The 54,891-nt window shown below is 70.1% G+C and carries 40 protein-coding genes (1 of these 40 running past the window's edge); 22 read left to right on the plus strand and 18 right to left on the minus strand.

The window, feature by feature from the left end; translation table 11 throughout:
* From ABEA87_RS15495 to ABEA87_RS15520, 6 genes are all read left to right on the plus strand, one after another.
* Nucleotides 1-328, plus strand: the 3' portion of a protein-coding gene (locus ABEA87_RS15495; protein WP_345630124.1) for a hypothetical protein. Its footprint begins 14 nt before the window's first position; 328 of the gene's 342 nt are visible here — the last part of the coding sequence; its start codon lies beyond the left edge, outside the window; it ends in the stop codon at nucleotides 326-328.
* 74 nt (nucleotides 329-402) lie between these two features.
* The gene (locus tag ABEA87_RS15500) at nucleotides 403-1,554 is read left to right on the plus strand and encodes a HesA/MoeB/ThiF family protein (RefSeq protein ID WP_345630126.1); all 1,152 of its coding nucleotides are present in this window, start codon (nucleotides 403-405) and stop codon (nucleotides 1,552-1,554) included.
* On the plus strand, nucleotides 1,551-2,774 hold the full coding sequence (locus ABEA87_RS15505; RefSeq protein WP_345630127.1) for a PqqD family protein: 1,224 nt from the start codon (nucleotides 1,551-1,553) through the stop codon (nucleotides 2,772-2,774). The genes ABEA87_RS15500 and ABEA87_RS15505 overlap by 4 nt, the downstream gene beginning before the upstream one ends.
* Before the next feature lie 510 nt (nucleotides 2,775-3,284).
* Nucleotides 3,285-3,752: a hypothetical protein gene (locus ABEA87_RS15510; protein WP_345630129.1), complete on the plus strand. Its 468-nt coding sequence runs from the start codon at nucleotides 3,285-3,287 to the stop codon at nucleotides 3,750-3,752.
* A complete protein-coding gene (locus ABEA87_RS15515) occupies nucleotides 3,745-4,068 on the plus strand; it encodes a hypothetical protein (protein WP_345630131.1) in 324 nt (107 codons plus the stop codon). The genes ABEA87_RS15510 and ABEA87_RS15515 overlap by 8 nt, the downstream gene beginning before the upstream one ends.
* A 147-nt stretch (nucleotides 4,069-4,215) precedes the next feature.
* Entirely contained in the window at nucleotides 4,216-4,839 is a 624-nt protein-coding gene (locus ABEA87_RS15520; protein WP_345630133.1) for a hypothetical protein, read from the plus strand.
* Between the two features lie 147 nt (nucleotides 4,840-4,986).
* On the opposite strand, the gene pulA is transcribed toward ABEA87_RS15520, so the two are convergent.
* The 4 genes from pulA to ABEA87_RS15540 form a co-directional block, all read right to left on the minus strand.
* Entirely contained in the window at nucleotides 4,987-8,343 is a 3,357-nt protein-coding gene (gene pulA, locus ABEA87_RS15525; RefSeq protein ID WP_345630135.1) for a pullulanase-type alpha-1,6-glucosidase, read from the minus strand.
* A 43-nt stretch (nucleotides 8,344-8,386) separates the two neighbouring features.
* On the minus strand, nucleotides 8,387-10,156 hold the full coding sequence (locus ABEA87_RS15530) for a glycoside hydrolase family 13 protein (RefSeq protein WP_345630137.1): 1,770 nt from the start codon (nucleotides 10,154-10,156) through the stop codon (nucleotides 8,387-8,389).
* Nucleotides 10,157-10,430: 274 nt separating this feature from the next.
* Entirely contained in the window at nucleotides 10,431-11,498 is a 1,068-nt protein-coding gene (locus tag ABEA87_RS15535) for a LacI family DNA-binding transcriptional regulator (RefSeq protein WP_345630138.1), read from the minus strand.
* A gap of 107 nt (nucleotides 11,499-11,605) precedes the next feature.
* Nucleotides 11,606-12,751 carry a lactonase family protein gene (locus ABEA87_RS15540; RefSeq protein ID WP_345630139.1) on the minus strand — a complete coding sequence of 382 codons (1,146 nt, stop codon included), beginning with the start codon at nucleotides 12,749-12,751 and terminating at the stop codon, nucleotides 11,606-11,608.
* A 615-nt stretch (nucleotides 12,752-13,366) separates the two neighbouring features.
* Between ABEA87_RS15540 and ABEA87_RS15545 the strand changes: the two genes are divergently transcribed.
* The 6 genes from ABEA87_RS15545 to ABEA87_RS15570 all read left to right on the plus strand — a co-directional run bounded on the left by ABEA87_RS15545 (nucleotide 13,367) and on the right by ABEA87_RS15570 (nucleotide 24,955).
* The gene (locus ABEA87_RS15545; RefSeq protein WP_345630141.1) at nucleotides 13,367-14,500 is read left to right on the plus strand and encodes an acyl-CoA dehydrogenase family protein; all 1,134 of its coding nucleotides are present in this window, start codon (nucleotides 13,367-13,369) and stop codon (nucleotides 14,498-14,500) included.
* Nucleotides 14,497-15,345, plus strand: coding sequence for a phosphate/phosphite/phosphonate ABC transporter substrate-binding protein (locus ABEA87_RS15550; protein WP_345630143.1), 849 nt, complete (start codon nucleotides 14,497-14,499; stop codon nucleotides 15,343-15,345). The genes ABEA87_RS15545 and ABEA87_RS15550 overlap by 4 nt, the downstream gene beginning before the upstream one ends.
* A 13-nt stretch (nucleotides 15,346-15,358) precedes the next feature.
* A complete protein-coding gene (locus ABEA87_RS15555; RefSeq protein ID WP_345630145.1) occupies nucleotides 15,359-16,561 on the plus strand; it encodes a ferritin-like domain-containing protein in 1,203 nt (400 codons plus the stop codon).
* 185 nt (nucleotides 16,562-16,746) lie between these two features.
* Nucleotides 16,747-18,804, plus strand: a complete 2,058-nt coding sequence (locus tag ABEA87_RS15560; RefSeq protein ID WP_345630147.1) for an alkaline phosphatase family protein — start codon at nucleotides 16,747-16,749, stop codon at nucleotides 18,802-18,804.
* 11 nt (nucleotides 18,805-18,815) lie between these two features.
* Nucleotides 18,816-22,466: an InlB B-repeat-containing protein gene (locus ABEA87_RS15565; RefSeq protein WP_345630149.1), complete on the plus strand. Its 3,651-nt coding sequence runs from the start codon at nucleotides 18,816-18,818 to the stop codon at nucleotides 22,464-22,466.
* Between the two features lie 107 nt (nucleotides 22,467-22,573).
* On the plus strand, nucleotides 22,574-24,955 hold the full coding sequence (locus ABEA87_RS15570) for a LamG-like jellyroll fold domain-containing protein (protein ID WP_345630151.1): 2,382 nt from the start codon (nucleotides 22,574-22,576) through the stop codon (nucleotides 24,953-24,955).
* A gap of 144 nt (nucleotides 24,956-25,099) precedes the next feature.
* On the opposite strand, the gene ABEA87_RS15575 is transcribed toward ABEA87_RS15570, so the two are convergent.
* Nucleotides 25,100-25,255, minus strand: coding sequence for a hypothetical protein (locus ABEA87_RS15575; protein WP_345630153.1), 156 nt, complete (start codon nucleotides 25,253-25,255; stop codon nucleotides 25,100-25,102).
* Nucleotides 25,256-25,319: 64 nt separating this feature from the next.
* Here ABEA87_RS15575 and ABEA87_RS15580 point away from each other — a divergent pair, with 64 nt between their 5' ends.
* The gene (locus tag ABEA87_RS15580) at nucleotides 25,320-25,724 is read left to right on the plus strand and encodes a RidA family protein (RefSeq protein ID WP_345630155.1); all 405 of its coding nucleotides are present in this window, start codon (nucleotides 25,320-25,322) and stop codon (nucleotides 25,722-25,724) included.
* 60 nt (nucleotides 25,725-25,784) lie between these two features.
* Here the strand turns inward: ABEA87_RS15580 and ABEA87_RS15585 are convergent, their stop codons facing one another.
* Nucleotides 25,785-28,568, minus strand: coding sequence for an SDR family NAD(P)-dependent oxidoreductase (locus tag ABEA87_RS15585; protein WP_345630157.1), 2,784 nt, complete (start codon nucleotides 28,566-28,568; stop codon nucleotides 25,785-25,787).
* 918 nt (nucleotides 28,569-29,486) lie between these two features.
* Here ABEA87_RS15585 and ABEA87_RS15590 point away from each other — a divergent pair.
* Together ABEA87_RS15590 and ABEA87_RS15595 are read left to right on the plus strand one after the other, a co-directional pair.
* On the plus strand, nucleotides 29,487-32,750 hold the full coding sequence (locus tag ABEA87_RS15590; RefSeq protein WP_345630159.1) for an NHL domain-containing protein: 3,264 nt from the start codon (nucleotides 29,487-29,489) through the stop codon (nucleotides 32,748-32,750).
* Between the two features lie 31 nt (nucleotides 32,751-32,781).
* Entirely contained in the window at nucleotides 32,782-34,356 is a 1,575-nt protein-coding gene (locus tag ABEA87_RS15595) for a phospholipase C (protein ID WP_345630161.1), read from the plus strand.
* Nucleotides 34,357-34,471: 115 nt separating this feature from the next.
* Here the strand turns inward: ABEA87_RS15595 and ABEA87_RS15600 are convergent, their stop codons facing one another.
* The 5 genes from ABEA87_RS15600 to ABEA87_RS15620 form a co-directional block, all read right to left on the minus strand.
* Nucleotides 34,472-35,359, minus strand: a complete 888-nt coding sequence (locus ABEA87_RS15600; RefSeq protein ID WP_345630163.1) for an LLM class F420-dependent oxidoreductase — start codon at nucleotides 35,357-35,359, stop codon at nucleotides 34,472-34,474.
* Nucleotides 35,360-35,388: 29 nt separating this feature from the next.
* Nucleotides 35,389-35,730 carry an ArsR/SmtB family transcription factor gene (locus ABEA87_RS15605; protein ID WP_345630165.1) on the minus strand — a complete coding sequence of 114 codons (342 nt, stop codon included), beginning with the start codon at nucleotides 35,728-35,730 and terminating at the stop codon, nucleotides 35,389-35,391.
* A gap of 11 nt (nucleotides 35,731-35,741) precedes the next feature.
* Entirely contained in the window at nucleotides 35,742-36,176 is a 435-nt protein-coding gene (locus ABEA87_RS15610) for an SRPBCC domain-containing protein (protein WP_345630167.1), read from the minus strand.
* Between the two features lie 233 nt (nucleotides 36,177-36,409).
* Complete coding sequence (gene alr / locus ABEA87_RS15615) at nucleotides 36,410-37,522, minus strand: alanine racemase (protein ID WP_345630168.1); 1,113 nt, start codon at nucleotides 37,520-37,522, stop codon at nucleotides 36,410-36,412.
* Between the two features lie 350 nt (nucleotides 37,523-37,872).
* The gene (locus ABEA87_RS15620) at nucleotides 37,873-40,611 is read right to left on the minus strand and encodes a S8 family serine peptidase (protein ID WP_345630169.1); all 2,739 of its coding nucleotides are present in this window, start codon (nucleotides 40,609-40,611) and stop codon (nucleotides 37,873-37,875) included.
* 778 nt (nucleotides 40,612-41,389) lie between these two features.
* Here ABEA87_RS15620 and ABEA87_RS15625 point away from each other — a divergent pair.
* The 3 genes from ABEA87_RS15625 (at nucleotide 41,390) to ABEA87_RS15635 (ending at nucleotide 44,362) form a co-directional block, all read left to right on the plus strand.
* Nucleotides 41,390-42,604 carry a glycoside hydrolase family 3 N-terminal domain-containing protein gene (locus ABEA87_RS15625; RefSeq protein WP_345630171.1) on the plus strand — a complete coding sequence of 405 codons (1,215 nt, stop codon included), beginning with the start codon at nucleotides 41,390-41,392 and terminating at the stop codon, nucleotides 42,602-42,604.
* A gap of 120 nt (nucleotides 42,605-42,724) precedes the next feature.
* On the plus strand, nucleotides 42,725-43,420 hold the full coding sequence (locus ABEA87_RS15630; RefSeq protein ID WP_345630173.1) for an NAD(P)-dependent oxidoreductase: 696 nt from the start codon (nucleotides 42,725-42,727) through the stop codon (nucleotides 43,418-43,420).
* 57 nt (nucleotides 43,421-43,477) lie between these two features.
* Complete coding sequence (locus ABEA87_RS15635) at nucleotides 43,478-44,362, plus strand: sigma-70 family RNA polymerase sigma factor (protein ID WP_345630175.1); 885 nt, start codon at nucleotides 43,478-43,480, stop codon at nucleotides 44,360-44,362.
* Nucleotides 44,363-44,401: 39 nt separating this feature from the next.
* Here ABEA87_RS15635 and ABEA87_RS15640 read toward each other — a convergent pair whose 3' ends face one another.
* The 3 genes from ABEA87_RS15640 to ABEA87_RS15650 form a co-directional block, all read right to left on the minus strand.
* Nucleotides 44,402-44,878 (minus strand): hypothetical protein, encoded by a 477-nt coding sequence (locus ABEA87_RS15640; protein WP_345630176.1) that lies wholly within the window; start codon nucleotides 44,876-44,878, stop codon nucleotides 44,402-44,404.
* A gap of 99 nt (nucleotides 44,879-44,977) precedes the next feature.
* On the minus strand, nucleotides 44,978-46,240 hold the full coding sequence (locus ABEA87_RS15645; RefSeq protein ID WP_345630178.1) for an APC family permease: 1,263 nt from the start codon (nucleotides 46,238-46,240) through the stop codon (nucleotides 44,978-44,980).
* Between the two features lie 191 nt (nucleotides 46,241-46,431).
* Complete coding sequence (locus ABEA87_RS15650) at nucleotides 46,432-46,893, minus strand: BlaI/MecI/CopY family transcriptional regulator (protein ID WP_345630180.1); 462 nt, start codon at nucleotides 46,891-46,893, stop codon at nucleotides 46,432-46,434.
* A 237-nt stretch (nucleotides 46,894-47,130) separates the two neighbouring features.
* On the opposite strand from ABEA87_RS15650, the gene ABEA87_RS15655 reads away from it, so the two are divergent.
* On the plus strand, nucleotides 47,131-47,928 hold the full coding sequence (locus tag ABEA87_RS15655; RefSeq protein ID WP_345630181.1) for a hypothetical protein: 798 nt from the start codon (nucleotides 47,131-47,133) through the stop codon (nucleotides 47,926-47,928).
* Nucleotides 47,925-48,143: a hypothetical protein gene (locus tag ABEA87_RS15660; RefSeq protein WP_345630183.1), complete on the plus strand. Its 219-nt coding sequence runs from the start codon at nucleotides 47,925-47,927 to the stop codon at nucleotides 48,141-48,143. The genes ABEA87_RS15655 and ABEA87_RS15660 overlap by 4 nt, the downstream gene beginning before the upstream one ends.
* Before the next feature lie 73 nt (nucleotides 48,144-48,216).
* Here ABEA87_RS15660 and ABEA87_RS15665 read toward each other — a convergent pair whose 3' ends face one another.
* From ABEA87_RS15665 to ABEA87_RS15680, 4 genes are all read right to left on the minus strand, one after another.
* Nucleotides 48,217-49,194 (minus strand): bile acid:sodium symporter, encoded by a 978-nt coding sequence (locus tag ABEA87_RS15665; protein ID WP_345630185.1) that lies wholly within the window; start codon nucleotides 49,192-49,194, stop codon nucleotides 48,217-48,219.
* 160 nt (nucleotides 49,195-49,354) lie between these two features.
* A complete protein-coding gene (locus tag ABEA87_RS15670) occupies nucleotides 49,355-50,065 on the minus strand; it encodes a cation diffusion facilitator family transporter (RefSeq protein ID WP_345630187.1) in 711 nt (236 codons plus the stop codon).
* On the minus strand, nucleotides 50,065-50,394 hold the full coding sequence (locus ABEA87_RS15675) for an ArsR/SmtB family transcription factor (protein ID WP_345630189.1): 330 nt from the start codon (nucleotides 50,392-50,394) through the stop codon (nucleotides 50,065-50,067). The genes ABEA87_RS15670 and ABEA87_RS15675 overlap by 1 nt, the downstream gene beginning before the upstream one ends.
* 89 nt (nucleotides 50,395-50,483) lie before the next feature.
* Entirely contained in the window at nucleotides 50,484-51,278 is a 795-nt protein-coding gene (locus tag ABEA87_RS15680) for a helix-turn-helix domain-containing protein (protein WP_345630191.1), read from the minus strand.
* 121 nt (nucleotides 51,279-51,399) lie between these two features.
* Here ABEA87_RS15680 and ABEA87_RS15685 point away from each other — a divergent pair, with 121 nt between their 5' ends.
* A complete protein-coding gene (locus tag ABEA87_RS15685; RefSeq protein WP_345630193.1) occupies nucleotides 51,400-52,371 on the plus strand; it encodes a DMT family transporter in 972 nt (323 codons plus the stop codon).
* Between the two features lie 92 nt (nucleotides 52,372-52,463).
* The gene (locus tag ABEA87_RS15690) at nucleotides 52,464-54,797 is read left to right on the plus strand and encodes an ATP-binding cassette domain-containing protein (protein ID WP_345630195.1); all 2,334 of its coding nucleotides are present in this window, start codon (nucleotides 52,464-52,466) and stop codon (nucleotides 54,795-54,797) included.
* Nucleotides 54,798-54,891: the final 94 nt, after the last annotated feature.

The following is a 54,891-nucleotide window of genomic DNA, read 5'->3' on the forward strand; positions in this document are numbered from 1 at the left end:
GGCCGTCAAATCGGGGCAACTCCATGGAATTCTAAAAGCGGCCAACTGGCCGGGCGATTTGTCAGTCAAGCGTTGCTATCCTGGCGGTTTTCCCGTCCGGCGTCTTATCGGCGCAACACGTATTCGGCGCCGGGTTCAAGCGGCTATCCGACCGACGGTAAAGCGACATTTACATCGTTCATTTCGAGTAATAGCGTTCGTCCCTAACCGCTGGCACAGGGCCGGCGGTGAACGAAAGGGGATCGTCATGAAGATCGAGGTGCGCAAGCTCGAGCGGATCGAGACCACCGCCATCGGCAACGGCTGCTGCGGCTGCACCGACTGCTGATTCTTCGAGTAGGCCCGGGCGGGCCGGGTGGAAGCCGGCCCGCCCGGACGCCTCATCGCGTCGAGGAGGACGAGATGGACAGACCCCGCGTGAAGAGCGTGTTCCCACCGATCCCGCTCGACGACGGAACGATCCGCGTTGGTGGCGCCGACTTCGGCATCGCGGCCGAAATCAAGGACGACGACCAGCGGCACGTCTGGCACTTGCTGGAACTCTTGGATGGTACCCGGTCCATGGCGCAGGTGGTGGCGGACATGCGCACCATCGACCCCGCGCTCACCGAGACCGAGGTCGTGGCCGCGGTCGCGATGCTGGCCGACTCCGGCTACCTGGACGATGCCGCGATCGGGCCACCCGCGGCGTTCGGGCCCGGAGAGGCCGAACGCTATCGGCGCAACGTGGAGTTCTTCTCCTTCTTCCACTCCCCGCCGCGCACCGGGTACGACTCCCAACTGCGGCTGCGCGAGGCGAAGGTGACCGTGCTCGGCATCGGCGGGCTGGGCTCGTACGCGGCCCTCGGGCTGGCCGCCGCGGGCGTTGGCGACCTGTTGCTGGTCGACGACGACACGGTCGAACTGCACAACCTGAACCGCCAGGTGCTCTACACCGACGGCGACGTCGGCTGCGCGAAGACGGAGGCCGCGGCCCGCCGGGTGGCGCAGGCCAACCCGCATGTCACGGTGTCCACATTGACCCGACGGGTGAGCGGGGTCGAGGACGCGCGCACGTGTATGCGCGGACGGGACCTGCTCATCTGCGCGGCGGACCGGCCGCGGATCCGGCTCTACGACTGGCTCAACGAGGCCGCGCTGGACGAGGGCGTGCCGTGGGTCCGGGGAGCCAACGACGGCCTGACGGTCAACCTGTTCCTCCACGCGCCCGGCCGTACCGCGTGCTTCGCCTGCGAGCAGCGCGCCGCGCACGCCAACATCCCCGGGTACGGCGCCACCATCCGCTACGCGATGGAGCACCTCGGCAACCGGACGGTCAACCCGTGTACGGCGCCCGTCGCCGGGCTGATCGGCAGCCTGGTCGCCCTGGAAGCCGTCAAGCTGCTCACCGGGGTCGCCGAACCCACGATCCTCAACCGCAAGCTCATCTTCGACCTGCAGACCATGCAGATCCGGTTCAAGGAAGGCGAGTACGACCCGACCTGCGACGTCTGCGGTCACCTGCCCAACACGGCCACCGCGCCCGAACCGCTGATCGAGGCGGCGACGCCATGACCTCGGCGGTGCGGCCGGAGACGGTGACCCTGTTTCCGTTGCACATCGGCGAGGTCGAGGACGGCGCGGCGGAGGTGGGGCGGCCGGAGACCGGGGTGTTCGTCAGCCTTCCCGAGCAGGGCATCGAGATCATCCGTGACCTGCAGCTGGGGCTCACCCTCGGGGAGGTGTCGGCCAACTTCGCCCGACGGTACGGGGAGGCGCCCGACCTGGATGACTTCCTCACGGCGCTGAGGGATTGTGGCTTCGTGCGGCAGGTCGGCCAGGAGCGGTTCGACGACGGCCCGGAGGAGGTGGGCGCCGCGCCCGTTCCGCAGATGCGTGGGTGGCGACTGTTCGCCACGCTGCCCGCCGAACGGGTGAGCTGGTTGGTCAGCCGGCCCGCGCTCGCCGCCTGGGTCGCGGTCTGGTTGGCCATCCCAGCGATCCTGTTGGCGCGGCCCGACCTGACCCCGCGGGGGACCGACGGGCGGATCGGTCTCGGGGTCGCCGGCGACGCGGTCGCGCTCACGATCCTCACCTGGGTACTGCTGCTCGGGCACGAGTTCGCGCACCTGCTCGTGGCGCGGGCGAGAGGATGCTCCGGCGTGCTACGGATCAGCCATCGGCTGTACCTGCTGGTGGCCGAGACGGACATGTCGTCGGTTCGGTCGCTGCCCCGCGCGAAACGGTACGCGCCCTACCTGGCCGGCATGACGTTCACCGCCCTGGCGCTGCTGCTGTCGCTGGTGATGCGACTGTCCGGAGTGGACTCCCAGCCGATCCCCGCCATCGCCTTCCTGTGCCTGACGACGTTGCTGCTCGAGCTGGCCTTCTTCATGCGCACCGACGTGTACTACGTGGTCGTGACGTGGCTGAGGCTCGGCAACCTGATGACGGACACCTGGCACTTCGTCGGCAACCAGCTCGCCCGGCTGCTCCGGCGGCCACGACGCTACGACCTGTCCACCGTGCCGGCCCGGGAACTGCGAATCATCCGCTGGTACTCGCTGATCCTCGTGGTCGGTGTGGCCGTCTTCATCGGACAGTTCGTCCTGTTCGGGCTGCCGCTGCTGGTCAGCTTCGTGCGGGACTCCGTCACGAAGATCGCGTCCGGGCCGGACACCGTCGGGTTCTGGGACGCGGCGGTACTGCTGCTGCTCGCCGTGGCGCACTTCGGTGTGCTTGGCGTCGTGGCCCTGCTGCGCCGGCTGCGCCCGGTCGCCGAGGGCGCCCGCTGAGAGACGAAACAGACCGCCGCGCATCGCCGGTCCGGCTCGGGGCTGGATCCGGCGATGCGCGGCCGCCACCGGCCAAAGTCGCATCCTCGGTTGGAAACCTCAGGTAGCAAGAGCCGGGTCGTGCAGCCGTCGCCACCCGGGTGCTTGCGCTGACCCGGCTGGCGCCGATCGGGGCCGGGGGATCAGGGGCCTGCTCACGCCCGGAGAGGTCGGATCAACGACTGGCGCGCCGGACGGAGATCCGGGCGTCGACAGGTCGCGTTGACGCGGTGCACGGGCGCGGTGCATGCTAACTGACAGTAGTTGCTCTCATTACCCGTCGCGTGGCGAGGTGATCCGCCGTGACGTGGGGCCGGTGGCATCATCCGCGGCAGAACGAAAGCGTCCACGGGACGAACCCGCCACAGAATCCAGCAGAGCCAATCGCCACAGTCCAGTATGGAGCCACGGCGCCGCCCGTCGCGCATCGCTGGAGCCGGATCGATTCCTGGTTGAAGCCGGGAGGTTGTCGTGAAGTTCGTGCGTCTAGTGTCGGGCCGTAATCCCTATCAGGTGGCCCTCATGGCCGCCGCGCCGGTCATCGGCGGCGTCTTGTTGGCTGCGCATGCCCAGCCACCCTCGGTGAACATCGCCATGCCCGTGCCGGTGCGCACCGCCTGGCTCGTCCTGCTGATCCTGGCCGGCGTCCTCGGCCTGACGGGCGTGTTCTGGCCGACGAACAGGCTGGAGGTGGGCCTGTCCATCGAGGCCGCGGGCGCGCTGGTGCTGGGCTGCTCGGTGAGCATGTACGCCGTGGCGGTGCTCGCCCGCGTGGGAATCAACGGTACGACGACCGCCGGATTCACGGTGGCCGTCGCGGGTGGTTCCTGGTGGCGCCTGGCGCAGATCTGGGCAGATCTCCGCACGCTCGACAGTGTGATGCGGGCGCTGAATCCTCCGGTTCCCGCGGACCTGGATGAAGGTGATCCTCATGAGTAGTGGCTGGATTCAGGTACTCACCTCCACGCTGTCGGTGGTGGGTGCTGGTGGCGGTCTGGGGGCCGTGGCCACCGCGATCGTGCGCCGCCGGGCCACCAACGCCGAAGCCGCGGACGTCATCACCGACACCGCACTCGTGCTGGTCGAGCCCTTGAAGCAGCGGATCCGGGACCTCGAGAACGAGGTCCGCGAACTACAGCGGACCGTCAAAGTCGCTTTGGCGGAGTTGGGCAGGCTACGGATGGCGATGCTCGACCCAGCGGCGAACCTGGAGGATCTGCGTGCACTGGCGGACGAGGCGCGTGGACTCGACTGACGGAGCCAGGCCCGCGGCCTCGGTTCGCTGCGCAGTCAGGCCGCGCAGACCCGACCTCGATGCCAGCAGCACCGGCGTTTCGCTGGTTGGTGAAAAACGGAGGCGCCGAGGCGGGTCAAACGCGACGCGAAAAGCGATGATTGCCGAATGGCCGACCAGGCTCCCCCCGTCCAACCGGCCGCGGACACGTCGCAGAGACAGACCATCGCTCGGATCGTCGAGGCCTGCGCGGCCGACGCCTCGACCGAGCTGGAATTCATCCGTGCGCTGGACTCCGCCGATCTGGCCGTAAGGCCGTACTGGGATGAGAACAGGCGCCAGGTCGCCGGCTACGATGTCGCGCTCGGCCGGTCCGATCTCCATCCCTGGCGGGACTACGTCATCGATCGGGATCTCTCCGCCGAAGTGGCCCTCTCCCGGCTACGTGAACGATGGCCCCCGACCCCGGCTACCAAGCAGGCCCGCGCCGAGATCGCCGACGCGTGGCTGTCCGTCATTGCCCCGTTCCTGGTTCCCCCAGGGCAGGAGGGGCTGTACACCCAGCACCGATGGCGCTGGCTCGTCGTCGGTCTCACCAGCTGGATCCTGCCCACCCTGGTGTTCCTGCTCGTACCCGCGCTCACCCCCGGTGCCACCGGCACCGGGAGGCTGATCGCCGGGCTGAGCTGCGGTGGCCTGTTGGGGCTCGGGCTCGGGCTCGGGTTCCTGGCCGCCGATCGCTCTTCCGTGGAGATCGACCAGAACGGCGACCCCCTCGAATCCTCACCCTGACCGGCGGCGTGGGTGGCCACCCGGGGATGAGCGCGGGCGACCGAGACGAGCCCGCCGCAGCCGCTCCGCTGACCGGCGGTGGCCGGCCCATCCAGCGGTGAGGATGGGCCGGCCACGTCGCGGAGACCGATACTGAGCAAGGGTCCGTTACTGCTGGACGAACACCGCCACCGTGTAGGGCGGGACCGTGAAGGTACCGGTGGCGGCGGCGTAGCTGGACCGCTTCACCGTCTGGTCGGTGCCGTCACGCTGGATCGGGTCGAGCAGCTGATGAGCGCCGGCAAGAGCGCTCAGGGTCTGGTGCTGCGCGGTGGGGGTGGCGTTGTAGATCACGGTTACGGACCGGTAGGTGTTCAGGCCGTGCCCGTCCAGGTGCTCGGTGATGACCCCCGGCACCTCGCCGTCGGTGCCCGACAACGGGAAGGTGACCCGCTGCTGGACCTCCTGCTCGGTGCGCAGCGAGAACAGCGGGCTGGACCGTTTGATCCGCAGGAACTGCTGGTACTGGTCGGCGGTGCTGGTGATGGTCGAGCATCCGGGTACCAGGTCCGGGTTGGCGAGCAGCGGGGCGGCGTAGGGCCACTGGCTGGAGTTGCTGGATGCCAGTGGCAGCCCGCGACCGAAGCCGTTGCCCGTGGCGCAGTTCCAGTGGATGGCGTTGAACCAGCTGCCGCTGTCGTACGAGTTGCCGTCCATGGACTTCGAACGCAGCAGGTCGCTGCCGGCCTGGACGAAGCCGGGGGCTTCGGACAGGGCGGTGGTGGCCAGCGCCAGCGCCTGCGACCGTCCGCGGTCGGCCATCGAGGTGGCGGCCGGAAGCTTGTAGGTGAGGGTGTCGTAGAGGCTGAGGTTGTCGTGAGCGTCGACGTAGGTGATGGCCTCACCCGGGGCGTCCGTGTAGCCGGCCGGGGCGCCGTTGTAGTCGAGGTCCGCGCCCGTGACGAGGGTTCCGGTGCTGTCGCGGAAGCGGTAGTCCTTGAGGTTGCCGGTCAGCCCGAGCTGGACGAGGTCCATCTCGTGCAGGAGATCGGCCTTCTGCTGGTCGGCGCCGCCGTTCATGGAGTCGCCGTTCGGGTTGGTGAACAGGCCGCTGGCGAAGCCCTGAACACCCGGGTCGGTGTCGAAGGGGCTGCCGCCGCGTACCGCGTCGCGTAGCCGGTCGTTGAAGGTGGCGATGCCGGTACCGGCCATGTTGGCCTGGGTGGCCTGGACGAACCGGGAGTCACCGGTGACGGTCCCGAAGTCCCAGCCCTCGCCGTAGAGGAACATGTCCTTGCCGTCCACGTCGTCGCGCTGGGGGGTGAGCTGGGCCAGGGACGCCTTGACGTCCAGCATGGTCTGCTTGGGGTCCAGGCCCATGAGGTCGAAGCGGAACCCATCGACGTGGTACTGCTTCGCCCAGGTGGTGACCGAGTCGACGATGAGCTTGTTCATCATCGCGTGTTCGGGCGCGGTATCGGCGCAGCAGCTGTCGGTGGTGACGGCGCCGTTGGTCGACAGGCGCTGGTAGTAGCCGGGGACGATCTGGTCGAGCACGGAGTCGGGATCCTCACCGGAGGCCGCGGTGTGGTTGTAGACCACGTCGAGCACGACCCGCAGCCCGGCGTCGTGGATCGCCTGAACCATCTGCCGGAACTGGGTGGTGCGCGCCGCGCCGTCGGGTCGGGTGGCGTAGGAGCCCTCGGGCACCGTGTAGTGCAGCGGGTTGTAGCCCCAGTTGTAGCCGTCGGTCGCCTGGGACTGGGCGACGCAGGCCTGCTGCTGGTCTGAGTCGGCGGGAAGGCTAGCCAGGTCGCAGGGCGGCTGCGCCTGGTCGGCCCGATCCTCCGGTACGCCGGCGAAGTCGAACGCGGGCAGCAGATGGACCGTGGTGGCACCGGCGGCGGCCAGCGCGCGCAGGTGCGCCATGCCGGCCGAACCGGCGTCGGTGAAGGCCAGATAGGTGCCGCGCTGGGCGGCCGGAACCGTGGCGTCCTCGTCGGAGAAGTCGCCGATGTGCAGCTCCTGGATCTCCTGCTGGGAAGCGGGAAGAGCCGGAAGCGGCCGGGCCTTCGACCAGTCCCGAGGGGCCAGGTCGGCGTCGTCGAGGTTGACGAGCTGGCTGCGCGTGGAGTCGGTGGAGACGGCCAGGGAGTAGGGATCGGTGACGCTGTTGGTGACGACCTTCAGCTCGGTGGGCGCGAACACCGTGACCCGGTACCGGTAGAACTCGCGGTTCCACGTTTTGTCTCCGGTCACCGACCAGACGCCGGTGGCGCTGTCGCGCCGCATGGGCACCAGCTTCGGGGTGTTACTGGTGGAGCTGGCGTACAACTCCAGCGACACGGCCTGGGCGGTGGGTGCCCACAGGGACAGGGCGGGCCGGCCGCCGTGGAAGACCGGTCCGAGGTCGGCGTGTGCCGCCTTGCCGGCGTAGAGGGCATCCAGGACACCGGGGATCTGCACGCCGGTGGCGCCGGTCAGGTTGCCGTTGCCGTCCAGCGCGGCGACGGCGACCTGACCGCGCAGCAGGTCGGCGGCCTTCGCCGCCCAGTGCGCGGGGATCCGCAGCACCCCGAGGCCGGCCAGGTAGGGGTACTTGGTCCGCAGCGCGGGAGGCATGCCGGCCGGGTCGTAGCGCAGCGGGATGACGGTGCCACCGGTGATTCCGGTGGCCCCGGCGGTGAGGCCACCATTGGGCGCGGCGGCGAGCTGGTAGGTGTGTGCGACGGGGTCGCTGCCGAGGCTCCAGGCGATGAGGTCGGGCGCGAGCCACTGCGCCTGCTCGGTCCGCAGGTTGGGCGGTGCCTGGCCGGCCCGGACGGTCAGCGTGTGGCTGGCGGCGTCGAAGCTGAAGGTGGTCGAGGCACCGTTGGTGGCCACCGTGAAGGGGATGTTCGCCCCTCCGGCCGTGCCACCCGCACCGTAGTTGACGTCCCAGGACATGCCGAGGGTCGCCTTGACCTGGTAGTCGCCGGCCGGTAGGGCGGTGGTGGTGAAGGTGTAGACGCCGTCGCCGTCCGGGTCCTCCAGCCACGAGCGCAGGCAGTCCGGTGACCAGTCGGCCGGGCAGCCCAGCTCGTCCTGGAAGTCACCGACGGCGGTCGCGATGGGCGCGGCGACGCTATCGGTGATCCAGTGGGTCGCGGCGTCGTACCGGAAGGTCACGCTGGCACCGCCGGCCGGGACGGTCAGCGGGATGTTGTCGCCGCCCGCGACGGCGTGCAGGCCATAGTTGACATCCCAGCTCTTGTTGAGGGCGGCCTTGTACGAGTAGGAGCCGGCCGGCAGGTCGACGGTGAGTTCCCAGACGCCGTCGACGGCGCGCGGCCCCAGCTGGGCCTGGTCGCAGTCGGGTGCCCAGTCGCCGGCGCAGCCGAGTTCGCTGTCGAAGTCGCCGGCCACCGCGACCGCGTCGGGCTGGTCACCGGTGGCGGCGGTGGCGGTGCCGGTGAAGCCGAGGGGTACGAGCAGCAGCAGCGCGCCAACCGCGAGCCAGCCGACGCGCCGTAATCTCGATGACATGTCCGGGCCTTCCTTTCGGGACAGGAACGGGTGCCTGCGATCGTTACCGGGTCGGTTGGTGGGGTGGCTGGACGGGCAGCCACCGGACGGTGGTGTCGGCGGGCAGCCACCAGACGGTGGTGTCGGCGGGCAGGAGTACCTCGGCCGCGTCGTCCACCGGAAGCTCATCGAGGCGGCCACTGGACAGCAGCGGCAGTCCGGGGCGGCGGATCCGGACGGGTGCGTCGCTCATGTTGACGGTGCAGCAGAACGCCGGCACACCGGCCACGGACCGTTGGAAGGCGAGGACGCCGGCAGCGGCATCGCACCACTCCAGGTTGTCGGCGGCGCCCAGCGCCGGATGCTCCCGGCGCAACGCCAGGGCGCGGCGGTAGAGATTCAGGGTGGAGTGCGCGTCGGCCTCCTGCGCGGCGACGCTGAGCGCGGCCCAGCCCTGCGGCTGCGGCAGCCAACTGGGCCCGCCGGCCGGGCCGAAGCCGTAGGGCGGCCGGTCCCCGCCCCAGGGGAGGGGTACGCGGCAGCCGTCGCGGTACCCGTCCTGCCCGAGGACGCGGAAGAAGGCCGGATCCTTGCGGCACTCGGCGGGCAGGTCGATGACCTCCGGCAGCCCGAGTTCCTCGCCCTGGTACAGGTAGGCGGAGCCGGGCAGGGCGAGCATCAGCAGCGACGCGGCGCGGGCCCGGCGCAGCCCCGCGACGGCGTCGACCGGCTGGGCTCGGCGTCCGGCGGCCTCGCCGCCGCCCGCCTGCAGGAGCCGGGTGGCGTGCCGCACGACGTCGTGATTGGACAGCACCCACGTCGCCGGCGCTCCGACGGTGCGCATGGTCTGCAGGGACTCGTCAATCACTCGCCGCTGCGCGGCGGGTTCCCAGCCGACCGTGAGGTAGGCGAAGTTGAACGCCTGATGCAACTCGTTGAGGCGGACGTAGTTGCTGAGCCGGCGTAGCGTCGGCACCCACGCCTCGGCGACACCGATCCGGTCGCCGGGGTACTCGTCGAGGATGTGTCGCCACTGCCGGTAGATGTCGTGGACATCGTTCTGGTCGAAGTACGGCGTGGCGCCGACGTCGGACGGGGGCAGTTGGGCGGCATCCGCGAGGTTGGGCAGCCCGGGCGCCTTGACCAGGCCGTGCGCGACGTCGACCCGGAACCCGTCGACGCCGCGATCCAGCCAGAACCGCAGGATGGTGCGGAACTCGTCGATCACGGCCGGGTTGTCCCAGTTGAAGTCGGGCTGCTCGGGCGCGAAGAGATGCAGGTACCACTCTCCCGGCGTGCCGTCGGGGTTGTCGACGCGGGTCCAGGCGGGACCGCCGAACAGCGACTGCCAATCGTTGGGCGGCGATTCCCCGTGTTCGCCCTGCCCGGGGCGGAAGTGGTAACGGTCGCGCCACGGTGATCCGGGGCCGCCGGCGATCGCCCGCGCGAACCAGTCATGCTGGTCGGAGGAGTGGTTGGGGACAAGGTCGACGATGACCCGCATCCCGAATCGGTGCGCGTCGCGGATGACCGCCTCGGCGTCCGCCAGGGTTCCGAACACGGGGTCGACCGCGCGGTAGTCGGCCACGTCGTAACCGGCGTCGGCCTGCGGCGAGACGTAGAAGGGAGACAGCCAGATCGCGTCCACGCCGAGGGCGTGCAGGTAGGGCAGGCGGCTGAGCACACCCGGCAGGTCGCCGATGCCGTCGCCGTTGGCGTCGGCGAAGCTGCGCGGATAGATCTGGTAGATCACCGCCTCCCGCCACCAGGGCGTCGGCGCGGCCGGATCTGACTTGACGGTGCGAACGCGTTCATCGGTCAGCTGATCAGTCATGGAACCCTTCACACAGGCGGGGCGGCGGTCGGGGTCGGTTGCCGACCCTGACGCGGCGGTCACGCTTCCCACTCGGCCGTGAGCAGTCCGACGCGGGTCGCGCCTCGAACGTCGGTGCCTCGATGCGGTGGTGCCTGGATGCGGTGGTGCCTGGATGCGGTCGTGCTCGAACAGTGGCGGGCGATATTGATCAACGCCGACCATATCAGGTTACTAACACGAGTTAGTTAACGTTCCGATAACCGCGCTCCGGCGTCACGGAGTCGCTGTCGGGTCAGTGGCCCGGCGCGGGACCGCTCGAATCGCGCACGATCAGTGAGGTACTGAGCAGCTGATGCGGGTGCTGGTCCTCGCCCCGGATCGCCGAGATCAGGAAGTCGGCCGCCGTGCGGCCCTTCGTCGCGATCGCCTGCCGCACCGTTGTCAGCCGCGGCCGCAGCCACGCCGACTCGGTCAGGTCGTCGAAGCCGGTCACCGACACCTGTCCCGGCACGTCCACGCCCAACTCGTGCAGCGCGTCCATGGCTCCGAACGCCAGGATGTCCGACAGCGCGACGATCGCCGTCAGCGCGGTGTCCGCCAGCAGCGCCCTGGTCGCCCGGTACCCGTCCGTCCGGGTCGCCGGCACCTCGGCCAGCGCCACGTCGGCCATTGTCATCCCGGCCTGGGCCAGCGCGTCCACGATTCCCGCCAGCCGCCGCCCCAGCGGCCCCCGGTAGCCGCGGACCGCCTTCTCCGGCCCCGGGTCGATCGACAACACCGCCAACCGGCGATGCCCCAGCTCCAGCAGGTGCCGCACCACCTCCCGCGCCCCACCCCGGTCGTCGACACCGATGCTCGGCACGTTCTCCTGCGGATCGCTGTCCACCAGCACGAAGGGGACCCTGCGACGCTCCAACTCGGAGACCTCGCCCTGGTCGATCTCCAGGCCGCACACGATGAATCCGTCGACCGCCGCGTACGGTATCGCCTTCAGCATCGACTCCCGCAGCGGCGGCGTCAGCAACAGCGTGAACCCCTCCTGGTCGCACACCTGCCCAGCGCCCATCAGAAACCGCGCGTAGTAAGGGTTCTCCATGATCTTCGCCAGGCTCTGCGGGAGCAGGACACCGAGAGACTGGGTCTGTCCGGCCTGCAACATTCGCGCGAGGGTGTTCGGCACGTAGCCAATCTCGTGCGCCGCGGCCAGGATGCGGTCCCGCGTCGCGGTGGAGATCCGGTGCGGGCTGTTGAACGCGAACGACACCGCCGACCGGGACACCCCCGCCGCGGCGGCCACGTCGCTGGAGGTCGGCTTGACCTTCGCCGCGCCAGCCTCTCGCCTACCAGACCTCGCCGGCATCTGCTTGAAATCCCGCCTCCAGCGAACAATCTGACCATGGTAACGCCCGGGACCGTGGCACGAGTCCCGGTCGGGAGCCCGACCGGGACCGCGCGCGTCGCAACGTCTCAGGAGGCGGCGATGCCCTCCATGCCGTTGCCGTTGGCGAACTGAGGCAGCCCGGTCGCGGTGGTGACCAGCTTCAGCGACCCGTCGCCGTTGACCTTGTAGCCCTGGACATTGCCGGCGGCGGCGTTCTGGACGTAGAGGAAGCCGCCGCTGGTGGTCATGTCGATGGAGCCGCCGTGCGTGTTCGCGGCGACGGGGTTGGCCAGCACCAGGTCGCCGTTCGTGCCGATGGTGTAGGAGCTGATGGTGGAGCTTCCGGCGTTGGCGACGAAGATGAAGCTGCCGACCCGCTGGATCCAGCAGGTGGCCTGCTGGCCGTTGGGAACCGACGGACCGATCTGGGTGAGCGTGCCGTCGCCGGACAGCTGGAAGCGGGTGACCGCGTTGGCGGTGGTCTCGGCGACCAGTAGCTTGCCGCGCTTGTCGAAGGTGAAGCCGAACGGCCCGCCCTCGTCGGTGTTGGCGACCGGGCGGTTGCCCAACTGGCCGTCGGGGCCGATGGCGAAGGAGCCGATGAGGTTGACGGTCTTCGTGCTGACCAGCAGGAAGTGGCCGCCGGGGCTGATGCCGACCTGAGCCGGGGCGGTGCCGAAGGCCGGCGGGTTGGCGTTTCGCAGGCCGAGCGACCGGTTGGCCCCGTTGATCAGGGACAGCTGACCGTCGTGGAGCTGATACCCCTGCACCGCGCCGGCGCCGCCGGCGTTGAGGACGTAGACCAGATCGTCGCGCACCGTGATGCTCACCGGCAGCAGGCCGCCGGACCAGACCACCTGCAGTCGCGTGAGCCGGTCGCCGTCGACCCGGAACAGGGTGACGGTGTTGCTGCCGGCGTTGACCGCGAACAGGTAGTCGTCGTGGAAGATCAGCGAGCCCTGGGAGGCGAGCGCGTCGACGGGCGGGCCAACGGTGGCCCCGCCGAGCCCGCCGGTCTGGTACTCGCCGGCGAGCTTCAGGCCGCCGTTCTTTTTCCGGTCGAAGACGAGCACGGTGTTGCCCAGCGACTTGTTGGTCTGCACGAACACGGCGTGTTTACCGTCGTGGTGGTCCGTCGCGGTGGGCGCGTCGGCGGAGGCGGTGCTGGACGCGATCAAGCCACCGGTGAGACCCGCGACCAGGAGTGCGCTGACGATCCTCGATGAGCGCATGAAGTACCCTTCTGTCCGACTAAGTCCAAAGCGAGAATATTTCGCTTAATGTGAGGGTAAGCGGCTTAGGACGGTGGTCGGGATGTTTGCCGTCAACTGGCGGATACCGTCCGGATAGCTACTGATGCGATGACTGGGCGTGCCCGGGCGCGCCTCGACGCTCAGCGCCCAGGATCACCGGAATCGGCGCCAGGGCGAATGCCCGACGCGTATGTCACCGTTCGCCGCGTCTGCCGTTGCGTTCTGGCTCGGCTTCCGACGACTCAGCCGGGTTTGGCGATGGCGGACAGCCGCGGCGACCTGGTCGCCGGCGCCATGGTCCGGAGTGATCCGAACGCCTCCCTCTTCGCTAGGATTTCCGACCCGCTGACCCTTGTCGACAATGGCGAAGAGGTCCTCTCCGACGGGTAGGCGCGGGCGGGACGCGAACTACCATCAGGTCTTGCCGGGGCGACCCCAATCACGCGCGGCGGGGAACGCGGGCCATCGCCGAATTGGCCACGCCCCGGGCCAGGCGAAGATTATCGTCGGCCTCGCCTGCGGGCAGAACCGTCCCGCTCAAGGCTTCGCCGGCCGCGACGGACGGCACCGATTCGCGGTGGTGAGGAGAGCATTGTGGCCAACGAACACCTGTCGCGGCTCGAGGCGGTCATCGCCGATGTCGTCGCCCCGACGGCGGCCATGCTGGACCGCGAAGGCACGTTCCCGCGCAAGGCCGTCGACGCGCTCGGCGCGGCCGGCATTCTGGGCCTCACCAGTCAGGAACGGCCGGGCGGTGCCGGTGCTGGCATGCGCGACGCCGTCGCGGTGATCGAACGGCTGAGCCAGGCGTGTGGGTCCACGGCCATGGTGGTGCTCATGCACTACGCGGCGGTGCCGATCATCGTGGCGCACGGTCCCCAGGAGGTGCGCGCCGCGATCGCCGATGGCCGGCACCTGACCACTCTCGCCTTTTCGGAGGCCGGCTCGCGCAGCCACTTCTGGGCCCCGATGAGCACCGCTGCCCCCGGCGGGGCTGAGGGTGTGCGCCTGGACGCCCACAAGAGTTGGGTCACCTCGGCCGGTGAGGCGGACAGCTACGTGTGGTCGAGCCGACCGCTGCGCGCCGACGCGGGCAGCACGTTGTGGCTCGTGCGCTCGGATGCCCCGGGACTCGCGGTGGCGGGTGCCTTCGACGGGCTCGGGCTGCGCGGGAACGCGTCCCGACCCGTTCGCGCCGAGCACGTCGAGGTGCCGGTCTCGGCCATGCTCGGTCCGGACGGTTCGGGTCTGGATCTCTCGATGCAGCTGGTCCTGCCCTGGTTCCTGGTGCTCAGCGCGGCGTTCAGCCTGGGCCTGATGCGCGGCACGGTTCGTGAGGCGGTCGCGCACCTGACCGGTACCCGGTTGGAGCACCTGAACCAGACGTTGGCCGAGCAGCCGCTGGTGCGGTATGACATCGGGCGCATGCAGATGCAGATGGACCAGACGGCGGCACTGATCGAGCACACGCTCTCGGGTCTGGAGAACGGCGCCGACAATGCGCTCCTGCGGGTTCTGGAGGTGAAGGCCGCGGCGGCGGAGTCGGCCATCGCGGTCACCGACCTGGCCATGAAGGCGTGTGGTGGAGCCGCGTTCCGGCGTGAGCTCGGGATCGAACGACGCTTCCGTGACGCCCGTGCCGCGCGGGTGATGGCGCCCACCACGGATCGGCTGGTGGACTTCGTCGGCCGGGCCGTGTGCGGGATGCCGCTGCTGGACGCGGTATGACAACCGAAAGCCTGCTCCTGGGCGCGGTCGCGTACGACCCGAAGGTGGTGACCATCTGGACCGGGTTCCGCGACTGGCTGCGCGAGCACGGTCTGCCCTTCGACTACGTGCTGTACTCGAACTACGAGCGGCAGGTCGAGGACCTGGTCGCCGGTCGGATTCAGGTGGCGTGGAACTCACCGCTGGCCTGGGTGCGCGCCCGGCGGCTGGCGGCCGCGGCGGGCCGCACCGTGCGGGCTGTCCTGATGCGGGACACCGACCGGGACTTGACCTCGGTGGTCGTGGTGCGTGCCGATTCCGGGATCGGGCAGGTGTCCGGACTGGACGGTCGAGTGGTCGGTACCGGTGCCGTCGACTCGCCGCAGGGCACCCTGATCCCGCTGGCGCAGCTGGCCGGGCTCGGCGTGAAGGTGAACGTGCGCCGCTTCGATGTCGGCGTCGGCCTGCACGGTGATCACATCGGCGGCGAGCGGGACGCCGTCCGGGCGCTGCTCGCGGGCGAGGTGGACGCGGCAGCCATGCTCGACGGGAGCCACCTGACGTTCACCCGGGAGGGCCTGCTGCCGAGCGGGAGCACCCGGGTACTCGCGCAGACCGAGCCGTACGACCACTGCAACATGTCGGCGGTGGATTTGGCGCCGTCCGCACTGGTCGACCGGTTCGAGGCGTTGCTGCGGGGGATGTCGTACGACGACGCCGCGGTGCGGCCCCCGCTCGATCTGGAGGGCCTGACTCGCTGGGTGAGCGGTCGCACCGACGGCTATCGCGCCCTGGAGGCCGCGGTTGAGCTGTTCGGCTTCTACGGCCCGGCCGGCGAGCCGGCGATGCCGGACTATTCACCGTGACGGACCGTCGACGGTGACCGGGCACCGCGTCGATCTGGCCGGGTTGGGCCTCGACCGCGGTGGTCACCTCCTGCTGCGCCGAGCCCTCGCGCCGCTGCCGCGTGGGGCACGCCTTTCGGTGTACGGGTACGACCCCGCGTTGCGGGTGCACCTGCCGGCATGGTGCCGCACCGAGGGGCACCGGCTTGAGCCGGCCGAACCGACCTCGGCACGGGGACCGGTCGCGATCGTCGTGCGGGGCGAGGGGCGCGACGGGCAGTGGGCCGGCGCGAGCCGGGCCGGGTCGAGCCGGCGCGGCGAGGTGGAGAAGGCTCCGCCGGCCCGCTGGGGTCTGGCTGCCCGGGGCGCCCGACTGGAGGAGGGCGGCCCCGAGCCGTACTTCGACCTGGACGACCGCGACCTGGTGTGGTCGAAGGTGGCGCCGCGGCTGTACGCGCACGCCGCCGCGCGGCAGTGGGATCCGGGGACCGCGGTCGACTGGGACGAGCCGTTCGAGTTACCGCCGGACGTCGAGGCCGCGGTGGTCCAGGTGATGACGTATCTGGTGGAGAACGAACAGGCCGCGCTCGTCGTTCCGGCCCGCTTCCTGGGCCGCATCCACCCACACTTCCGCGAGGTGGTGCAACTGCTCGCGGTGCAGGTCGCGGACGAGGCACGGCACCTGGAGGTGTTCACGCGACGCGCCCTGTTGCGTGGCGAGACCCTGGGTAGCTCCTCGGTCGGCGGTCGAGCGTCCCTGTTCACAGTGCTCGAGGAGTCCGACTTCGCGCTCTCGTCGTTCCTGCTGTCCGTCCTCGGCGAGGGGAGCTTCGTCAACCTGCTCGACTTTCTCGTGACGCACGCGCCAGATCCGGTGACTCGGAGGATCGCGTGGCTGGCCATGCAGGACGAGCGCCGGCACGTCCTGTTCGGGGTGTCGCACCTCGCCGAGCAGTCCGCTGTCGACCCGCGGCTGCGCGACCGGCTCCGCGCGGCCATCGAACGCCGTAGCGACGCGCTGCGGGACACCGCCGGCCTCAACGCCGACGTGTTCGACGCGCTCCTGCTGTTGTCCGCCGGTTCGTGGCGGCCGGAGGCCATCGAGGCCGGCTACGCCCACGTGCAGCGGCTGCGACACGCGATGGATGAGGGACGGCGCCGCCGGCTCGAACGCCTCGGCTTTCCCGCCGACGAGGCCGCCGAGCTGTCCGCGTTGCACACCCAGAATTTCATGTGACGACGCGCTCGAATTCGAGCCCGGGTGGTCGGCGTAACGAGCAGTTACCGATCTTGACCGGCGCTCGCCGATCGAGCGGCACCGCTGCGACGCGCGGCGTTCATCTGCCGACGAGATCGTGATTGGCGCCCTTCACCGGCTATGGGCGAACGTCCGCGATGCGCCAGTCAACCGAGGTGTGCCTGATGACTAACGAGTCTGAGTCCGTGCGGGGTGGGACCGGTGGGGGAGTTCCTCGTCGCCGTTTCCTGCAGGCGGCCGGTCTTGCCACCGGCGCGGTGGCGGCCGTTGGCGGTGTGGCCAGCGCGGCCAGCGCGGCCGGCGGCGGCAAGGCGCCCGGCAAGGGCGGCAGCGCGAAGTACGTGCTGCCCGAGGGCTACGCCGGCACGCTGGCCGACCTGAAGCACGTGGTGATCCTCATGCAGGAGAACCGCTCGTTCGACCACTACCTCGGCCAGTTGCCGGGGGTGCGCGGGCACAAGGACAAACAGGCGCTGAAGTTCCAGGACGGCACCGACGTCTTTTCGCAGCGCGCCGCGGACGGCACCATCGTGCTGCCGTACGCCGCCACCTCGAACTGGGGCGACGACCACAGCTTCTACGGCGCCAACGGCGGCCGGTGGAACACGTGGGTTCCGGACAAGGGCTCGAACTGCATGGGCTACTACGACCCGTCGTACATGCCCTTCTACTACTCCATGGCCGCGCAGTACACGGTGTGCGACCAGAATTTCTGCGCCGAGCACGGCCCCACGGACCCGAACCGCAAATACTTCTGGAGCGGTAGCGCCAACCGGGAGACCGAGAACTCCGACGAGAGCAACTACAGCCGGACCTGGCTGACCGTTCCCGAGCAGCTGCAGCAGGTCGGCATCGATTGGCGGCTCTACTCGGACAACAGCGGCAACGGGCGGGCGGGCTACCTCAGCTCCAACATCGGTGACTACGGCGACAACGAGCTGAAGTACTTCAAGGCGTACGACCCGAACGGGTTGAGTGCCGACGATCCCAGGCTCGCACCCGGCACCGGGTTGATCTGGCGGGCCAACGCGACCTACTACGCGGGCTCCACCACACCCAACGACTCCTCCGACGCGAACCTCAACGCGGTGCTGCGTGACTTCATCGCGGCCTGCCAGCCGGGGGCGCAGTACCCGCTGCCGGCGGTGTCGTGGCTCGTCGCGCCCTACGCGTGGTCCGAGCACCCGAGCGCCGACACGGAGCACGGCGAGCGTTACGTGCAGAAGGTGATTGACACCCTGCAGGGCAACCCGGATATCTGGAATCACACCCTGTTCATCATCACCTACGACGAGAACGACGGGAAGTTCGACCACGTGCTGCCGCCGCGCCCGGAGCCGGGCACGGCGAACGAGTTTTCCGGCTCCACCCCGCTGGGTCTCGGCCCGCGGGTGCCGATGATGCTGGTGTCGCCGTGGAGCCGTGGCGGGTACGTCGCCTCGGAGGTGTTCGACCACACGTCGGTCACCAAGTTCCTGGAGACCTGGGCGGCCTACCTCGGCAAGCCGTTCGTCTGCCCGAACATCACGCCGTGGCGGCGTTCGATCGTCGGGGATCTGACCAGTGCGCTCGACTTCGCCCACCCGCGGCTGGGCCCGGTCGACCTCGCCGACCCGGACACCGGCACGCCACCGCCCCTGTCGGCGGACAACATGAAGCGCCGCACCAGTTCCTTCCACGGGCACGCCACCCTGGTCGAGGACCGGATCGGCGGGACCGTGACCGCGAGGATGACGCTTGCCGGTGGCCCGGCCGGCAAGGCATTGAGCATGCAGGTGTTCCCCGACAAGTACCAGGCGTTCTCGAACACGCCGTTCACGGTCACCGCGGCGAACCCGCGCCAGTACGTCTGGGACGTGAAGAACACCGACGGCAGGTACGCCTTCTCCATCTACGGCAACGACGGATTCGTGCGCTCGTTCGCCGGGCAGGTCGTTCCCGCCGGGCAGAAGGACACCGGCATCCCGCGGGTGGACGTGGACCTCGTGGCGGGCTCGGACGCGCGGGTCAAGATCACGTTGCGCAACGACGGCACGCACCCGGTTCGGTACATGCTGACCGCCAACGACTACCTCGGTGGGGTCCAGGTCTTCCACGTCACCGGGGGCAAGTCCGAGGTGGTCACGTGGCCGACCGAAGAGGGCTACTACGACGTCGTCATCACCGCTGACACCGGCACCGGCTGGACCCAGCGCTACGCCGGCCGCGTCGCAACGGCCTGAGAGGCACGGACATGCGCATCCTGAAAAACCCGCGCCTGGTCGTCCTGGCCGTCGCCGCGGCGCTGATCGCCTCGCTGTCGCTGGTCTCGACCTCGGTGACTCCCGCGACCGCGGGCGACACCGGCACCCCGGCGCTGGCCACCACCACGACCGCCATCACGGCGGGGACGACCGTGACGTTCTCCTACTCGACGCCGCCGGACCAGCTCAGCACGTCGAACTGGATCGGCTGGTACCAGCAGGGTCAGGCGCCGGGCAGCGTGGGCTCGACGATCTGGAAATACACCCAGACCAACACCACGAGCTACCCGCCGGCCGGCTCCGCGCCGGTGGCCACCGGCACCGTGACGTTCAGCACCAGCGGACTGAGCGGCACCTACAACGTCTACCTGCTCTACAACGACGGGTACACGGTCATCGGGTCACCCATCACGATGCAGGTGCTGCCCGCCCCCGACGTCCTGAACGTGGACTTCGCCGACGGCACACCCACCGATCACGCGCAGAACCTCGCCGCGACGGCGCTCGGCACGCCGACGATCGCGAACGATCCGGCCCTCGGCAAGCGGGTCGCCACGTTCAACGGTGCCAACAGCGCCTACCAGTACGACTTCTCCGGCCAGTACGGCAAGCTGACCAACGGGCTGTCGGTCGAGTGCCAGTTCCGCTGGAACGGCGCGTCCATCCCGACCGGCACCAGCGGCTGGCCGTCGATCTGCTCGGCCGAGCAGAGCGGGGGAGTGGGCCTGATGCTCTACGACGGCCAACTGTCCGGCAACCTCGACGTGGGCGGCTACAAGTACACCTACGCCCCGATCGTGCCGGGCCAGTGGTACGACGCGTTCGTCACCTGGGACAAGTCGAACATCCGCCTGTACGTCAACGGCCAGCTGATCCAGACCACCGCCGCCGCCGGTAGCCTCACGCTGCCCGCCTCGGTGTCGCAGAGGTGGACGTTGGGCGCCGACGTCAACGCGAGCGGCGGCATCGAGCAGCCGGCGCCGATAAGCCTCGGCGCGTCACGGGTCTGGGACACGGCGCTGTCGGCCGCGCAGATCGTGGGGCTCTCGACGCAACCCGTCACCGTGACCACGTCCGGCAAGGGGACCGCCGCCGCGTCGTCGAGCATCGCCTCGCCCGGCCAGACGGTCACGCTGAACGCGCAGCCCGCGACCGGCTACCACCTCGTCGGGTGGCAGGTGACCGCGCCGGCCGACGGCAGCGTGACGGTGGCCGCGGACGGTACGTTCACGATGGGTACGACGCCGGTGTCGGTGTGGGCGCAGTTCGCGCCGAACACGTACACCGTCCGCTACGACGGCAACGGCGGGACGGGTCAGCTCGCGGACTCCACGCTGACGTTTGACCAGGACGCCACCCTGAGGCCGGACGCGTTCAGCCGGGACGGCTACCGCTTCGCCGGATGGGCGACCACCCCGAACGGCGCACCGGTCTACGGCGACGGAGCGCAGGTATCGAACCTCACCGCCACCGACGGCGGCACCGTGACGCTCTACGCCGCCTGGCTGCCCACCGGCGCCCACCTGCTGCGCGTCGGCCAGGCCGAGCACGGCACCGTCGCTTCGGCCGACCTCTGGTGGGCCACGACGGGCACCCCGGTCACCCTGACCGCCACGCCCGACGCCGGCTACCACTTCACCGGCTGGCAGGTGACCGACCCGTCCGACGGCAGCGTCACGGTGGCTCCGGACGGCACGTTCACCATGCCCGACCGCGACGTGGCGCTGACGGCTACCTTCGCCGCCAACACTTACACGGTGCGGTACGACGGCAACGGCGCGGACGACGGCACCATGGCCGGCACGCCGTTCACCTACGACCAGGCCCAGGCGCTGGCCCCGAACGCCTTCGCCCGTGACGGCTACGCGCTCGCCGGATGGAGCGCCACCCCGACCGGCCCGGCCGCCTACACCGATCAGCAGACCGTCGACAACCTCACCGCGGTCGACGGCGGCGCCGTCACCGTGTACGCGGTGTGGCAGCGGCTCCAGGTGGCCGCGGGCTCCTGGGCGAGCCTGCCGGGCGGGTTCGTGACCGACACCTTCCACCTGCCGGCCGTGACGGTCACCGGCGCGGTCAGCCAGCCACTACTGGGCCTGTGGAACGGGGCCAGGCCGACCACCTTCACCAAGGTCTCCGGGGACGGCTGGCTCACCGTGGCCGCCGACGGCACGGTCACCGGCACCGCGCCGGGGACGGTACCGCAGCACGACGGCGAGATCACGGTGTCGGCGACGAACGGGGCGACGACCTCGCGGATCCTCGTCGAGGTACCCGTCGAGGCGCTGCACGCCTCGCCGCAGTTCACGTCCGCGTCGTGGAACGCGTGGTCGGACGGCGCCCAGGTGACCGACGCGGTCGGCAAGAACCTCGCGGTCATCGCCGCGCGGGGCATCGACGTGGTCGGCTTCCAGGACGGCGGCTACGCGATGGCGCGCGACGTCGCGGCGGCCCTCGGCTGGCAGGTCCACGGCAACGGTGACCTCGGCATCGTCTCCGCCCACCAGTTCACGTCCACGAAGACGGTGTTCCCGACCGGCTCGGTGCCCGCCGCCGCGGTCACCATCAACGTGGGCGGCAACCCGGTGCGGATATGGGACGTTCACCTCGACGAGTCGGACTACGGCCCCTACAACGCCTGCTTCGATGGGGTGACCGACCAGGTTGCCCTGATCGCGGACGAAAAGGCCACCACCCGGTACGCCCAGGCACAGGCCGTGGCGCAGGCCGTGAAGGCGGACATCAGGGGCAAGACGCCGGTCGTGATGCTCGGCGACCTGGCCTCCCCGTCGAGCGCCGACTGGATCACCGCCGTGGCGGCCTCGCACTGCGGCGTCCGCACCGTCAACTGGCCGGTCCCGGACGTGTTCACCCAGGCCGGGCTCCTCGACTCGTTCCGCAAGGCCAATCCCCACCCGGCCACCGACCCCGGTGACACCTGGTCGCCGGTGGTCACCACCAACGGCAACGGCAAGCCGGAGCCGCACGACCGCGTCGACTATGTCGACTACACCACCTCCGGCGGCCTGAAGCTCGTGGAGTCGGACACCCTGTCGGTCGGCTGGCCCTCGGCCACCAACGTCGCCGGCAATTCGTGGGCCAGCGACCACGCCGCGGTCGTCACCACGTTCCGCGCCAACGGAAAGAACACCGGCGCGGCGGCGCAACCGGCGCCCACGGTCAAGGTGGCCCATGACACGGTCGCCTACCAGGTCAACAAGGGCCCGGCCAACGACGCCGCGTTTCTGAAGCGCGCCGGCGCCTCGGCCACCCCGGGCAACTCCACCCTCGCCGTCGACCTGGGCGACGTCGACTTCGTCACCCCGGGCTGGTACACCGCGCTGGTCACCGCCACCAGGAAGGGCGCGACCTCCGACCCGGTCGCGGTGACGGTGCGGGTCGCCCCCGTGCCGGGGCTGACGCTCGGGAGCGCGACGGCGACGTTCCACGCCGGCGACACCATCGACAAGGCGACGGTACTGACACGTTTGGAACCTGTCCTGGACGTGAACGGCGCGGTGGACGTGAACCTGTCGAAGATGAAGAAGTCGGTCCCCGGCAGCTACCCGGTGACCGTGACCGCCACCGACGCGTGGGGCTTCACCGTCACCCAGTCCGCGAAGGTCCTCGTCACGACGTGATTCGTAAGAATATTGGCCGGAACTCGTCACCTGGCGTCCGTTGCGTATTGAACCGCGCTGGCTAGCGTCCGTGCGCTGGAACTCTTTCACCCCCAGAAGGGGAAGCCATGTGCGATCACCACGACGGCGGTAGCTCGCCGTCCCCAACCCCGGCCGGACACAACCGACGGGACTTTCTGCGCAACGCGACGTTGGCCGGAGCCGGGGCCGCGGCCCTCGGCGCCCTGGGCGCGACGCCCGCGTTCGCCGACGGCGGGCACCAGCCGGCCACATCCGGCGGCAGTATCGGCCGGTGGAACCCGGACCCGAACAGCCGGCAGTTCACCCTCGCGATCATGCCCGACACCCAGTTCCTGTACTGGGGCAGCCAGAACAGCATCAACTCCGCGCCGCAGGAGGAGTCCTTCCGCTACGTCATCAACAACAGCGGAAGCGGCGAGTCCGGCAACAACATCGTTTTCATGGCGCACCTCGGTGACCTGACCGAGGACGCCGACCCGACGTCGTTCCAGGCGGTTGGCAAGACCTTCGACCTGTTGGATTCGCACGGCGTCGCGTACAGCGTGGTGGCCGGCAACCACGATGTGAGCGGTGACGACAGCCGGGGCTCCACGCCGTACCTGCAGACCATGGGCCCGCAGCGGTTCAAGCACGCCAAGACGTTCGCCGGGTCGGACCCGACCGGGTACAACACCGCGCATATCTTCCAGGCCGGCGGCCGGGAGTGGCTGGTGCTGGCGATGGACTGGCGGACCACGGCGCAGGGCTTCGCCTGGGCCAACCAGTTCATCAAGGACCACCCGAAGCTGCCGGTGATCCTGACCACCCACGAGATCGTCACCCCGACGTACGGCGACAACGTGTACCCGTACCAGTCCGGCGACCCGGAGAACAACGCGGTGCTCTCCGACTACGGCAACCAGGTCTGGGACCAGCTGATCAGCAACAACGACCAGATCTTCCTGACCCTCAACGGCCACTACTGGCCGGCCGGGCGGATGACGAAGCAGAACGCCGCCGGCAACGATGTGCACCTGCACATCACGAACTACCAGAACCGCTACTTCGGCGGCGCCGGCATGCTCCGGCTCTACCACTTCGACCTGGACCTCAACACCATCCGGGCCGAGACGATCGCGCCGTGGATCCTGGCCCAGGACCCGGACAAGCGCAACGCGCTGGCCGCCCAGCAGGCGCGGCTCACCACGGCCACCGACGACTTCTCCATGGCCATCGACTTCGATCAGCGCTTCTCCCGGTTCATCCCGGTGCCGGCGCGGTCGTCGCGCCCGGCCAACAAGCTGGTGGTGCCCGGGACACTGGCCTACTGGCGCTTCGACAACGGTGGCGCCAACGGCACCCCGGTGACCGCGAGCCAGACGATCCGGGACCTGTCCGGGCACGGCAACGACCTGACTCTCCAGGCGGTTGGCGACCCGGTCCCCGGCAGCCTGCGCGACCAGGTCAGCGCGGTGACCGCGAGCGCCGAGAACCCGCCCGACGAGGTCGCCGTCAACCTCAAGGACGGCGACCCGTCGACCAAGTGGCTGGCGTTCAGCCCGACCGGCTGGGTGACCTACCAGCTGGCCAAGCCCATCGCGGTGGCGTCGTACTCGCTGACGTCGGCGAACGACACCCCGGGCCGTGACCCCAAGGACTTCACGCTGCAGGGGTCGAACGACGGCAGCGCGTGGACCGACCTGGACACGCGCACGGGGCAGACCTTCAGCGACCGGCTCGTAATCAACACCTACAACTTCACCAACACGACCGCCTACGGCTACTACCGGCTCAACATCACCGCCAACTCCGGCGAACCGCTCCTGCAACTCGGTGAGTGGGACCTGAACGACGGCACGAACCACGCCCTGACCTGGTCCGCCGACCACCACCCGGACCAGCCGGCGCACGCCAGCCTGAACTTCGTCGGCGGCAAGAACCCGCTGCACGGCGTGTACCTGACCACCGCCGCGAAGGCCGCTCTGAACACCGAGACGTTCCCCAAGGGATACACGATCGAGGCGTTCGTGAAGTTCCCGCTGGACTGGAGCTCCACCAACAACGCCTGGTCGGCGGTGCTCAGCCGCTGGGGCGAGGCCGGCAACGCCGGCAAGAGCGGCAAGAACACCGACCCGCAGGAGCCGGTGGCCACGCTCAGCTTCTCCGACGGCCGCGAACCACAGTTCAACATCTACCCGACCAACCAGACGTCCCCGACGACCAACTGGGGCCAGGGCCTGCCGGAGGACACCTGGTGGCACGTTGCCGTGGTCAACGACGGCAAGCACACCACCCTGTACGTGGAGGGCTGCCCGACCGTGGACAACCCGTCCACGGTGTCGATCGGCATCGCCTCGCTCGGCCTGCCGTGGATGGTGGGCGGCTACGAGTACGGCGGGAAGATCGACCAGATCTTCCACGGCCTGATCGGTGACGTCCGCGTCGTGGACCGTCCACTGTCGACGGACGAGTTCATGACCGGCAAGTAACGCGACGAGAGGGCCCCTGGCCGGCTGAGTTTCCGGCCAGGGGCCTTTGCCGTCAACCGGGTTCCTGCCGTCAACCGGGTTCCTGCCGTCAACCGGGTTCCTGCCGTCAACCGGGTTCCTGCCGTAGCGCCACGCCCGGGCCGGTCACCCGTCCCCGAGATCCTCTGCCCGCGGGGCGTGCGTCGGGTCGATCAGGTGCTGGGCGACGACTCCGGTGAGCAGCGCCTGGTAGCGCGCGCCGACGCGCTGCGCCCGCTCCGGCTCCGCCGCCGCGTCGACCTGCTCGAACAGGCCGGCCAACCCCTCGCGCGCCGGCTGGAAATTCCGGTGCGTAATAGACGCTATTCGGCGATGATCTCTTGTTATGCCAGAAAAGCTGACGCTCATCAACCCGCCCGGGCTGCATCCGACCTCCGGGTACGCCCACGTCACCGTTGCCGAGGTAGGACGCACCGCGCACCTCGCCGGGCTGTGCCCGCTCGACGCCCAGGAGAGGGTCGTCGGGGTCGGGGACCTCGACGCGCAGCTCGACCAGGTGGTCGCGAACGGGATGGTGATTCTGGCGGCGGTCGGCGCGACGCCCGCGCACGTCGTGCGAAGCGTGATCTATGTGGTCAGCAGCGAGAGCGCGGTGCTGGCCGGGGCCTGGAACCGGTTGATGGCCTCGGAGTTGGCTCCGGCGCTGGCCACCGCGAGCACCCTGCTGGGGGTCGCGTGTCTGGGGTATGCGAACCAGCTGGTGGAGATAGATCTGACCGCCGCGCTGTGACAGTGCTCTGGCCGCCGATCGATCCGGCGTCGCCCGTGGCCGCTGAGCTGGGCAGCCGGGTCAGGCGCCGATGACCAGGCGCACGACGGTCATCGGGTCGACCAGGAGCCTGGTGATGGCGCCGCCGGCGACCGTGAGCGTGGCGGCTTTGGCGGGCGGGTCCCAGGGCGCGAAACGGTTGGTCGTCCACACGTCCACGCCGGTTCCGTCGGCGATGCCCACGGTGGTGATGGTGAGGTTGCGGGTGGCGGCCTCGTCCCGGTTGACGATCACCACGTCGCCCCGGTTCTTGCCGGCAGACGCGGCGAACAGTTGCAGGTTGGTCGCCGACCCGACCGGGTTCACGACGTCCGAGCCGAAGCGACGGAACTGCCCGAGCCCGGTCCACATGCCCAGCCCGTAGTAGGCGGCGTACGGTGTCGCGAACGGTTTGCCGTGCGGATAGTGGTGGACGTTGTCGCCGATGACGGTGTTGTCGGCGCCGGCGTTGCGGGTGTAGAGGCCGAGCGACCCGACGATGTCGGCGAACTGCGCTCCCCATCCGCGAGCGCGCAGGATGTTGAGCAGGTACCCGGCGGTCCACACCGTGTTGACGGCCATGATGAAGCGGCCATCCATGGGCAGGCCGTAATCGTCGAACAGATCCGGGCGGCCGTTGTTGGGCCGGTACGCCCAGTTGAACTCGCTGATGATGACCGGCAGCGTGGCGCCGCGGCCGGGGGAGTAGGCGTCGACGACGCCGCGCAGCGCGGGGATTTCTGTGTTCGGCAGGGTGATGCGGTTCATCACCTGGTCGGTCGGCTCGTTACCGGTTCCGGTGCCGTAGAAGTGGTAGTTGCAGAAGTCGACGAGGTCGGCCACCCGGCCGACGTCGGTCCGGGTGGCGGTCAGAAAGTCGTTCCAGAACTGGGTGATGGCGCCCGGTGACGTCGCGTTGTCGATGGTCTTCTGGACGTGCCCGGAGAACTGCGACGCGGCCGGGCCGCCCACCTTCACGGTGGGGTCGGCGGCCTTGACCGCGGCGTAGATCTGCAACCAGGTGTCGCCGTAGGTGCGACCGTCGTGGGTGTCGCGGCCGAGCCAATCGTACTTGGCGGTCCCGACCAGGTCCGGCTCGTTGCCGACGATCCAGTACCCGATGGGTCCGCCGTTTTGGCCTCCGCCGTCGTTGTAGTGATGCACGATCGAGGCGGCGTCGGCGGGACTGACTCCCATCTCGGGGTAGGTGATGCCGTTGACCACGACGTCGCCTTCGAGAATGCCCAGGATCGCTGCTGCCTTCGGTCTGACCCGGTTGATGCCGGCCACCCACTCGTCGCCCCGCCCGACACCTCCGGTCGCACCGTTGACCGGTCGCCCGTTGGCCGCGTCCCACTTGAAGCCGAGCCGGAACAGCCCGGGGGCAAGCGCGGCCTCGTAGCCCTGGATGACGGGGTTGGTGCGCAGGTCGCCGCCGTCACCGCTGTAGCCGCTGACACAGTGCCCGAACGACTTCACCGCGTCGATGGTGTAGATCACCGCGCCGAAGTCGATGACCGCGGTGGTGGCGGCGGGTACGCGTTCGTCCGAGTCGGCCGCCAGTACCCACTCGCTCGGCGCGCTGAGCCGCAGCCGGGCCGGGGAGTAACGGGTACGCAGCCGGCCCGATCCGGTGGTGCGCAGGGTCACTCCCGCGCCGGGCAGGATCGACACCTGGCCGTCGTTGCGCTGCAGGACCTCGACGATGCTGCCCACCGGCAGATCGGCGACCGAGGGTGCCGGAACGGTAACGGTCGCTGGTTCGAGGCTGCTGACCTCGACCGCGCCGCCGCCATCGCTGGCGGCCAGCACGTAGGAGCCGGTTTGCAGGTTCGGCGGGACCAGTACGGCCTGCGGTGTATCGGACTTGCCGGTCTCCGACTGCGCGGCCTCCAGCGAGTACTGCCTCGGCTGGGCCGGCACGGCCGCCGCGGCGAGCCCGGCCCGCCCGCCCTGTCCGGCCCGTTCGGCGACGGGGCTGTCCGGCGTGCCGGGCGAGACCCGGTCATCGACGCGCGTGAGGCCGCGGGGCGCGGCCAGCACGCGAGCCTCGGCGGGAGCCAGCACCCGGCGGCGCTGCCACGGCAGCCGGATGGGGTCGTCGACCACGCTACGGTGAAGGATCAGGCCATGGCGGATGACGGCCTCGGCGATGCTCTCGGCCGTGGGGCCGGGCAGGAGGGCGGCGATGCGGGAGCGCCGCACCGCGGGCCGGTCCGAGCCGGGAAGGCTGGTGCCGGGGACGGAGCGGGTCCGCACCAGCGTGACGGCGATCGGCGAGTCCCGCAGGTCGAGCGACAGTCTCCTGCCGTACGCCTCGATCGCGGCCTTGGCGGCGGCGTAGGCCGCGCCCTCCTGCCGGTCCGGGAACGTCACCGCGCCGGCCCCCACGTTGACGATGTGTCCACCGCCGGCCGCGCGCATCAGCGGAAGGACGGTCTCGGTGCCGAACACCATCGTGTCGTACCCGATCCGCAGGCGACGTGCGGTGTCCGCGGTGCTCGCCTGCCACCAGGCGGCGACGGCGTCGTTGATGAGGATGTCGATCCGCCCGCGGTCGCGGTGGGCGGTCCGGATCGCGCGCTCGAACGAGGCCCGATCGGTGACATCGGCGTCGATAACGCGGATCATCTCCGCCGCGCCACGGTCGACGGTGCCAGCCGTGATCGGGTCGATCGACGGGGACGGTTGGGTCAGGACGTATACCCGCGCGCCCGATTGGGCGAGCAGTTGGCCGGTGGCCCACCCGATGCCCAGGGTGCCGCCGGTGATCAGACAGACCTTTTCGTTCAGCGCGCGATCGGCGTCGCCGGAGCCTTGACGCATGAGCACCCTCCATTCGTTCGGGCGACGCGCGGTTCCGACCGGTCTGGCTCGGCGCGTCTGACGCGGCGCGACGACCCAGACCGGTCGTCTGATCAGTAACCGTTGCCTGGCCGCGCGAGCGTGACACGGCTCGGCTGCGCCCTCGGGAGCGACGGGAGGTTACTGTGCTGCCACCCGGAACAACGAGCGTCGTCGCTGGGGGGCGCTGGCGTCACCGGCGGTCCCCGGAGTGCCGCCGGCGAGCTGGCCGGCGGCACCGGCGAATGACCCGAGTTAGGCGGCGCCCACACCCATTGCCCATTGCCTGTTCATGGTGCGTCCCGGGTTGAGGTTTGGGGGAACGAGGCGGACTATATGGGCAACCGGCATCATTTACTGAGAACGACACAAGAGATCAGATCGACTCATATTTCAGTGTCGTTCCCGCGACGGGATCGGGTGAGCCCACGTCGGCAGCCGGTACCGCGGGCGAGCGTGTCCGCCGAAACCGATGCGAATAACGCGACGCGTTGCTCGATGACGGACCGCTGACTGACTTATCGCTCGCTGACTCGTCGCTGTGCGTCCGGGTCACCCAGTCGTCTCCGGATCGCCCGTCGTTCGGGGCTGCGAGGGTGCGGAACGGGTCCTCGGCGCGAGGGTGTGAACACCCCGGTGTCGGCGACCGAGGGATCCGGAGACTACCGCGCTGATGATCGTCATGGTGCCTTCTTCGTGACAGGAAACCGTCACGGCCCCGGCGCCGGCAGTTCACCTTCGGCCGGAAACCTGACCCCGGCGAGTATCCGATGTGGATGCTCCCTTTCTTGTGCTGAGAAGGATCGTGCAGTGCTCTTGGACGGACGTTTGAAATTACGCGGTCGGCAGCGTTGGGCCGCCATCGCGGCGGCGGCGGCTGTTGCCATAGCGGCGATCGGCGTGGAATTCGTCGGTGGTGGCGCCGCCTCGGCCGCCGCGCCGCCGCAGTCCTATGACCTCACGGGCGCGCCGTACTGCGACGCCGCGACCGGCCTGGCCACGATCGCGTTGAACAGCAACCTGATCTCCAACCCCGGCGCGGAGTACGCCACGGAGCGCGGCGCCGTCCCCGGCGGCGCCGGTACGGCGGCGGGCTCGACCGTCACCGACCCGGACGGCGTCCTGCTTCCGGACTGCTGGGCACTCACCTCCACGATCCCCGGCTCGGACCTGACCAACGAGATCGCCAGCGCGGTCGCGGCGTCCTACCCCGGCTCGAGCGGGACCGGCACCAAGAACTTCTACGGCGGCAGGAGCGCCAACGACAAGGCGGTGGCCGGCACAGTCACCACCGCCTCGCAGACCATCTCGCTGGCCGGGCTCGCCGCAGCGGGCGCGACCGGCCCCGCCGGCCTGCCGTTCGCGCTGGTCGGGACGCTGGGCGGTTACGCGAACCAGGACGACAACACGATCCTCACCGCCGCCTGGGAAAACGCCAACGGTGACCCGGTCACCGACAGCGCCGGGCACCCCGTCGTCACGACGCTGGGCCCGGTGCTCAGCGAGGACCGGGGCGAGACCTCCATGGAGCTGTGGCGGCGCGCCTACGGTACGGTTCCGGCCGGTTCCACGCAGGTCGTCATCACCCTGACGTTCACCATGGGCGGCGCGGGCAACAACGACGCCAGCGCCGACAACCTCAGCCTCGTCATCGGCGACCAGGCCGTGCCCGCCGGCCAGACCTGGGACACGACCGCGACCTGCCCGACCCCGGCGACCATCGCCCTGGGCAGCAACCTGATCTCGAACCCGGGCGCCGAGGACTACACCGACCACGAGGTGACCGGCGCGCCCAGCGGCGGCGGCGTGACGGCCGGCCACCAGATCGTCCCGGACTGCTGGGTGAGCCAGTCCGACCTGCCGGCACCCGACCCGGTGCTGGAGTCGGGCAACGCGACCTACGCCGGCAAGGACGGCAGCCGCCTGTTCTGGGGCGGCACCACCCCGAGTACGGCCCCGAACCCGGCCCCTCCGGGCTTCACCACCCAGGTCCAGGGCATCACCACCACGGCCACCCAGTCCATCGACGTGAGCTCGCTGAACGCGGGTGGCCAGCCGTACAAGCTGGCCGGTCTGCTCGGTGGCTACTCGACCCAGAACGACTTCGCGATGCTGACCGCGACGTTCCAGGGCGCCGACGGCAACCCGCTGGGCACCGACCGGCTCGGCCCGGTCACCGCAGCCGAGCGCGCCAACGTCACGGGCCTGTTCCCGACGTGGCGCTACGGCACCGTTCCGGCCGGCACGACGAAGGTGCTCATCACCCTCGAGCTCACCGCGATCAGTACGGGTGCCGACAACAACGGCATCGCCGACGACCTGAGCCTGACGTTCGGTCCGGACGCCAAGCCGGCGCCGCAGAGCTACGACGCGACCTCGTCGACGGTCTGCCCGGCCGCCGACCAGGTGACGCCGGCGCTGGACAGCAACCTGCTCGCCAACCCCGGTGCGGAGGACTTCGTCGCGGCGAACACGCTCGGTGCGCCGGTGGACGACGCGGTCACCGTCCCGGACTGCTGGATCAGCTCCTCGGCGCTCGCGGTGCCTGACGCGGTGGCCGAGTCGTACGCCCAGACCTCGGCGACCTACCCCGGCGCCGTGGGGGCCCGCGTGTTCTGGGGCGGCACGAACCCGGACGGCGGCATCGCCGGGGTGTCCACCATGGCCAGCCAGCCGATCGACCTCAGCGGGATCGCGGCCGGCGGACAGCCGTTCAAGCTCTCCGGCATGCTCGGTGGCTACGCGACCCAGGACGACAACGCGGTGGTATCGGCCACGTTCCTCGACGCCAGTGGCAAGACGCTGAGCTACGCGGCGATCGGCCCGGTGAAGGCCGCCGCCCGGGGCAACGTCTCGAGCCTGGTGCGTCAGACCTGGTACGGCACGGTCCCGGCCGGCGCCGCGAAGGCGGTGGTCACCGTCACGATGACCGCCGTCAGCACCGGTAACGACCTCAACGGCGAGGCCGACGACCTGAGCCTGGTCATCGGGCCCAGCTCGGCGTCGCAGGGGTCGATCCTGCAGACGCTGCCGTACGACGCGGGCGCCGGCGGCGGCGGCGGAACCCATGTCGACCCGGGCTCCGGCGCGATCGTGCCCAACCTCGTGCCGGGTGCGTTGTACCGCCCGGCGGGTGTCTCGGCCGCTGGCGGCGTGGTGTACGCCTCCAACACCGGCGACAACGTGATTTCGAAGCTGCAGAACGGCGCCACCACCCAGGTGGTCGGGTCGCTGGAGAACTACGGCGAGCAGGGCGACGGCGGCAAGGCCACCAACTCGACGCTGTACCAGCCGAACGGCACCGTGGTGGACGCCAAGGGCGACATGTTCATCGCGGACAGCAGCGACAACGTGGTGCGCGAGGTCACCCCGAACGGGACCATCCAGCGGTTCGCGGGTACCGGTACGGCCGGGCTCGGTGTCGCCGGTCTGTACCCGTTCTCGCTCCTCTCGCCGACGCGTACCGCGCTGAACCACCCCGAGGCGGTGGCCGTGAACGCGCAGGGCGACGTGTACATCGCCGACACGTACAACAACCGGGTGCTGCGGGTGACCTCCCGCGGGCAGGTCTTCGACGTGGCGGGCATCGGCCGCGCCGGGTACTCCGGCGACCGCGGCCTGGGCGTGCTGGCGTCGCTGAACATGCCCACCGGCCTGGCGCTGGACGCGAAGGGCAACCTGTACATCGCCGACTCGGGCAACAACCTGATCCGCCGGGTGGACGCCAAGACCGGGATCATCACCACCGTGGCGGGCAACGTCACCAAGGACAAGGCGAACGACGGACTCGGCGGCTTCTCCGGTGACGGCGGGAGCGCGACCTCCGCACAGCTCAACGACCCGCAGGGTGTGGCCGTGGACGGCGCCGGTGACCTGTTCATCGCCGACACGTTCAACCACGCGATCCGTGAGGTCACCCCGAAGGGCACGATCTCGACGGTGGTGAACCACGCGGGTACGAACGGAGCGGCTCCGTTGCCTGGCGGCGAGAGCAGCGGACAGACGCCCTCGGCCTCGGGCCTGAACACCCCGTCCGCGATCGCCGTCGACCCGTCGACGAACGTGCTGTACATCGCCGACACGAAGAACGGCGCTATCGCCGAGGTGCTCGGCCTCGCCCAGTCCGGTACGGCGGCCGGCCCCACGGCACCGTCGGGTCACTGACGCCCGACACGATACGAAGAAGAGACAGGCAATGACTGACAAGCGCACGAATCCGTCGAAGGCGCCGATCTCACGACGTCGGTTCCTCGCCAGCGCGGCCGGCCTGGCGGGCGCGGCCGGCCTGGCCGGCATCCTGCCGGAGAACCTCGCGGCGGCCGCCGGCTCCAAGCAGAAGAACTTCGACCTGTCCCAGGTCAAGCACATCGTGTACGTGATGGCGGAGAACCGGTCGTTCGACCACTACTTCGGCACCTTTCCCGGTGCGCGAGGGTTCAGCGACAAGACCGCGATCAAGCTGCCGAACGGCCGTTCGGTGTTCCAGCAGCCCGACCCGGCGAACCCGGACGGCTACCTGGAGCCGTTCCACATGTCGACCATCACCACCGGCGCCGCGGCGGTCCCGTCGCTGTCCCACGACTGGCGTGACCAGCACGCGTCGTGGAACAACGGGAAGATGGACGGCTGGCTGACCACGCACCTCGCCTCCGACGGTGCGGTCAACGGCTCATACACGATGGGCTACTACACGAAGGAAGACATCCCGTTCCACTGGGCGCTGGCCGAGTCGTTCACGCTGTTGGACAACTATCACTGCTCGGTCATGGGCCCGACGGACCCGAACCGGATGTTCTGGATGACCGGCTCCAACGACCCGCAGGGCAAGTTCGGCGGGCCGTGCCTGGAGACGGTCGCACCGAACCCGATGACCTTCCCCACCGCGGCGGAGACCCTGTTCAACGCCGGCTACAGCGTGAAGGCGTACTTCTCCGGCACCACCAGCGGGTTCAACGTGTTCGCCTGGTTCGCGAACTTCATGACCAAGGGCCTCGTGCCCGACGCCCTGTACAACTCGGTGATGACCGGCAACACCCTGTTCGGCGATGGCACCCCGGGCGGGGTCGGCGATCCGACGAACCCGACCCAGGCCTCGGTCTCCACGCTCGCGTTCGAGGAGGACTGCGCCAACGGCGTGCTGCCCGACGTGAGCTGGCTGTGGATGCCCGGTGCCGCGGACGAGCACCCGCCGGCCATCCCGGCGGCCGGTGCGCAGTACCTCGCCTCGAAGCTGGAGGCGCTGGCCGCCAACGAGAAGCTGTGGAACTCGACGGTGTTCATTCTGAACTACGACGAGAACGACGGCTTCTTCGATCACGTGCCGCCGCCGATCCCGGACCCGAAGCGGTACCCGGAGGAGTACGTGCACGTGGCGTCGCCGAAGGGTACGCCGGGTGGCGGGCTGCCGGTCGGCGGTGGATTCCGGGTACCGTGCATCATCGTGTCCCCGTGGACGGTCGGTGGGCAGGTGTACTCCGAACTGTCCGACCACACCTCCTGCCTGCAGTTCATCGAGGCGGTCACCAAGGCGGGGGGCCTGTCCAAGCAGGGCCCGGTGACGTTCACGCCGGTCAGCAGGTGGCGGCGCGACACGTTCGGGGACTTCACCGGCGCGCTGAGTTCGGGTAAGCCGCAGCGGGCCCCGTCCAACCCCCAGTTCAACGCGGACACCACGGCGGCCAACCTGGCCAAGCAGACCGCGGCCTCCCTGCTGCCGATGCCCACCCGGCCCGGCGCGAAGCAGACCATGCCCAAGCAGTCGAAGAAGTAGCACCGAACCTCGCACGACAGGCCGGGTCCCCGCTGTGCGGGGGCCCGGCCTGGTTGTGTTCGTGAGGAGGGGCAGTCACCGCGCCCGCGTGTAGAAGCGGCGGCTAGGAATCTGGTTAGCCGAAGAGTGGAAGCGTTTCGGCGAGGCAACGCCATGCGGTGCGTGGTAGGTCGTGATGGGGATCGTCGGTCACCACCTGGACCGCAAGGTGATCAGCTCCGGCGTCCAGGAAGGCTTGAGCCCGCTTTGCGATTGCCGAGGCGTCGCCAAGCGCGAACACCGCGTCCACCAGCCGCGTGCTGCCGCCGTCGCGGAAATCGTCCTCCTTGAAGCCCAGCCGGAGCAGATTACTGGTGTAATTGGGCATCGAGAGATAGAAGCGTAGATAAGAGCGCGCGATGTCGCGGGCACGGTCGATATCCGTATCGAGGACCACCTTGAGTTCTGGAGCGAGCAGGCTACGGGCGCCGAGAATCTCGCGGGCCCAAGCGGTGTGCTCCACGGTCACCAGATACGGATGCGCTCCCGCGGCTCTATCGCGCGACAGGCCCAGCATCCGGGGCCCGAGCGCGGCCAGTACCCGCGCCTGTTCCGGTACCGGGGTAGGCGCGGAATCCAATCCCGACAGATACTCCTGCATCGCCGAGTACGGACGCGCGTACCGCTCGGTCAGCTGAGGATGGCTGACGCCGAGCCCAAGAAGCAGGCGCCGAGGGTACATCCGCTCGATGCCGGCCCACTGGGCTGCCACATCGCTGGCCCCGCGCTCCCAGATGCTGACGATGCCGGTGGCCACAGTGATGCGGGAGGTCGCCCGCAACAGCGGCCTGGCGTAGTCGACTTCCGGGCTCCCACCGAGCCAGAGGGTGCCGTAACCCAGTGCCTCCAGTTCGGCCGCCACGTCGGCTAATTCATCGGTGTGGGCCGGGCCACCGTTTCGGAGAGCGTTGGTGAAGGCCCCGGTCCAGATGCCGATGCGGCCCAGCCGACCGGATGGTGACATGCCAATCTCCTTGGATCTCTGAATTTCCGTCACCGCTCCGGCGCCTCCGCGATCCGCTTGATGTTCGCCAACCGCCGATCCCAGTCGGCCGCGAGCGCGGCCATCCACCGCGCTGTCGCGTCCAACGCCGCGGGCCGCACCGCGTACCGCACCTCGCGTCCGACTCTGCCGCCCTGGATCAGCCCGGCGGCATCCAGGACAGCGAGGTGCTTGACGACCGCCTGCCTCGAGACGGGGAGCTGTTCGGCGAGCGTCGTCGCGGTGGCCTCGCCGGACGCGGCGAGCAGATCGAGCAGCCGACGCCGGGTCGGGTCGGCCATCGCGACAAGGACCTCGTCCACCGCGTCCTCGGCGCCGCCACGTTCGCTCATTATGCCGGTGATTATTCGGCGCGCGCCTTTAGCGCGTCGAGCACCTCGAGCCAGCCCTTGGTGTTGCCCGTCACCGCCTGGACGCGTAGGTCCTCGGACCCGGCCAGCGCCGCGAACCCGCTCTCGACGACCCGCAGCCGGGTCTTGTCGCCCTCCGGTGTCAGCGTGAACTCGACGAGCGTGCTGTTGTCCTCGCGCAACTCCTGCCCGGCGAACGCGCTGGCCCAGCGGTAGGCCAGATACGTCGGGGGCTGAACCTGCTCGACCCGTACCGGGAAGTCGCCGTACTGCGCGTTTCTCGCCACCATCGAATCGCCCTCTCTGGCCACGGTGCCGGACGCACTCGCCGGCTCGGCCACCCAGAATCCTGGTTCGGCCACCAGCGACCAGACCCGCTCCAGGGGCGCCGCGATGACGACCTCCCGTTCGATTCGATCCTCGCTCACGGGGACTCCCTCCATAGCTACGTAGCATCAGGCGCAACCATACGGTTGCACATCATCGCCTCAAGTGCAACCCGTGAGTTGCTCCTGGGCTTGAGCGCCAACGTCGAGGGCGACGCGGAAGCAGGCCGGGGCACGCCACAGCCACCCGTGGATTCCGACTCGGGCTAGGGCGTCAGTTCTGACTCGGCTGCCCGGATCGCAACTTGTGAAACGGGCCCGAGACGGGTGGTGCCTCAGGCGGTGGTGCCACCGGTATAGGTGCGCGGCACGCGCGGCCCGATCCTGGCGACGATCTCGGTGTGGACCGTGCCGGTGGCATCGGCCCAGTCCTGCGCGAGCGGCTCGCCATCGCGACCGGGCCCGAACAGCACCGCGACGTCGCCCTCGCTCACCAGCACGGTCCTGGCGTCCACGACGAATTGGTCGATGCCGACCGGCCCGCTGATCGTGAAGCGCGTGCCGGCGATCGACACGGGGGCCGCGCCGACGGCGGAGCGCGGGATGCCGTCGCCGTACCCGAGCGGCACAACGGCCAGGGTGGTCTCGCGCCCGGAGGCGCCCTGCCCGGCACCGACCCGCTTGGTTCGCATCACCGTGGACCGCAGCGTCATCGCCGGGACGAGCCCGAGGTCGCCGCGCAGTGGGATCGGGGAGAGGCCGTAGACCGCGGTCCCGGCGCGGACGAGGTCGAAGTGGGTGCCCGGGAGTGCGAGGGTGCCGGCCGAATTCGCGAGGTGCCGCACCTCGGGCACGATGCCGTGCCGGGCAGCCTGGTGCAGCGCGTCGTGGAAGGCGTTCAGCTGCGCGTCGTTGGCGCGATGATCGGGCTCATCGGCGTGGGTGAGCTGGCTCCAGACCCCGATCACCACGACCTCGGCCTGGGCCTGCGCCTTCGCCGCCGCGTCGAGCAGGTCGGGCCAGTCCGCCAGGCCGCTGCCGCTGTGCCTCAGCCCGGTGTCGACCTCGAGGTGGATTCGGGCCATGAGGTCCAGTTCGTTCGCGACCGCGCGTACGGCGTTGAGCTGGCCCAGCCCGGAGACGGCCAGGTCGATCTCGGCGTCGATCGCCCGGGCGAGGTCGTCCGGCGCCCACGACCAGGTGAACACCGGTGCGGTGATTCCGGCGTCGCGCAACGCCAGCGCCTCGCTGACGGTCGCGGCCCCGAGCCAGGTAGCCCCACCTGCCAGCGCCGCGCGGGCGCACGGAAGCATCCCGTGCCCGTAGCCGTCGGCACTCACCAACGCCATCACTTGACCGCGGGTCTGCTGGGCGAAGGTGGCCGCCGCCAGCCTGGCCACGTTCGCTTCGATGGCGGAAAGGTCGATGACGGCTTCGGTACGCAACATGAGCGCGATTATCCCAGCGAGCGGACGGTCATGCCACTTGCGCGATCGTGCTGAGTCGGTACCGGAAGTGCTTATACGGTAGGCGAAGCAGCATCTGTGCATGCGCACTCAAACTGCGCGGGTCCGCGGTGTTTCACCGAAGGTTTCCCCGCTCATAACTTCACGACGGCCTCCCGATTACCTGAATTGGTGCCGCCTGCCCCAAGTACGGGACGACGGTCACCCTGACCGTGACGGTGACGGTCCGGTTGTGAACCACCGTACCTACCGTCAGCATGAGCAGAGCGGGCACGCCGCGACGCTGCGGCGTGCCCGCTCCGTGCCGTGAGGTACGGCGTTCGCGACGCGAATCAGTGCGTCACGGCCGCCTGCCCGTAGACGGTCTGGGTGAACTCCTTGCCGCTTTCCGTCAGGTTGAGAACCACGTCGATCTCCCAGGTGCCAGGGGTCGGGTCGGTGGCGCTCAGTGTGGCGGTGGCGACGGCCTGGCCATCGACCGTCTTGGGCGTGGTGTCGGTGGCGACCACCGTGCCGGTGGGGTTGAGCAGGTAGAACGTGAACTTGTTGTCGGGGCTGGCGTCGGCGGTGTTGAAGTTGAGGTTCAGCGACTTGGTGCCGGCCGACACCGCCATGTTGTAGGTGCTGACCTGGCCGACGGACCGACCCACGGTCGAGGTGATCACCGTGTTGAACGAGCCGCCCTGGGACGGGATCAGGGTGCGGCGGGCCACCGGAAGCGAGGTCACCGCGCCGGTGATGGACGTGAACTGCACCGATTCCGGGTGGTCGCCCGCGGCGGTCGGCATCGACACGTTCAGCGGCACGGTAGCGGTGGAATGCGCCGGGATGGTGACCGGATGCGTCGTCGCCGGCTTGTAGGTCCAGTTCTGGCCGGAGACCTTGAAAGACATCGGCCCGGTGTAGGTGCCCGGCGTCGCCGGAGCCACCGCCAGGTCGACATCCTTACCCGACCAGAGAATCTTCGCGGTCCACACACCTGGTTCGGGGTTGGTGACTTGCGCGTTCTGCTCGTTCGAGACCGAACCGATGGCACCGTTGCGCCCGGCCGAACCGTCGTCATAGGACAGTTGCTCCAGGCGTCCCTGCGGGTCGATGAGCGCGAAGCAGATGATGTTGCTGTTGGTGGGGTCGGGCCAGATCATGTCCGCGTTCAGGCGGTCGAGTCCGATCGGGACGGTGAAGTGGATGGGTGCGCCGGCCACCGCGCCTTCGGCCGGTAGCGGCAGGCTCGGGTCGGGGGCGCTGATGTTCTCGGTGACCGTGTGCCCGATCTGCTTCGCCGAGCCCAGTTCGCGGTAGGTGCCGCTGACCCTGGTGGGAAGGCTGCTGGTGTTGTACAGGTTCACCGAGGTGCTGGTGGTGCTTCCGGGGTTGCCGGTCAGGTCCAACTGCGAGGGGGACGGGACCAGGCTGCCGGCGAGGGTCAGCGGCGGGGCCGGGCGCCGGCCGGCGGTGTCGGGCATCACCTGGGCGGCCTTGACCGCGTTGTAAATGTTGAGCAGTCCGGCGCCCTGCTGGTCGGCGGGGGCACCCAGATCGGTGGCGGTGCCGGTGAGGATCTGCTTGACCTGGGCCGGGGTGGGACTCGCACCGGCGTGGGTGTCACGGTACGCCTGGATCACGTCCGCGGCCGCGCCGGCGATCAGCGGCGCGGACTCGCTGGTGCCGCGCATCGACTCGGTCGGGTAGTTGGGCGGGCAGCCGCCGTGCCCGTCTGAACAGTCGGCCTCGCCGAAGTACCCCGGCGCGACCAGGTCGACCAGCTTGTTGTCGGGCGTGGTGCCGCCCGAGGAGAGCGCGGCGATGTTGTTGCTGACGTAGCTGGAGTACCCGTGGGCCATCGCCACGAGGCGGAAGTTGTCCACGGCGCCGGCGGCGATGACGTTCGGGTCCGAGGCGGGGGAGGAGATGGTTCCGGAGCTGCCGCTGTCCCCCGATGAGACCACCACGGTGACCCCGGCGGCGACGGCGGCGTCGTTGGCCGCGTAGTGCACCGCGTAGTTGCCCGGGCGGGGGGTGTAGCCGTACGACTCGGAGATCACGTCGGCGTGCTCGACGACGACCGCGTTGTCGACGTTCGCGATCAGCTGCGACTCCTGCTCGGTGGCCTCGCTGGGCGGGGTGTCGATCTGCGAGGAGTCCACAAGGGACGCGTCCGGCGCGTCACCCCGGATGGTGAACGTGCAGTCCGCCGGCACGTTGGAGAACGGCAGCGCCTGCGCGTAGTTGTAGACCATGTTGCCCTGCGCGGCCACCGACGAGGCGTCGCCGTACGATTCGTCGCTGCCGGTGTCGGCGGTGTAGTCCGGCGCGTTCATGACCACGTGCGAACCGTCGGCCCGCTGGAAGTCGGGGTTGCCGGCCACCCGGTTCATGCCACCGATGGCGACGATGACGCCCTTGCCCGTGGCGATCGAGTTGGCCATCTCCGGCGAGTTCGGGTTGCCGGTCGAGGCGTGGATGTCGGCCATCGCCTCGGGCTCCTGCGCCGGCTTGCCTTTCTCACCTGGAACGGTGGGGCAGGTCGCCGCGGTGCTGGGCTTCTGCACGGCCGGTGTCGCCGCGGCCGGTGCGGCGGCCTGCGACGCCGGTGCCGGCGCGAGGGGAACCGCGGTGTCCGGCACGATCTGCGCGACCGCCGCGTCGGCCCGCAGCCGGGCGACCTCGTCGGCGGAGACCGTCGCCGCGATCGCGTTGACGCTGACCAACTGGCTGACGCCGGTGCCGCCGTGCGACCGGATGTCGGCCAGCAATGGGGCCTGGTCGGCGAATGCGGCGGCGCGCCGCGTGTCGCCCTGGGTGCGCAGGTTCAGGTCCGAGTGCTGGTTCTTCAGCACCACGATGACCGACCCGCCGGAGACCGCCGAGCCGTAGGCGGGTGCCTCGGTCGGTGCGGCCGAGGCGGGGGTGACCACGCCGGCCACCGCCGCGATGGCCGCGGCCAGGCTGACCGGGGCGGCCACGGCGATGCGAGCCAGCCGGGAACGGCGGGTGGCGCGGTTGTCGCCGGCAATGGCCGGTGGGAGTGTGGGTAGGGGTGAGGGGAGTCCAGAGGGCTCGTGCTTCACGCTTCGACCTTCCCGTCGCCGGCCAATCAGCTAGCTGATTGGCCGAAGCACATAATAAAGATCGCCAGAGTTCGCGACTGATCATCACGCCATGAACGATGGGTGTCAATGGTGAGGGTTATGGCGTGACCGGCTCTGGCTTGGCAGGTATCGGAAGGGGCGGCGGTAACCGAGTGGTGGCGGCGCTGGTAGACAAATCACGATCTTTTCGTGCAGCGACGGTGACGCCGGAAACGGTACGTAGCCTCGACATCGAGCCACCGGGTACGGATTTGAAATCTAATATCAAATCTCCGTCGTTTGGCTTGCGGTGTCGTCGCCGGTAGTGCCCCGGTTGATGGCGTACGAGTAATCTTGCAGGTTCCGTTCGTGGCGGGCACAGCTGCCTGGCACGTGAACTGTGGCGGTTCGCGAGGCGCGGTTTTCGTTCGGTGTGGCCGACGATTTCCGTGGCGGAGGTACCTCGGTGCGCGGCCGACCGAAGGCCGTCGCCGGGAATCGTGCTCGGGTTCGTGTCGGGCGGCGAGCGGGTGACCGCCGGATTCGGCGTGGGCTCCGGCCGCGCCACGGCCGTGGCGATCGACGGCCCGGACCTGCGCGATGGTCACTGCGGGCCTCGCCGGGTGCGGCAACCGTGCCGAGCGCGGACCGAGCCTTGACGTCGAAATTAGTCTCTGCCAATGTGATCACAAACTGACCATTCGAGGTTCCGGGCGAAACGGGCGTTCCGCGCGCGGCCGCTCCGGGGTAGCGCCCCGACTGTGCGAGGAGGACGGCAATGGCTCTCAGCGACGGCTCCGGTGACGCCTCAACCCACGTCGACTCATCCCCGGCAACCGACAACCGGGGCGTCGGCAGGCGCGGCCTGCTCGCCGGCGGCGCGGCCCTGCTCGCGGGCGGCGCCGGGCTGCTGACGCCAGGGCGGTCATTCGCCGCTGCCCCGGCCGCCGCGCGAAGCGCGAAGAGCGATGCCGCACCAGCCGGGCTCTCCCCGGCACAGCAGGTCGGGCAGCGCGTGATCTGGTCCTATCCCGGGCTGACGCCGCCTCAGGCGCTCTTCGACGCCATCCGCGCCGGACTGGTCGGCGGGGTGATCTTCTTCGGGGAGAACATCAACCGCAACGACAGCAGCCAGATCCAGGGGGTCACCAGGCAGCTGGCGCAGGCGCAGGCGGACAGCGGCGTCGGGTACCCGATGCTGCTGATGACCGACCAGGAGGGCGGCACCGTGCAGCGGCTGCCCGGCGCCCCTGGAGTCTCCGAGAGGCAGATCGGCCAGTCGGCGGACCCGGTCGGCGCGGCGCGCACCGGGGGCATCGGCGCCGCGCAGAACCTGCTCAGCGCGGGGATGAACTGCAACCTCGCCCCGGTACTCGACGTGTTCCGGCAGGCCGGCAACTTCGATGACCAGTTCGGACGCTCGTACAGCATGGATCCGGTTGTCTGCGGCGAGTGCGGTGCCGCGTCCATCATCGCGCAGCAGCAGCTCGGTGTGGTCACCAGCGCCAAGCACTTCCCCGGGCTGGGCGCCGCGACCCGCGCCCAGAACACCGACCTGGGACCCGTGCCGCTCAACCAGTCCCTGTCGGAGCTGCGCGCCATCGACGAGTCGCCGTTCACCAACGCCATCGCCGCCAACGTGGACATGGTCATGACCTCGTGGGCGACCTACCCGGCGCTCGACCCGGTCCTGCCGGCCGGGCTGTCGCCGAGGATCGTGCTCGAGCTGCGCGGGCGGCTCAAGTTCCGCGGGGTGACGATCACCGACGCGATCGAGGCCGGCGCGCTGCAGAACTTCGGTGACACCGGTGAGCGCGCGGTGGGGGCTGCGGCGGCCGGCATGGACATCCTGCTCTGCTCCGCGCGGGACGTCACCCAGGGCCAGGCCGCGGTCGACGCCCTCCAGGCGGCGCTCGCCAACGGGCGGCTCGACTCGGGTGAGGGCGCCCGGGCGCTGCAGCGCGTCCTCGCGCTGCGCGGCCGGCTCGGCTGAGGCACTCCCGCGTCGGGAAGAGAGTCTGGCCGGACCGGTCACATTCTCATCGTCGGATCCGACAGTGCTGTGAGGCCGGCAGCGACCGTGCCGGCACAGACACGAGGGGAGCCCGACGCCATGAGACTGGTCGTGTTCGGAGCCAACGGGAGCACCGGCCGGCTGCTCGTTCGCCTGGCGCTGGCCGCCGGCCACGACGTCGTGGCGGTGACCCGGCAACCCGCCGGGTTTCCGCTGCGCGGCGACCGGCTGGTCGTCGAGGGTGCGGACGTCCACGACGGTGACGCGGTCGCCCGGGCGGTACGGGGCGCGGACGCGGTCCTCTCGAGCCTCGGGGTGCCGTTTGCCCGCAAGCCCATCACGGTCTACAGCGCCGGCATGGCCAACATCGTCGACGCGATGTCGCGGTACGGCGTCAAGCGGGTGACCGCGGTCAGTTCCAGCGCCACCGAGCCCAGCCACCACGCCGACGGCGGATTCCTGCTCAACCGCGTCATGCAGCCGCTGCTGACGGCGACGATCGGCAAGACCACCTATGCGGACATGCGGCGGATGGAGCAGCTGCTGCGCGCCAGCGACCTGGACTGGACGGTGATGCGCCCGTCCGGGCTGTTCGACGCCGCCCAGGTCAGCGCATACCAGCTGCGCGAGGACCGGGCCGACGGCATCTTCACCAGCCGGATCGACCTCGCCGCGAGCCTCCTCGCCGGGACCACGAGCACCGAGTGGGTACGGAAGAACGTCGCGATCACCACCTCCGACGGCGCCCCTACCCTGTTCCAGATGATCCGTCGCGAGGCGTTCGGGCGGTCATGACCGGCACCGGCCCCGTGACCCGCATCGCCCCCGTAACCGGATCGAGGGGCGACACCGATGGATGACATGCAGTGGTTCGCCGAGCAGTTCGAGGCGAACCGGCCGCACCTGCGGGCGGTCGCCTACCGGATGCTCGGATCCTTGACCGAGGCCGACGACGCCCTGCAGGAGGCGTGGATCCGGACCACGCGCGCCGACAGCCGTACGATCGGCAACATCGGCGGCTGGTTGACCACTCTGGTCGGCCGGGTGTGCATCGATCTGCTCCGGGCCCGGCAGTCGCGCCCGGAGCACCTGGTCGGCACCTGGCTGCCGGAGCCGGTGGTCAGCGCCGACGGCCCGCTCGATCCGGAGCAGTCGAGCCTGCTGGCCGACTCGGTGGGGCTCGCGCTGCTGGTCGTCCTGGAGAGCCTGGAACCGGCCGAGCGGCTGGCGTTCGTCCTGCACGACATGTTCGGCGTACCGTTCGACGACATAGCGCCGATCGTGGAGCGTACGCCGGACGCGGCCCGCCAGCTCGCGAGTCGGGCCCGCCGACGGGTGCGGGGCACCGCCGTCCAGCCCAGCGCCGACCTTGCCACCCAGCGGAGGGTGGTAGCGGCGTTCCTCGCGGCGTCGAGGGCCGGCGACTTCGAGAAGCTCATCACGTTGCTCGACCCCGGCGTGGCCCTCCGGGTCGACACCGGTTCGCGTACCTGGCTCGCCCCGGCCCTGCTGAACGGGGCGACCGACGTGGCCCGGCACGCCGCCGCCCGGGGCCCCAGGTTCGCCACGCTCTGCCGGCCCGCGCTGGTCAACGGCGCGGCCGGCATCATCGCCCGCACGCGCTCGCGGGTGGTCGCGGTGGTTGGCTTCACGGTGGTCGACGAACGCATCTCGGAGATCGACCTTCTCCTCGACGCGAACAAGCTCGCCGGCCTGACGATTTCGGAACAGGTCTGAGCGGGCTCGCCGGGATTGCGTCGGGCGCGGTCACAGCGGTCAATGCCAGTCCACGACCACCCAGATGTACAGCAGCAGCGCGGCGCCGGGCCGGCTCGCCGACAGCAGCGCGGCCATCGCGCTGTCGGGATCGTTCTTCGGGTCGGCGATCGGTGCGAACCCTCCATCGAGGCGCCACACCCGGTAGCCGCCCCAGTGGGAGTACCACCAGTCGTCGCCGCGCCGCCGCACCACCAGCGGCCACTCCCGCACGAGGCGACCCTCGCGGGCCACCGCGAGCTTCTGGGTCCGCATCAGGGACGTGTACCCGGTCGGTACCAGGCGCCGGTACTCCGCGTCCGGTACGTCCTCGAAGCTCCCCGGCAGGTACCCGTAGGTGATGCCGCTGTTGGTGGTGTCGATGTACTGCGGCTCGTCCACGGTGGTCTCGAACGGGTCGATCCGGGCCGGCTCCGGCGGGTAGCGGAAATAACGGTCGTCCGGCGTCGCGGCCGGGCTCGTCGCGGCGGGTGTCATGGCCGCCATCGTCTCGTGGGCACCCCCGGTTCCTTAGGCTGGGTGCGCGTCTCGCCAGTTGTCACGGGGCGAGCCGGTTGTCACGGGGCGAGCCGGTTGTCACGGGGTGCGGCTGATGGCGCGGCGAAGGGCGTAGATGGCCGCACCGGCGGCGAGGACGGCCGCCCCGCTGATGGTCGCGGACACGGGTAGCGCGACGGCCAGAGCGACGCAGCCGGCCAGGCCGAGGATGGGTACGACGCGGGGTGGGCGTCCTTCGGCGCGGGTGAGGGTCCAGGCGCTGGCGTTGGCGATGGCGTAGTAGGCGAGCACGCCGAAGGAGGAGAAGCCGATCGCGCCGCGGAGGTCGGTGGTGGCGGCGACGATGGCGACGATGGCGCCGACGGTCAACTCGGCACGGTGGGGGACGCGGAAGCGTGGATGCACGGCGGAGAGGGCGTGGGGGAGGTGCCGGTCGCGGGCCATGGCGAGAGTCGTGCGGGAGACGCCGAGGATCAGGGCCAGCAACGAGCCGAGCGCGGCGATGGCGGCGCCGACCCGGACCGCGGGTGCGAACCCCGGGAGGCCGGCCGCGCGGATCGCGTCGACGAGCGGGGCGGTGGCGGTGGCGAGGTGGCTGCCGAGGAGGGCGAGAACGGCGACCGCGACGGCCGCGTACACGATGAGGGTGATGGCCAGGGCCAGGGGGATGGCGCGCGGGATGGTGCGGGCCGGATCCCGGACCTCCTCGCCGAGGGTGGCGATGCGGGCGTACCCGGCGAAGGCGAAGAACAGCAGTCCGGCCGCCTGCAACACGTCGAGGGGGGTGGTGTGGTGGCCGCCGGTGACCTGGCCGAGGTGGCTGCCGGTCGAGGTGAGGCAGGCGGTGACGACGAAGGCGAGTACGGCCAGGACGATCGCGACGATCGCCCGGGTCAACCAGGCTGCCTTCTGCAGGCCCACGTAGTTGACGGCGGTCAGCGCCACCACCACGGTGACCGCGACCGCGTGGGCCTGCGCCGGCCACAGGTAGGTGCCGGCGGTCAGCGCCATGGCCGCGCAGGAGGCGGTCTTGCCGACCACGAATCCCCATCCGGCGAGGTAGCCCCAGAAGTCGCCGAGCCGCTGCCGGCCGTAGACGTAGGTGCCGCCCGAGGCCGGGTACCGCGCGGCCAGCCGGGCCGAGGAGGTGGCGTTGCAGTAGGCGACGACGGCCGCGAGGGCCAGGGCGGGCAGCAGCCCGGATCCGGCCGCGGCGGCGGCCGGCCCGAGGGCGGCGAAGATGCCCGCGCCGATCATCGAGCCCAGGCCGATCACGACCGCGTCGAAGACGCCGAGTTGACGCCGCAGCTGTGCGACCGGCGCGTCCGGTGGTGCGGTCATGGGCGGCTCCTCAACGATCGGGCACGCCGGCGGTCCGGCATCGGTCTGACCGTCGTCGCCGTTTTCGAACGCCGCGTGTACGGCCCGTGACGCGGGGGCCCACCGTAACGAACCATCTGCCCGTCAGTCGTACTGGGCGGCATGGTGGTGGCGACGAGCCGGCGGTCGTCGCCGGCTGGCCATGGCGGCATTCACGGTCGTTCCTCGGTGGGGGTGCCGTCGTGGCGGATTGGTGCCGGGCCGTACTGGTCCGTGGCGGCCTGGTCCGTCGCGATCTGGTCCGTGGCGACCTGCTGGAGCAGGTCCCGCAGGACTCGTTCATCCTCCGGCGTCAGGGCGTCGACGAAGTGGGCGAGCACCCCGGCCCGGTCGCGATCGACGTCGAGCAGTCGATGCATGCGCCGAGCGGTGACGTTCGCCGGATCACCGATGGCGGTGTAGGCGAATGCCCGGCCGGCGCGCTCGCGGCGCAGCACGCCCTGATCGTGTAGCCGGGCCAGCACGGTCATGACTGTGGTGTAGGCCAGCTGTTCGCCGAGCGCTTCGCGGACCTGAGCGGGGGTCAGCGGCCGGTCGGCGTGGCCAACGACCTCCATGATCGCTTGGGCCAGGTCGCCGTAGCCGCGTTGCCGATTCCTCTCCTCCTTCACCACACCGCCAACCTACTACAACGTAACGTCGTAGTACCATGTGTCCTAGGACAGCTGAACGCAGTCGTGTCGGGCGGTCGTGGCTCGCCCGGCGCAACGAGCGGGCCGTCGCGGGTTTTCGCTCGTGGGCCACGGGCAGGGCGTGGCCGCGGGCAGGTGCGTCGCCGGGCGGCGAAAATCGTCATCCGGGTGAATCGCGGCTGGATTCTCCGGTGGCTCAGGGTGAGGCGGGAGCGGATGATGGGGCAGGCCACGGGTGGGCTGGTGGCGGGGACGTTCGTGGCCTCGTTCGTCGAGTTCGTCGAGGCGCTGACGATCGTGCTGGCGATGGCGCTGACGCGCGGTTGGCGCTCCGCGCTGGCCGGGGCCGGGTGCGCGGCGCTCGCGCTGGTCGGATTCACCGCGGTGCTGGGCTACGCCCTGGCCACCTGGCTGCCGCGGTCGGTGCTGCAACTGGTCGTCGGCGCCCTGTTGTTGGTCTTCGGATTGCAGTGGCTACGAAAGGCGATCCTGCGCAGTTCCGGCCGCAAGGCGCTGCACGACGAGGAATTCGCGTTCGCCCGGCGCCGCGCCGCTGGGGAGCGGGCCGAGGCCCGAGCGCGGCTGGGGCTGGACTGGTTCGGGTTCGTCGTGTCGTTCAAGGGTGTCTTTCTGGAGGGTGCCGAGGTGGTGTTCATCGTCGTCACCTTCGGTCTCAACGCCGGCAACGTCCGGGTCGCCGCCGTGAGCGCGGCGGCGGCGGGGATCGTGGTGGCCATCCTCGGCGCGATCGCGGCGCGACCGCTCTCGGCGGTACCGGAGAACACCCTGAAGTACGGCGTCGGGCTGTTGCTGGCCGCCTACGGCACGTTCTGGTCCGTGGCGGGCCTCGGCGCCCTGCACGGCGGTACCAGTCTGGCCTGGCCCGGCGGCGACTGGGCGCTGCTGGTCATCTTCGTCGGCTGGCTGTCCCTGTCCCGTCTGCTGATCGGCGTGCTGCGTCGCACGTCCGACCCGACACCGCGACAGTCGACGAACGAGCGGGAGCGGGTGGCATGAGGATCGTCCGCGGCGTGGGCCGTTTCCTGTTCGACTTCGTCGTGGGCGACGATTGGCGCATCGCCGTCGGGGTGGTCGCCGCGTTGGCCATCGGATGGGTGCTGATCGCGGGCGGAGTGTCCGTCGCGGTGGGCGTGATCGTGACCTCGCTGGTGATCGGGGCGGGTTTCGCGGTCACGACGCTGCGAGAGGGGCGCAAGCACCGTGGCGGCTGAGCGCCGGCCGGGTGAGTGGCGGCGCGTGGTCCGGGACAGGCCGAGCCGGTGCCGGGGCCGAGGCAACGGGCGATCATCGGCTTCGGTCGGGGAGTAACCGGGGGATCAGGCGGATGTAGACGATCATGCCGAGGACTTCCACGAGGGTCTGGGTGACCACGACGACCGCGGCGATGGCGAGCCGGTCCGGCAGCGCCAGGGCCAGCGGCAGCACGACGAGTGAGTTGCGGGTCGCGCCGGTGAACACCACCGCCCGTCCGGCGGGAGCGTCGAACCGGAACAGCCGGGCCACGCCCCAGCCGGCGAACGCCATGACCGCCAGGAACAGTACGTAGAACGGCACCACGGCGGCCACCTGCGTGACATCCCCGCGGACCTTGGGCGACTGGGAGGCGACCACGACGAACAACGTGGCGGCCATCAGCGGCACCATGACCGTGCTGAACGCGTCGGTGAGCAGCACGCCGGCCCGCCTCCGGCCGGCCCAGGCCTGAGTGCCCCAGGCGAGCAGCAGGGGGATCACGATCAGGGTGAGGAAGGCCCGGATGAACGGGCCCACCTGAACCACCCCGGCCAGTCCGGAGCCGAGGAACAGCAACAGGAACAGCGGCAGCAGCAGCATCTGGGCGATGAGCAGCAGCGGGGTCGCGGCGAGCAGGCGACGGTTGTTGGCGCCGGCCAGCCCGCTGAACACGATGACGTAGTCCACACACGGGCACAGCAGGACCAGCAGCACCCCGAGCCGCACCGCCTGGTCGGCGGGCAGGAAGCTGAACATGGCCGCCACGACCAGGGGGACCACCACGAAGTTCACGACCAGCGCCGATGCCAGGAACCGCCCGTCGCGCAGCGAGCGCAGCAGGTCCTTCGCCGGCACCTGGAGGAACGTGACATACAGCAGGGCGCCCAGCACCGGGTTGATGGCGTGTTCGAAGTCCGGGCCGGCCCCCGGCGCCGCCCAGCCCACCAGAACGCCGGCGGCGATCGCGCCGAGGTAGACACCGACCTGCAACTGCTCCAACCGGGCGACCACGCCTGACGGGCTCCCCACCGGCCCTCCCTGGCCCCGCCCGAGTACGCGACTCCCGCGCCGGGACACCCCATCGTGCCCCACCCGGCGCTCGCCCCCGGTTCTCGGCGCACCAGGCGCGACCCAACTCACCGGCGATCGGCATCACCGGCCCGCGAACGGGGTGCGGTATCCGGGCAAATCAGGAACAGTCGCCCGCGCAGCCGCAATCGCCCGCGGTGCCGGTCCCGCCGATCGCGGCGGTGGCCAGCGGGGCCGGGCAGCAGTTGTCGCCCCGCCAGGCCTCGCGGCCCTCCCGCAGTGCCACCACGCCGATGACGAGTGCCGCGACCGGGTCCGCCCAGGACCAGCCGAACAGGCTGTTCAGCGCGAGACCCACCAGCAGCACGGCCGACAGGTACGTGCACAGCAGCGTCTGCTTGGAGTCGGCCACCGCCGACCGGGAACCGAGTTCGCGGCCGGCGCGGCGTTGCGCCCCGGACAGCACCGGCATCACCACCACGGACACCGCCGCCAGCGCCAGGCCGATGACGGAGTGCTCCGCCGAGGCCCCGCCGAGCAGTCCCCGCCCCGCCTCGACCATCAGGTAGCCGGCGAGAGCGAAGAAGGAGACCGCGGTGACGCGCAGCGCGACTTTCTCCCGGGCCTCCGGGTCGCGACCGGCGAACTGCCACGCCACCGCCGCCGCCGAGGCCACCTCTATGACAGAGTCCAGGCCGAAGCCGATCAGGGCGGTGGACGAGGCGATCGTGCCCGCGGCGATCGCGACGACCGCCTCGATCACGTTGTAGCCGATCGTCGCCGCGACCAGCAGCCGCACCCGCCGGGCGAGTGCCGCCCGCCGCGCCGCGGTCGGTGCGACCGGCGTCAGCGGAATCAACGGCAGGCTCATCAGCAGCAGCCCTTCTCCTCGGACGCGCCGCAGGCCGCCGGATCCACGGCCAGCACCACGCCGAGCAGATGCCCCAGGGCATGGGCGAGGTGGCCATCGGCCAACTCGTACCGGGTGCGCCTGCCCTCCGGAACGGCGACCACCAGGCCGCACCCGCGCAGGCACGCCAGATGGTTCGACAGATTCTGCCGGCTCGTGCCCAACAGGTCGGCCAACTGCGCCGGATATCCGGGCCCTTCCCTCAGGGCGAGCAGCAGCCGGGCCCGCAGCGGATCGGACAGGGCATGGCCGAAGCGGGCAAGGACCTGCCCGTGGGTCAACGTCTCCATACCCGGATAGTACATCAGATGCTGTATTCAGCGGGAGGTGTACCGAAGCTGCCCGCGAGTCGACCACGGGCCCGCCGCCGGGCGGTCGCTCACCGTCCTTTCGCGTATCGCGCCGGGCTCACCCCCAACATGCGCTTGAAGTGCCGGGTCAGGTGGGACTGGTCGTAGAAGCCCACCTCGGAGGCGACCGTGCCGGCCGGGCGTCCGGACAGCAGCAACTGCCGGGCCAACTCCACCCGCCGGCCGGTCAGATACAGGTGGGGTGGGATGGCGAACCGCCGGGTGAACGCGCGGACCAGGTGGGCGGGGTGGGTGTGCAGCATCCGAGCGGCCTCGTCGAGGGTGAGCCCGACGGTCAGCCGTTCGTCCAGCAGATCGTGCAGATCCTCGGCGAGTCCCCGGGCGGGCCGCGGCGCCGGCCGGTGGAGGTCGCGCCGCAGGTGCTTGCCGAGACGGTCGACGACCAGGGCGAGCCGGCTGTGGGCCTCGAAGCCGTCGCCGGGCTCGGCGAGCGTGCCGTGCAGGCGGCTGATCCGGTCCCACAGCAAGGGGTCCGACAGGTTCGGCCGGTCGGTCGCCGCGCCGATCAGGTCCGTGTCGAGCGCGTCCTCGGCCAGGTAGAGCACGCGCTTGCGGAAGCCCTGCGGCGCCGGCGTCCAGCCGTCGTGGGGAATGTGCGGCGGCAGCAGTACGACCTGGGACCGGAGCGTGCGGTGGTCGTGCCGGTGGAGGTCGAACCGCAGCACGCCGTCGTCCAGGATCAGCAGCGTCCACACGGTGTGGGTATGGACGGGATAGGCGTGCTGACGGAAATAGGCGTGGAAGACCTCGGTGATGCCGGGAACGTCGGGGCGCCACGCGCTGACTGTGGATTCGCCGACCATGTCAAGAACGTACAAGACGCCGGGCCCGGCGCGGGCCGAACATGTGGTGAGCGGCACTGATGGCCGCTGACGGAATCAGTACCGCTGTTCCGGACCCCGACGACCATGGGAACCGCCAATCATGTCCAACCCATCCGAGGCCGGGTCGCGCACCGGTGCCGGCCCGTACCTGTACCTGATGGCCACGATGCTCCTGTTCGGGACCGCCTTCACCAGTTCCAAGGTGGTGGTGGGGCAGGTACCGCACGACGTGGCGGCGATGCTGCGCTTCGGTGGTGGCGCCGTCATCCTTCTCGCGCTGCTGCTCGCGCGACCCGGTTCGACGCGATTCTCGTGGCGGGAGCTGTGCGTCGCGGGTGGCGTGGGACTGGTCGGCGTCTTCGCGTACAACACGTTCTTCTTCTGGGGCCTTTCGCTCGCCCCGGCCACCGACGGCAGCATCATCGTGCCGGTGCTGAGTCCGATTCTGACGATCCTCGCCTTCCTGCTGACCGGCCGCGAGGCGGCCTCCGCCGCCCGGGTGGCGGGGTTGGTCCTCGGTCTCGCCGGGGCGGTGGTGTTCTTCGTCGGCATCGGTGCCGGCGGGCTGACCGGGTCCCGCCTGCTCGGTGACCTCGGCTACCTGCTCGCGGCCGGCTGTTGGGCCGCTTACAGCATCGCCTCCAAGAAGGTGCTCGCCGGGATGGAGCCGTTGCGCGCCACCGCCTACTCCACCGGGGTCGGCGCGCTGGCCCTGGCGCTGGTGGCGAGCCCGTCACTGTCCACGATGGACTGGTCGGCGGTGCGGACGTCCACCTGGGCCAATGTCGCCTTCCTGGCGATCGGGCCAACGGCGATCGCGTACCTCTTCTACTACCGCGGCCTTCGTTCGGTCAGCCCGGTCACCGCCACGATCACCATGTTCTCGGTGCCGGTCTTCGGCACCATCTCCTCCGTACTGTTCCTCGGCGAGCCCTTTACCGTCGTGCAAATCGTCGGCGCGCTGATTACGATCGTCGGCGCGCTGCTCGCGGTCACCCAGGGCCGGCGGGCCGGGCAGCGGCGCGGGAAACGGGAACCCATCGAGGCTTCCGCGGCACGGACAGCACCCTGACGCGGGGTTACCGACTCGCCAATGTTCGGCGTTCCCGTCGGGGCTGATCGGGGAAGTCTCCGGACTGGCGCCGCCCCTGCATCATGGTCAGCGTGGATACAATCTCGCAGTCGACCGAACCGTCGAGTCCCCGGATCGTGGGGCGGGCCACGGTGGCGATGCCCGTCGCGGTGGCCGGCCGGGAGGCCAGCGCGGCCTACGACGCCGACGGCACCATCACCATCGGCCGCGGACCGCGCAACGACATCGTGCTCAAGGAGCTGCTCGTGTCGCGCCGGCACGCCGAGGTGCGCCGGTCCGGGGCCGGGTACGTGGTGGTGGACCTGGGCAGCAGCAACGGCACCTACCTCAACGGCAAGCAGGTCTCGCGGGAGCCGCTGCAGCCCGGCGACCTGCTGTCCATCGGACGGCACCAGTTCGTCTTCGACGGCGACCGGTTGCACGAGTACCTCGACACCGGGCCCACCTCGCTGGTGGTGGAGGACCTCTCGGTCACCATCGGGCGCCAGCTGTTGCTGTCCGACGTGACCTTCGGCCTGGCCGAGGGGAGTCTGCTGGGGGTGATCGGGCCGAGCGGGTGCGGCAAGTCCACGCTGCTGCGGGCGGTCACCGGGATCCGGCCCGCGAGCGGCGGCACCATCCGCTACGACGGGCGGGACCTGTACTCCCAGTACGCGGAGCTGCGGTACCGCATCGGCATGGTGCCTCAGGACGACGTTCTGCACCGCCAGCTGACCGTGCAGCGAGCGCTGCGGTTCGCGGCCGCGCTCCGCTTCGCGGATGACGTACCGCGCCGGGAGCGCAAGGCCCGGGTGGCGGAGGTTGTCGCCACGCTCGGCCTCACCGAACGGGCCCGTCAGCGCATCGACACGCTCTCCGGCGGGCAGCGCAAGCGCACCTCGGTCGCCCTCGAACTGCTCACCGAGCCGTCCATGCTCTGCCTCGACGAGCCCACCTCGGGTTTGGACCCCGCGCTCGACCGGGAGGTCATGCGGGAACTGCGACAGCTGGCGGACCGTGGCGCCACGGCGGTTGTGGTGACCCACAACGTGCTGCACCTCGACCTGTGCGACCGGGTGCTCATCATGTGCCCGGGCGGCACCATGGGCTACTTCGGCCCGCCGGAGGACGTGCTGGAATTCTTCGGGGCGGAGGACTACGCCGACGTCTTCGACATGATCACGAACAAACCCGAGGAGTGGACCCGGCGCTACCGGGAATCGGACCACTACCGCCGCTGGGCGACGGCCGGGGTGCGGCCCAGCGCCTCATCTCCTGCCGCCGCCTCCGCTGCCACCCCTGCCGCCGCCCCAGCATCCGCCGGCTCGGCGTCGGCCCCCGGCTCCGTCTCGGCGGGCGCGGCGCCGACGGCCGCCGTTTCGCGGGGCACTGGCGCCGCCGCCTCGCAAGGCTCTCACCCCACCGCCCCGGAAGGCGCGGACCCCGATACCTCGCGGGGCTCCACGCCTGGTGCACCGAGCGCCACCGGGGTCGCGGCGGGTAACGCCGGTTCGCCGGATCCCGCCCCGCCCGTTGTCGGCAGAGCCAGGCCGGTCGCGGCCAACCTGCGTGGGTTGCCGCTGCGCAACCGGGCGATGCATCCGGCCGCACCACTGCGCCAGTACCTCACCCTGTGCCTGCGGATGGTCAGGGTGATCGTGTCCGACCGGGGATACGCGTTGTTCCTGCTCGGCCTGCCGGTCGCGCTGGCCGTGCTCACCCACGCGGTACCGGGCGACTACGGGCTGTCCAACCCGCCGCCACCGCTGTACGGCCGGAGCCTGGAGGCGCAGCGGCTGATCGTCGTGCTGGTGATGGGTGCGGCGTTCCTCGGCATCGCGCCGGCCATCCGGGAGATAGTTCAGGAGGCGACGATCTACCGGCGGGAACGCGCGGTCGGCCTCTCCCCGGGCGCCTATCTCGCCTCGAAAATAACGGTATTCGCGGTCATCAACGCGCTACAGGTGGTGGTGTTCGTCTACCTCGCGCTGCTCGGTCGCGGCGCGCCCAGCGAGTACCTGGTCATCGCGAACCCGACGCTGGAGGTCATGGTCGCGGTCGCCCTGGTCGCGGTCGCCTGCACCATCCTGGGGCTGGTCATCAGCGCGCTGGTCAAGACCGTCGAGCAGACCACGCCGGTGCTTGTCATGGTGGTGATGGCGCAGCTGATCCTGTCCGGGGGCCTCTTCGAGGCGAACGGGCAGCGAATCCTGGAGCAGGTGTCCTGGATATCGCAGACCCGGTGGGGGTTCGCCGCTGCCGCGTCCACTGTGGACCTTACGCATCTGGCGCCGGTGCAGGACCACCTCTGGGTGCACACGGTCTTCGCGTGGTGGCGGTCCATTGTGGTCCTCATCGTTCAGGGCATCGTCCTGGCGGCGGCGGCCCGGGTGGCGTTGGTGCGGCACGAACCGGGCCGGTCGTAGGCCCGGCTCGTCGGCTCGTCGGCTCGTGGCGGCCAAGGGCCGGGCGGGCACCGGGTGGAGCTGAAGCGGCGCGTGGCGGCCTGGTGGCCGCCAC

The sequence above is a fragment of the Rugosimonospora acidiphila genome, from assembly GCF_039543385.1.
Classification (GTDB): domain Bacteria; phylum Actinomycetota; class Actinomycetes; order Mycobacteriales; family Micromonosporaceae; genus Rugosimonospora; species Rugosimonospora acidiphila.

Excerpts from the sequence above, each read along its gene's own strand:
- ABEA87_RS15500 (WP_345630126.1), top strand. The coding sequence starts at position 403 with ATGGACAGACCCCGCGTGAAGAGCGTGTTCCCACCGATCCCGCTCGAC.
- ABEA87_RS15505 (WP_345630127.1), top strand. The coding sequence starts at position 1,551 with ATGACCTCGGCGGTGCGGCCGGAGACGGTGACCCTGTTTCCGTTGCAC.
- ABEA87_RS15515 (WP_345630131.1), top strand. The coding sequence starts at position 3,745 with ATGAGTAGTGGCTGGATTCAGGTACTCACCTCCACGCTGTCGGTGGTG.
- ABEA87_RS15520 (WP_345630133.1), top strand. The coding sequence starts at position 4,216 with ATGGCCGACCAGGCTCCCCCCGTCCAACCGGCCGCGGACACGTCGCAG.
- pulA (WP_345630135.1), bottom strand. The coding sequence starts at position 8,343 with ATGTCATCGAGATTACGGCGCGTCGGCTGGCTCGCGGTTGGCGCGCTG.
- ABEA87_RS15530 (WP_345630137.1), bottom strand. The coding sequence starts at position 10,156 with ATGACTGATCAGCTGACCGATGAACGCGTTCGCACCGTCAAGTCAGAT.
- ABEA87_RS15535 (WP_345630138.1), bottom strand. The coding sequence starts at position 11,498 with ATGCCGGCGAGGTCTGGTAGGCGAGAGGCTGGCGCGGCGAAGGTCAAG.
- ABEA87_RS15540 (WP_345630139.1), bottom strand. The coding sequence starts at position 12,751 with ATGCGCTCATCGAGGATCGTCAGCGCACTCCTGGTCGCGGGTCTCACC.
- ABEA87_RS15550 (WP_345630143.1), top strand. The coding sequence starts at position 14,497 with ATGACAACCGAAAGCCTGCTCCTGGGCGCGGTCGCGTACGACCCGAAG.
- ABEA87_RS15560 (WP_345630147.1), top strand. The coding sequence starts at position 16,747 with ATGACTAACGAGTCTGAGTCCGTGCGGGGTGGGACCGGTGGGGGAGTT.
- ABEA87_RS15565 (WP_345630149.1), top strand. The coding sequence starts at position 18,816 with ATGCGCATCCTGAAAAACCCGCGCCTGGTCGTCCTGGCCGTCGCCGCG.
- ABEA87_RS15570 (WP_345630151.1), top strand. The coding sequence starts at position 22,574 with ATGTGCGATCACCACGACGGCGGTAGCTCGCCGTCCCCAACCCCGGCC.
- ABEA87_RS15580 (WP_345630155.1), top strand. The coding sequence starts at position 25,320 with ATGCCAGAAAAGCTGACGCTCATCAACCCGCCCGGGCTGCATCCGACC.
- ABEA87_RS15585 (WP_345630157.1), bottom strand. The coding sequence starts at position 28,568 with ATGCGTCAAGGCTCCGGCGACGCCGATCGCGCGCTGAACGAAAAGGTC.
- ABEA87_RS15595 (WP_345630161.1), top strand. The coding sequence starts at position 32,782 with ATGACTGACAAGCGCACGAATCCGTCGAAGGCGCCGATCTCACGACGT.
- ABEA87_RS15600 (WP_345630163.1), bottom strand. The coding sequence starts at position 35,359 with ATGTCACCATCCGGTCGGCTGGGCCGCATCGGCATCTGGACCGGGGCC.
- ABEA87_RS15605 (WP_345630165.1), bottom strand. The coding sequence starts at position 35,730 with ATGAGCGAACGTGGCGGCGCCGAGGACGCGGTGGACGAGGTCCTTGTC.
- alr (WP_345630168.1), bottom strand. The coding sequence starts at position 37,522 with ATGTTGCGTACCGAAGCCGTCATCGACCTTTCCGCCATCGAAGCGAAC.
- ABEA87_RS15625 (WP_345630171.1), top strand. The coding sequence starts at position 41,390 with ATGGCTCTCAGCGACGGCTCCGGTGACGCCTCAACCCACGTCGACTCA.
- ABEA87_RS15630 (WP_345630173.1), top strand. The coding sequence starts at position 42,725 with ATGAGACTGGTCGTGTTCGGAGCCAACGGGAGCACCGGCCGGCTGCTC.
- ABEA87_RS15635 (WP_345630175.1), top strand. The coding sequence starts at position 43,478 with ATGGATGACATGCAGTGGTTCGCCGAGCAGTTCGAGGCGAACCGGCCG.
- ABEA87_RS15640 (WP_345630176.1), bottom strand. The coding sequence starts at position 44,878 with ATGACACCCGCCGCGACGAGCCCGGCCGCGACGCCGGACGACCGTTAT.
- ABEA87_RS15645 (WP_345630178.1), bottom strand. The coding sequence starts at position 46,240 with ATGACCGCACCACCGGACGCGCCGGTCGCACAGCTGCGGCGTCAACTC.
- ABEA87_RS15655 (WP_345630181.1), top strand. The coding sequence starts at position 47,131 with ATGGGGCAGGCCACGGGTGGGCTGGTGGCGGGGACGTTCGTGGCCTCG.
- ABEA87_RS15660 (WP_345630183.1), top strand. The coding sequence starts at position 47,925 with ATGAGGATCGTCCGCGGCGTGGGCCGTTTCCTGTTCGACTTCGTCGTG.
- ABEA87_RS15670 (WP_345630187.1), bottom strand. The coding sequence starts at position 50,065 with ATGAGCCTGCCGTTGATTCCGCTGACGCCGGTCGCACCGACCGCGGCG.
- ABEA87_RS15675 (WP_345630189.1), bottom strand. The coding sequence starts at position 50,394 with ATGGAGACGTTGACCCACGGGCAGGTCCTTGCCCGCTTCGGCCATGCC.
- ABEA87_RS15680 (WP_345630191.1), bottom strand. The coding sequence starts at position 51,278 with ATGGTCGGCGAATCCACAGTCAGCGCGTGGCGCCCCGACGTTCCCGGC.
- ABEA87_RS15685 (WP_345630193.1), top strand. The coding sequence starts at position 51,400 with ATGTCCAACCCATCCGAGGCCGGGTCGCGCACCGGTGCCGGCCCGTAC.